At 70.5% G+C, this 51498-nt stretch carries 49 protein-coding genes; 27 read left to right on the top strand and 22 right to left on the bottom strand.

Annotated elements, in window-relative coordinates:
• Positions 1–713: ATP-binding protein (locus AC30CM_RS20505; protein WP_490118750.1), on the top strand; the 713-nt coding region annotated here is incomplete at its 5' end.
• On the opposite strand, the gene AC30CM_RS20500 is transcribed toward AC30CM_RS20505, so the two are convergent.
• Positions 710–2071, bottom strand: coding sequence for an LLM class flavin-dependent oxidoreductase (locus AC30CM_RS20500; protein ID WP_490118749.1), 1362 nt, complete (start codon positions 2069–2071; stop codon positions 710–712). The genes AC30CM_RS20505 and AC30CM_RS20500 overlap by 4 nt on opposite strands.
• A 68-nt stretch (positions 2072–2139) precedes the next feature.
• Positions 2140–3366, bottom strand: coding sequence for an acyl-CoA dehydrogenase family protein (locus tag AC30CM_RS20495; RefSeq protein WP_490118748.1), 1227 nt, complete (start codon positions 3364–3366; stop codon positions 2140–2142).
• A gap of 111 nt (positions 3367–3477) precedes the next feature.
• On the opposite strand from AC30CM_RS20495, the gene AC30CM_RS20490 reads away from it, so the two are divergent.
• Positions 3478–4737, top strand: coding sequence for an alpha/beta fold hydrolase (locus tag AC30CM_RS20490; RefSeq protein WP_490118747.1), 1260 nt, complete (start codon positions 3478–3480; stop codon positions 4735–4737).
• Here the strand turns inward: AC30CM_RS20490 and AC30CM_RS20485 are convergent.
• Genes AC30CM_RS20485 through AC30CM_RS20465 form a run of 5 tightly spaced genes read right to left on the bottom strand, consistent with a single transcriptional unit; the run spans position 4724 to position 10286 of the window.
• Positions 4724–6394, bottom strand: a complete 1671-nt coding sequence (locus AC30CM_RS20485; RefSeq protein WP_490118746.1) for an ABC transporter family substrate-binding protein — start codon at positions 6392–6394, stop codon at positions 4724–4726. The two genes, AC30CM_RS20490 and AC30CM_RS20485, sit on opposite strands and share 14 nt — an antisense overlap.
• A gap of 11 nt (positions 6395–6405) precedes the next feature.
• Positions 6406–6549 carry a hypothetical protein gene (locus tag AC30CM_RS20480; RefSeq protein ID WP_490118745.1) on the bottom strand — a complete coding sequence of 48 codons (144 nt, stop codon included), beginning with the start codon at positions 6547–6549 and terminating at the stop codon, positions 6406–6408.
• A gap of 10 nt (positions 6550–6559) precedes the next feature.
• Positions 6560–8377, bottom strand: a complete 1818-nt coding sequence (locus AC30CM_RS20475) for a dipeptide ABC transporter ATP-binding protein (protein ID WP_490118744.1) — start codon at positions 8375–8377, stop codon at positions 6560–6562.
• The gene (locus AC30CM_RS20470; protein ID WP_490118743.1) at positions 8374–9312 is read right to left on the bottom strand and encodes an ABC transporter permease; all 939 of its coding nucleotides are present in this window, start codon (positions 9310–9312) and stop codon (positions 8374–8376) included. Before AC30CM_RS20470 ends, AC30CM_RS20475 begins: the two co-directional genes overlap by 4 nt.
• A complete protein-coding gene (locus tag AC30CM_RS20465) occupies positions 9309–10286 on the bottom strand; it encodes an ABC transporter permease (protein WP_490118742.1) in 978 nt (325 codons plus the stop codon). Before AC30CM_RS20465 ends, AC30CM_RS20470 begins: the two co-directional genes overlap by 4 nt.
• A gap of 368 nt (positions 10287–10654) precedes the next feature.
• On the opposite strand from AC30CM_RS20465, the gene AC30CM_RS20460 reads away from it, so the two are divergent.
• Positions 10655–10912 (top strand): hypothetical protein, encoded by a 258-nt coding sequence (locus tag AC30CM_RS20460; protein WP_490118741.1) that lies wholly within the window; start codon positions 10655–10657, stop codon positions 10910–10912.
• Here the strand turns inward: AC30CM_RS20460 and AC30CM_RS20455 are convergent.
• Positions 10909–11370, bottom strand: coding sequence for a hypothetical protein (locus tag AC30CM_RS20455; RefSeq protein WP_490118740.1), 462 nt, complete (start codon positions 11368–11370; stop codon positions 10909–10911). The two genes, AC30CM_RS20460 and AC30CM_RS20455, sit on opposite strands and share 4 nt — an antisense overlap.
• A 193-nt stretch (positions 11371–11563) precedes the next feature.
• On the opposite strand from AC30CM_RS20455, the gene AC30CM_RS20450 reads away from it, so the two are divergent.
• The 5 genes from AC30CM_RS20450 (at position 11564) to AC30CM_RS20430 (ending at position 18940) form a co-directional block, all read left to right on the top strand.
• On the top strand, positions 11564–12268 hold the full coding sequence (locus AC30CM_RS20450) for a response regulator transcription factor (protein ID WP_490118753.1): 705 nt from the start codon (positions 11564–11566) through the stop codon (positions 12266–12268).
• Positions 12246–13799 (top strand): sensor histidine kinase, encoded by a 1554-nt coding sequence (locus AC30CM_RS20445; RefSeq protein ID WP_490118739.1) that lies wholly within the window; start codon positions 12246–12248, stop codon positions 13797–13799. Before AC30CM_RS20450 ends, AC30CM_RS20445 begins: the two co-directional genes overlap by 23 nt.
• 86 nt (positions 13800–13885) lie before the next feature.
• Positions 13886–15712 (top strand): ArnT family glycosyltransferase, encoded by a 1827-nt coding sequence (locus tag AC30CM_RS20440; RefSeq protein ID WP_490118752.1) that lies wholly within the window; start codon positions 13886–13888, stop codon positions 15710–15712.
• A 55-nt stretch (positions 15713–15767) separates the two neighbouring features.
• Positions 15768–17036: a bifunctional glycosyltransferase family 2/GtrA family protein gene (locus tag AC30CM_RS20435; protein ID WP_490118738.1), complete on the top strand. Its 1269-nt coding sequence runs from the start codon at positions 15768–15770 to the stop codon at positions 17034–17036.
• On the top strand, positions 17033–18940 hold the full coding sequence (locus tag AC30CM_RS20430) for an ArnT family glycosyltransferase (RefSeq protein ID WP_490118737.1): 1908 nt from the start codon (positions 17033–17035) through the stop codon (positions 18938–18940). Before AC30CM_RS20435 ends, AC30CM_RS20430 begins: the two co-directional genes overlap by 4 nt.
• A gap of 57 nt (positions 18941–18997) precedes the next feature.
• Here the strand turns inward: AC30CM_RS20430 and AC30CM_RS20425 are convergent, their stop codons facing one another.
• Positions 18998–20029: a LacI family DNA-binding transcriptional regulator gene (locus AC30CM_RS20425; RefSeq protein WP_490118736.1), complete on the bottom strand. Its 1032-nt coding sequence runs from the start codon at positions 20027–20029 to the stop codon at positions 18998–19000.
• 157 nt (positions 20030–20186) lie between these two features.
• Between AC30CM_RS20425 and AC30CM_RS20420 the strand changes: the two genes are divergently transcribed.
• The 9 genes from AC30CM_RS20420 to AC30CM_RS20380 all read left to right on the top strand — a co-directional run bounded on the left by AC30CM_RS20420 (position 20187) and on the right by AC30CM_RS20380 (position 30136).
• Positions 20187–21845, top strand: coding sequence for an ABC transporter substrate-binding protein (locus AC30CM_RS20420; RefSeq protein ID WP_490118735.1), 1659 nt, complete (start codon positions 20187–20189; stop codon positions 21843–21845).
• 29 nt (positions 21846–21874) lie between these two features.
• The gene (locus AC30CM_RS20415; RefSeq protein WP_490118734.1) at positions 21875–22825 is read left to right on the top strand and encodes an ABC transporter permease; all 951 of its coding nucleotides are present in this window, start codon (positions 21875–21877) and stop codon (positions 22823–22825) included.
• A complete protein-coding gene (locus AC30CM_RS20410; protein WP_490118733.1) occupies positions 22822–23736 on the top strand; it encodes an ABC transporter permease in 915 nt (304 codons plus the stop codon). The genes AC30CM_RS20415 and AC30CM_RS20410 overlap by 4 nt, the downstream gene beginning before the upstream one ends.
• Positions 23733–24584: an ABC transporter ATP-binding protein gene (locus AC30CM_RS20405; protein ID WP_490118732.1), complete on the top strand. Its 852-nt coding sequence runs from the start codon at positions 23733–23735 to the stop codon at positions 24582–24584. The genes AC30CM_RS20410 and AC30CM_RS20405 overlap by 4 nt, the downstream gene beginning before the upstream one ends.
• A complete protein-coding gene (locus AC30CM_RS20400; protein ID WP_490118731.1) occupies positions 24581–25429 on the top strand; it encodes an ABC transporter ATP-binding protein in 849 nt (282 codons plus the stop codon). The genes AC30CM_RS20405 and AC30CM_RS20400 overlap by 4 nt, the downstream gene beginning before the upstream one ends.
• 10 nt (positions 25430–25439) lie before the next feature.
• The gene (locus AC30CM_RS20395; RefSeq protein ID WP_490118730.1) at positions 25440–26504 is read left to right on the top strand and encodes a C45 family autoproteolytic acyltransferase/hydrolase; all 1065 of its coding nucleotides are present in this window, start codon (positions 25440–25442) and stop codon (positions 26502–26504) included.
• Positions 26505–26638: 134 nt separating this feature from the next.
• Entirely contained in the window at positions 26639–27565 is a 927-nt protein-coding gene (cysD, locus tag AC30CM_RS20390) for a sulfate adenylyltransferase subunit CysD (protein WP_490118729.1), read from the top strand.
• Between the two features lies 1 nt (position 27566).
• The gene (cysN, locus tag AC30CM_RS20385; protein ID WP_490118728.1) at positions 27567–29405 is read left to right on the top strand and encodes a sulfate adenylyltransferase subunit CysN; all 1839 of its coding nucleotides are present in this window, start codon (positions 27567–27569) and stop codon (positions 29403–29405) included.
• Positions 29402–30136: a 3'(2'),5'-bisphosphate nucleotidase CysQ gene (locus tag AC30CM_RS20380; protein ID WP_490118727.1), complete on the top strand. Its 735-nt coding sequence runs from the start codon at positions 29402–29404 to the stop codon at positions 30134–30136. The genes cysN and AC30CM_RS20380 overlap by 4 nt, the downstream gene beginning before the upstream one ends.
• A 140-nt stretch (positions 30137–30276) precedes the next feature.
• Here AC30CM_RS20380 and AC30CM_RS20375 read toward each other — a convergent pair whose 3' ends face one another.
• The gene (locus AC30CM_RS20375) at positions 30277–31566 is read right to left on the bottom strand and encodes an HNH endonuclease signature motif containing protein (protein WP_490118726.1); all 1290 of its coding nucleotides are present in this window, start codon (positions 31564–31566) and stop codon (positions 30277–30279) included.
• A gap of 183 nt (positions 31567–31749) precedes the next feature.
• Here AC30CM_RS20375 and AC30CM_RS20370 point away from each other — a divergent pair, with 183 nt between their 5' ends.
• Both AC30CM_RS20370 and AC30CM_RS20365 read left to right on the top strand, forming a co-directional pair.
• On the top strand, positions 31750–32346 hold the full coding sequence (locus AC30CM_RS20370) for a cysteine hydrolase family protein (protein WP_490118725.1): 597 nt from the start codon (positions 31750–31752) through the stop codon (positions 32344–32346).
• Positions 32343–32996 (top strand): pyridoxamine 5'-phosphate oxidase family protein, encoded by a 654-nt coding sequence (locus AC30CM_RS20365; protein ID WP_490118724.1) that lies wholly within the window; start codon positions 32343–32345, stop codon positions 32994–32996. Before AC30CM_RS20370 ends, AC30CM_RS20365 begins: the two co-directional genes overlap by 4 nt.
• A gap of 6 nt (positions 32997–33002) precedes the next feature.
• On the opposite strand, the gene AC30CM_RS20360 is transcribed toward AC30CM_RS20365, so the two are convergent.
• On the bottom strand, positions 33003–33830 hold the full coding sequence (locus AC30CM_RS20360; protein ID WP_490118723.1) for a nitrilase-related carbon-nitrogen hydrolase: 828 nt from the start codon (positions 33828–33830) through the stop codon (positions 33003–33005).
• Between the two features lie 60 nt (positions 33831–33890).
• Between AC30CM_RS20360 and AC30CM_RS20355 the strand changes: the two genes are divergently transcribed.
• Together AC30CM_RS20355 and AC30CM_RS20350 are read left to right on the top strand one after the other, a co-directional pair.
• On the top strand, positions 33891–34361 hold the full coding sequence (locus tag AC30CM_RS20355) for an Rrf2 family transcriptional regulator (RefSeq protein WP_490118722.1): 471 nt from the start codon (positions 33891–33893) through the stop codon (positions 34359–34361).
• A 26-nt stretch (positions 34362–34387) separates the two neighbouring features.
• A complete protein-coding gene (locus AC30CM_RS20350) occupies positions 34388–35404 on the top strand; it encodes a nitronate monooxygenase (RefSeq protein ID WP_490118721.1) in 1017 nt (338 codons plus the stop codon).
• A 119-nt stretch (positions 35405–35523) separates the two neighbouring features.
• Here the strand turns inward: AC30CM_RS20350 and AC30CM_RS20345 are convergent, their stop codons facing one another.
• From AC30CM_RS20345 to AC30CM_RS20330, 4 genes are all read right to left on the bottom strand, one after another.
• Positions 35524–36441, bottom strand: coding sequence for a DUF4097 family beta strand repeat-containing protein (locus tag AC30CM_RS20345; protein ID WP_490118720.1), 918 nt, complete (start codon positions 36439–36441; stop codon positions 35524–35526).
• 23 nt (positions 36442–36464) lie between these two features.
• Entirely contained in the window at positions 36465–37109 is a 645-nt protein-coding gene (locus tag AC30CM_RS20340) for a response regulator transcription factor (protein ID WP_490118719.1), read from the bottom strand.
• Positions 37097–38416, bottom strand: a complete 1320-nt coding sequence (locus tag AC30CM_RS20335) for a sensor histidine kinase (protein WP_490118718.1) — start codon at positions 38414–38416, stop codon at positions 37097–37099. Before AC30CM_RS20335 ends, AC30CM_RS20340 begins: the two co-directional genes overlap by 13 nt.
• Before the next feature lie 85 nt (positions 38417–38501).
• On the bottom strand, positions 38502–38915 hold the full coding sequence (locus tag AC30CM_RS20330; protein ID WP_490118717.1) for a VOC family protein: 414 nt from the start codon (positions 38913–38915) through the stop codon (positions 38502–38504).
• 68 nt (positions 38916–38983) lie between these two features.
• Between AC30CM_RS20330 and AC30CM_RS20325 the strand changes: the two genes are divergently transcribed.
• A complete protein-coding gene (locus AC30CM_RS20325) occupies positions 38984–39877 on the top strand; it encodes an LLM class flavin-dependent oxidoreductase (RefSeq protein ID WP_490118751.1) in 894 nt (297 codons plus the stop codon).
• A gap of 48 nt (positions 39878–39925) precedes the next feature.
• Complete coding sequence (locus tag AC30CM_RS20320) at positions 39926–40345, top strand: nitroreductase family deazaflavin-dependent oxidoreductase (RefSeq protein ID WP_490118716.1); 420 nt, start codon at positions 39926–39928, stop codon at positions 40343–40345.
• Between the two features lie 24 nt (positions 40346–40369).
• On the opposite strand, the gene AC30CM_RS20315 is transcribed toward AC30CM_RS20320, so the two are convergent.
• The 6 genes from AC30CM_RS20315 to AC30CM_RS20290 form a co-directional block, all read right to left on the bottom strand.
• On the bottom strand, positions 40370–41032 hold the full coding sequence (locus AC30CM_RS20315) for a class II aldolase/adducin family protein (RefSeq protein ID WP_490118715.1): 663 nt from the start codon (positions 41030–41032) through the stop codon (positions 40370–40372).
• A complete protein-coding gene (locus AC30CM_RS20310; protein WP_490118714.1) occupies positions 41029–42066 on the bottom strand; it encodes a zinc-dependent alcohol dehydrogenase in 1038 nt (345 codons plus the stop codon). The genes AC30CM_RS20315 and AC30CM_RS20310 overlap by 4 nt, the downstream gene beginning before the upstream one ends.
• Positions 42063–43583: a xylulokinase gene (locus AC30CM_RS20305; protein WP_490118713.1), complete on the bottom strand. Its 1521-nt coding sequence runs from the start codon at positions 43581–43583 to the stop codon at positions 42063–42065. The genes AC30CM_RS20310 and AC30CM_RS20305 overlap by 4 nt, the downstream gene beginning before the upstream one ends.
• Complete coding sequence (locus AC30CM_RS20300; protein WP_490118712.1) at positions 43580–44467, bottom strand: DeoR/GlpR family DNA-binding transcription regulator; 888 nt, start codon at positions 44465–44467, stop codon at positions 43580–43582. Before AC30CM_RS20300 ends, AC30CM_RS20305 begins: the two co-directional genes overlap by 4 nt.
• Positions 44468–44570: 103 nt before the next feature.
• On the bottom strand, positions 44571–44849 hold the full coding sequence (locus tag AC30CM_RS20295; protein ID WP_490118711.1) for a hypothetical protein: 279 nt from the start codon (positions 44847–44849) through the stop codon (positions 44571–44573).
• A 43-nt stretch (positions 44850–44892) separates the two neighbouring features.
• Positions 44893–46665, bottom strand: coding sequence for a sodium:solute symporter family protein (locus tag AC30CM_RS20290; protein ID WP_490118710.1), 1773 nt, complete (start codon positions 46663–46665; stop codon positions 44893–44895).
• Between the two features lie 134 nt (positions 46666–46799).
• Here AC30CM_RS20290 and AC30CM_RS20285 point away from each other — a divergent pair, with 134 nt between their 5' ends.
• From AC30CM_RS20285 to AC30CM_RS20270, 4 genes are all read left to right on the top strand, one after another.
• Entirely contained in the window at positions 46800–47570 is a 771-nt protein-coding gene (locus AC30CM_RS20285) for a DeoR/GlpR family DNA-binding transcription regulator (RefSeq protein ID WP_490118709.1), read from the top strand.
• Complete coding sequence (galT, locus tag AC30CM_RS20280) at positions 47567–48676, top strand: galactose-1-phosphate uridylyltransferase (RefSeq protein ID WP_490118708.1); 1110 nt, start codon at positions 47567–47569, stop codon at positions 48674–48676. The genes AC30CM_RS20285 and galT overlap by 4 nt, the downstream gene beginning before the upstream one ends.
• A complete protein-coding gene (locus tag AC30CM_RS20275) occupies positions 48673–49764 on the top strand; it encodes a galactokinase (protein ID WP_490118707.1) in 1092 nt (363 codons plus the stop codon). Before galT ends, AC30CM_RS20275 begins: the two co-directional genes overlap by 4 nt.
• Positions 49765–49959: 195 nt before the next feature.
• Complete coding sequence (locus tag AC30CM_RS20270) at positions 49960–50418, top strand: hypothetical protein (RefSeq protein WP_490118706.1); 459 nt, start codon at positions 49960–49962, stop codon at positions 50416–50418.
• A 50-nt stretch (positions 50419–50468) separates the two neighbouring features.
• On the opposite strand, the gene AC30CM_RS20265 is transcribed toward AC30CM_RS20270, so the two are convergent.
• On the bottom strand, positions 50469–51284 hold the full coding sequence (locus tag AC30CM_RS20265; protein ID WP_490118705.1) for an N-acetylmuramoyl-L-alanine amidase-like domain-containing protein: 816 nt from the start codon (positions 51282–51284) through the stop codon (positions 50469–50471).
• Between the last annotated feature and the right edge of the window lie 214 nt (positions 51285–51498).

The raw sequence follows: 51498 nt of genomic DNA, 5'->3' as shown, positions 1-51498 counted from the left end.
ACCGGACCGCTGCCGCCGCCGCGACCGTCGAGAGCCTGGCCGCGGAGCTGGCGGCCGCCGAGCCGGCAGCCGTGGCGGCCGAACTCGCGGCCGCCACCGCCGTGGCCGACGACCTGGCCCGCCGGCACGACGACCTGTCGGATCGACTCGTCGCCACCACGGCGCAGCTGGAGGTGTACGGCACCGAGGGGCGGCGCGGCCGGCTCGATGCGGCACTGGCCGAACACGCACACGCCGAATCCGACTTCGTACGGCTACAGCGTCGCGCGAACGCCGTGATGTTGTTGCGCTCCACCATGACCCGGCACCGTGACGACGCCAGGAAACGCTACGTCGACCCGTTCCGCGTCGAGGTGGAACGCCTGGGCCGCCTGGTGTTCGGCGCCGACTTCCACGTGGAGGTCGACGCCGAACTGACGATCCGCAGCCGCACCCTCGACGGCTGCACGGTGCCCTACGAGTCGCTGTCGGGCGGGGCGAAGGAACAGCTCGGCATCGTCGCTCGGCTCGCCGGCGCCGCCCTGGTGGCCAAGGAGGACGGCGTTCCCGTGGTCATCGACGATGCACTGGGCTTCACCGACGCCGGCCGGCTGGCGAAGATGGCCGGGGTGTTCGACGCCGTCGGCGGCGACGGTCAGGTCATCGTGCTGACGTGCAGTCCGGAGCGGTACGCCGGCGTGGCCGCCGCGCACCGCATCGAGCTGTCGGCCTAACTGGCCGTCCGCACCGGTGCCCGTCGGGGCGCGTCGAACGTCGCCGGTGGTAGGCCCAGGTGGTCGCGCAACGTGTCGCCGGTGTATTCGGTACGGAACAGGCCGCGGCGCTGCAACTCCGGCACCACCGCGTCGACGAAGTCGTTGAACGTGCCGGGTGCCTGCGCCGCGGACACCATGAACCCGTCGGCTTCGCCCGCCCGGAAGGCCTCCTCGATCTGGTCGGCCACCTGGTCGGCGGTCCCGACGAACTGCGGCAGCAGCACGCCCTGGGCGTACCACTTGCCGATGTCGCGCAGTGTCAGGTTGTCGCGGTTGGCGACACGGCGAGCGGTGTCGAACAGCCCCTGGGTGCCGGTCACCGTGACGTCCTCCACCGGCGCGTCCAGGTCGTACTGCGAGAAGTCGTGGTCGGTGTGCACGCTGAGGGTGATCAGACCCGAGATGGGATCGGCCAGCTCGTTGTGGAAGGCCTGCTTCTCGCGGGCGATCGACTCGGTCTCGCCGATGAACGGGATGAACGCCGGGAAGATCAGGACGCCGTCGGGGTCGCGGCCGTAATCCGAGGCGCGCGACTTGATGTCGTCGTAGTAGGCGCGGCGCCCCTCGGGTGTCGGGTCGATCTCGAAGATGGCCTCCGCCCAGCGGGCCGCGAAGTCCCTGCCCGAGTTCGACGAGCCTGCCTGGATCAGCACCGGCCGGCCCTGCGGGGAGTGCGGCACGTTCAGCGGGCCGCGCGTGCGGAAATACCGTCCGTCGTGCTCGACGCGGCGGATCCGGTCGGGGTCGGCGAACACGCCGCTGGCCTTGTCGAGCACCAGCGCGTCGGGGTCCCAGCTCGACCACAGTTCCAGTGCGGTGCGCACGAATTCGTCGGCGCGCTCGTAGCGCAGCTCGTGGTCGAGATGCTCGTCGTGACCGAAGTTCTGCGCCTCGCTCTGCGACAGCGACGTCACGATGTTCCACGCCACCCGGCCGCGCGTCACGTGATCCAGGCTGGCGAAGATGCGCGCCAGCTCGTAGGGGTGGAAGTACGTGGCGGATTTGGTGATCGCCAGCCCCAGCTTGGTGGTGACGGCCGCGATGCTCGCCGCGACGATCGACGGGTCGAGCGTCGCGGTGGCCTGCGTGCCGCGGCGCAACGGTTCGGTGACGTCCCCGCCGAACCGGGCTGGGGCCGCCAGCAGGTCGGCGAAGAACAGGAAGTCGAACTTGCCGCGCTCCAGGATGCGTCCCAGCCGGTGGTAGTACTCCGGGTGGGTGAACCCGGTGTCGCTGCCGGGGTGCCGCCACGCGGCGTGCGAGTGCGTCACCTGGGAGGCGATCTGGAAACCGCCGAGGTGCAATTGCTTGGTCATGGTCATCCTTCCGCGATTTCGGCGCGCTTTCGTTCGCTGGGCGAACGAAAGCGCGCCGAAATCGCTCGTCAGAAGTAGGCGTTGGCGGGGATGGGGCTGCCGTGCAGCAGGTTCTCGCCGATGACGCGTGCCTTGTAGGACACCGGGTTGTGCAAGGTGATGGTGCGGATGTTGCGCCAGTGCCGGTCGAGGTTGCGCTGCCGGCTCGCCGCGCTGGCCCCGCCGAGTTCGAGCAGCCGCGTGGCGGCCTGGGGCGCGACGTCGTCGAGGTGGACCTTCACCTTCGCCGCGCGCAGCTGGGCCTCGGCGGCCAGTGCGGCGTCGGGCACTCCGTCGACCGCCGACGCCGTGGCCTCACCGATCGCGGCGGCGGCGTCCAGCACCGCCGCGCGGGCCACCGATGCCGTGGCGGCCAGCTCGCCGAGCTGACGCTGCAGCAGCGGGTCGTCGGTGGGGCGATCCGCCACGGCGTGGCTGAAGTTGCGGTCGCGGGAGCGCAGCAGCGCCACCCCGTCGTCGACGACGTTCGCCAGGATCCCGGCGACGACGGCATGGATGAACAACTGCAGCGACGCGTACTGCACGGTGGGCACCGGCGGGGCGTCATACGGGGCGTCGGAGAGCACCTCGTCGGCCGTGATCGCGACGTCGGTGAACGTCGTGGTCCCGGTTCCCGTGCGGCGCTGACCGAAGCCGTCCCAGTCGTCGACGATCCGGACGCCTGCCCGGTCGGTGGGTACCACGACGGTGGCCACCGAATCGTGGTCCGTGGTGGCGGCCACCGTCAGGTAGTCGGAGAACAGCGTGCCGGTGCTGTAGAACTTCTCCCCGGCCAGGCGGAAGCCGCCGGGGCCGTCGGGCAGCAGGCGGGTGTCGAACACCAGGCTGCCGACGGCGTTGCCGCCCTTCTCGCTGAACGCGTTGCCGAACGTGCGGCCTGCCGCCGCCTGCCGCAGCCACTGCCGCGAGCGGTCCTGGTCCAGCGTGGCCAGGCGTTCCTCGACGAACCAGAAGTGGGCGCGGAAGATGTGGGCGACGATCGGATCGGCCCTGGCGACGTCGATGACCGCGGCGAACAGCTCGGGCACGCTCAGGCCTGCGCCGCCGAGCGCCTCGGGGATGCGCAGCGTGCCGAAACCCGCCCGCTTGAGCGCCGCGACCTGATCGAAGGGGTTCTGGTCCTCGAGGTCGCGGTCCTTGGCGCCGGCCGCGACGTCGGCGAGCAGGGCGATCCATTCCGGCGAGCCCGGCAGGACGTGGGTGATGGCTTCGGTGGTGTCTTCCACGGTGGTCATGGCCACGTTTCTACTGAGGAGCCTCCCTGGGGGCACTGCTTTGAATCACGTCGAACCCAATGCCCGGCTGATCCGCGCGCACCGGATCGCGCGCACCGGATCGCGCGCACAATGGATGCGGTGACCATGAACGACAAGCGCCGCCGCGCCCACGGCAAACTGGCCGCGCTGCCGGGCGTGCGTGCCGTCCGCAGGCCCGTCGGCGACGGTCGCGAGTTCGATCTGCACTACGTGCGCACCGGCGAGCCCACGGGGCATCCGGTGGTGCTCATCCCCGGTGGGCCGGGCGCGGCGTCGGTCGCGCTGTACCGGGGCACGCGGCGCCGCTTCGCCGCCGAGGGGCTCGACGTCATCATGGTCGAACACCGGGGCGTGGGCCTGTCACGGCACGACGACGCCGGTGCCGACCTTCCGTCGGACGCCCTGACCATCGAGGCCGTGGTCGACGACGTGGCGGCGGTGCTCGACGACGCCGACGTGGACCGAGCCCAGGTGTACGGCACGTCCTACGGGACCTATCTCGCCGCCGGGATGGGTGTGCGGCACCCCGAACGCGTGCACGCCATGGTGCTCGACTCCCCGCTGCTGTCCGCCGACGACATCGACGAGGTACGGGCGGCGACGCGCCGGGTGCTGTGGACCGGCGAGGAGCCCGGTACCGCGGACCTGGCGGAAAAGGTGCGCAGCCTGGTCGAGGGGGGCGTGCTGGACCCGGTCACCACGCAACTGATCGCCGGCCTCTACGGCTACGCCGGTCCCGACGTGGTGCGCAGGCAGCTCGACCTGCTGCTGAGCGGCCACGACTGGCTGTGGGGCGCAGTCGGTCTCGGCACCCGCTACCTCTTCGAGCGCAAGACGCCCTACCACCACGAGCCCGACCTGGTGGGTCGCATCGGCTACCGCGAGCTGAACTACGGCGCGGCACCGGACGGCGGGCCCATCGATCCCGCCGTGGCGATGCGCGCGCTCGCCACGTGTGATCCCGAGTTCGTCGCCGAGCCCTTCGACCTGATCACCGAGATGCCGCGGTTCGACTGGCCGACCGCCGTGATCGCGGGCGGGCGGGACCTCACCACGCCGCCGTCAGTCGCCCGGCGCATCGCCGAGCTGATCCCCGACGCCGTGCTGGTGGACCTGCCCACCGCCGGGCACAGCATGCTGGACACCCGGGAACGCGCCGCGCTGGAGGTGGCCGTGGCCGTGGCCGCGGGGCGGGCGGCCGAGTTGCCGCAGCGGGCAGCCGAACTCGACGTCATGCCGAGCTCGCTGCCCATGCGCATGCTGCGGTGGGGCATCGGCGCGGCCGCGGTCGCCGAGTCGGCGGTCCCGGCGGCCGTGCCGCGCGCCGTGCGCAGCGTCACGACTTCATGAAGCCGATCGCGGTGTAGTCGACGTCGGCCAGTCCGGCGGCGCCGAAGTTGGCCAGGTTGCTCTTCACGGCGACGTTGCCGGGGGACTGGAACAGCGGCAGGCTGCCCGCCTCGGCCCACAGCAGCTGGTCGAGTTCGTTGGCCAACGCGCGCGCCTTGACCGGGTCGAGTTCGGCGAGCGTGGCCTCGATCTTGGCGTCGATCTCCGGGCTTCCGGTCTTGCCGAAGTTGCTCTCGCCCGTGGAGAGGTAGATCTGGGTGAGGCTCGACAGCGGGAAGGCGTCGGCGCCCCAGGCGAATTGCGCGACGTCGAAGTTGCCGACGGTGACGTACTGGCTGAAGAAGCCGTTGCCGCCCTTGGCCTGGATGTCGAGTTTGACGCCGATCTGCGCCAGGTTGTTCTGCGCGATCTGGGCGACCTGACGCGTGGTCGCCGCGTCGTAGAAGATGTCGCGGATCACCAGCTGCTTGCCGTCCTTCTCGCGGAATTGGCCGTTCATCCGCCAGCCGAGGTCGTCGAGTTCGCGCTTGGCGGCCTCGGGATCGAAGGCGACCGGGGCGCTGTTGTCCTGATAGCCCTCCTGGCCTGCCACGTAGATGTGGTTGTTGAGCGGTACCGGGTCGTCGGTGAGGCCGCGCTGGGTGACGCTGGCGATCGCCTGGCGGTCGATGCCCTTCGAGATCGCCACGCGCAGTGCCTTGTCCGACAGGATCGAACCGGGGGCGCCGTTGAACGTGAAGTGGTACCACGACAGCGACGGGGCGCGCCGGATCGCGATGCCGGGCGTGCGGCGCGCGATCTCCAGCTCGTCGAGGCTCGCCAGGCCGGTCGCGTCCAGCGAGTTGTTCTGCAGCGCGGGGATGCGGGCGGCGTCGTCGAGGACGCTGTAGGTGATCGAGTCCAACCGCGGCGGCGTGCCCCACCACTTGGGATTGCGCGTCAACGTGATCCGCTGCGCGGTGCGGTCGATGTCGGTGATGATGAAGGGGCCCGCCGACGGCGGCGGCTGGGTGCGGAAGCCCGTGTTGAAGGCCTCGGGCGTCGCGGTCACGGCCTTGGGATAGAGGATGCCGTTGCCGGCGAAGATGCCCTTCCAATCGGAGTACGGCTTGGCGAACGTCATGATCGCCTGGCGGTCGTCGACGCCGCGGGTCACGGTGCCCACGCGGTCGGTGCCGTTGGGCGACGCGATCGCGAACGCCTTGTTCGTGCCCCGCATGGCTTCGACCTGGGACCGGATGTCCTCCCAGGTGATGGGGGTGCCGTCGCTCCACACGGCCTTGGGGTTGATGGTGTAGGTGACCACCTGCGGGTTGGTGCTCGTCAGCTCGACGCTGGTGAAGTAGTCGGTGTTGACGGTGGCCGACCCGTCGGCGGCGATCCGGAAGGCGCGCGGCATGGTCGGCTTGGCCAGCGCGTAGTTGTCGCCGGTGTTGCCGTCGATGTGCAGCGTGTTGAAGTTCTCGGGGAACGCCGTGAGCGCGACGCGCAGCACGCCGCCCTCCTGCAGGGTCGCGGGATCCTGGACGTTCATGTCGCTGGTGGTGCCGACCGCGGCGGTCCCGCCCGCAGGGGGCGGCGGGGAGTCGTTGCTCGCACACGCCGTGAGGGTCAGGCCGGCCACCAGCACGCTGATGGCGATGCGTCTGATCGTCATGCGGTCCGACTCTAATCGTGCGGCGCGCGTTCCCGGTGGACGCCGTGCCCTGCCACCCGGTGGGCGCCGTCGTCCACTGCCACCCGGTGGGCGCCGTCCACTGCCAACTGGTGGGCGCCGTCCACTGCCAACTGGTGGACTCCGTCCACGGGCACCGGGGGCGCCTCAGACGGTCGGCACGGCGGCCAGCAACCGCCGGGTGTACTCCTGCTGCGTGTCGGCGAACACCGTCGCAGCCGCCCCGCTCTCCACCACCACGCCGCGGTGCATCACCACCACCTCGTCGGCGAGGTGCTTGACCACCGACAGGTCGTGTGAGACGAACAGGTAGGACAGGCCGAAGCGGTCCTGCAGATCGAGTAGCAGGTTGATGATGCCCGCCTGGATCGACACGTCGAGGGCCGACACGGGTTCGTCGAGCGCCAGGATCTTCGGCTGCAGGGCCAGCGCCCGAGCGATGCCGATGCGTTGCTTTTGACCACCGGAGAACTCGGCGGGGTAGCGGCTGGCGTCCTCGCGCCGCATCCCGACCAGACCCAGCAGCTCGGCGACGCGATCGTCGACGTCCTCGAAGCCGTTGGCCGTCAACGGTTCTGCCAACACGTCGAACACCGGGAGCCGCGGATCGAGCGAGGCCACGGGGTCCTGGAACACCACCTGTAGGTCGCCGCGCAGCGCCCGGCGGCCCACCCGGTCCAGCGCGGCCACGTCGCGGCCCAGCACCTCGATCGAGCCGGCCTGGGGGGCGGTCAGTTCGAGGATCTGGTGCAGCGTGGTGCTCTTGCCCGAGCCGGATTCGCCGACGATGGCGAGGGTGCGGCCCTGGCGCAGTTCGAAGCTGATGCCGTCGACGGCGCGCACCTCGCCGACGCGGCGCTTGAACACCGCACCCTTGGTCAGGTCGTAGGTCTTCACCAGGTCGGTGACCCGCACCACCACGGCGGCGTCCGGGTCGCGGGTGGCCTCCGGTGCGGCGGTCGACACCCCGTAGACCTCGCTCGCGGTGCGGCCGGCCACGTCGTCGATCCGGATGCAGGCCGCGGCGTGGTCGGTCCCGACGGCGACCAGCGCAGGTTCGGCGGAGCGGCAGTCGTCGACGGCCAAGGGGCAGCGTGGCGCGAACGTGCAACCGGGCGGTAATGCGGCCATGGCAGGCGGGGCGCCGGGAATCGGGACCAGCCGTGAGCCCTGGGCGGCGTCGAGGTGGGGCACCGAGCCCAGGAGGCCCACGGTGTAGGGCATCACGCGCTCACCGATCAGCGTCGCCACCGGCGCGGTCTCGACGGTGCGGCCCGCGTACATCACCATGGCGCGGTCGGCGAACTCCGACACCACGCCCAGGTCGTGGGTGATGATCAGCACGCCGGCGCCGGTGACGTCGCGCGCGGTGCGCAGCACGTCGAGGATCTGCGCCTGCACGGTGACGTCGAGTGCGGTCGTCGGCTCGTCGCAGATGATGAGGTCCGGGTCGTTGGCGATGGCGATGGCGATGACGACGCGTTGCCGCTCGCCCCCGGACAGTTCGTGCGGGAACGCCCGCGCCCGACGCTCGGGTTGGTCGATGCCCACCAGGTCCAGCAGCTCGACGGCGCGGGCTCGCGCGGCGGCCCGGCGCAGGTCCGGTTGGTGCACCCGCAGGGCCTCCGCGATCTGGTCGCCCACGGTGTAGACGGGCGTCAGCGCCGACATCGGGTCCTGGAACACGGTGCCGATCCGACGGCCCCGGATGCGCGACATGCTCGCGTCGTCGAGGCCGAGCAGTTCCTGGCCGTCCAGCCGCACCGATCCAGACACCGCGGCGTACTCCGGGAGCAGGCCCACGACGGCCATCGCGGTCGCGGACTTGCCCGCCCCCGATTCGCCGACCAGCGCCAGCACTTCGCGAGGCCGGACGTCGAACGACATGCCGCGCACCGCAGCGACGTCGGCGGTGTCGGTGGGGAACCGCACCTCGAGATCGGTCACCGACAGTAGGTCGCTCATCGGCTCCGCCTCAGGTTGCGGGCGCCGGGGTCCAGCGCGTCGCGCAATCCGTCACCGATCACGTTGGCGCACATCACGATCAACACCAAGATGCCCGCCGGGAACAGGAACAGCCAGGGGAACGTCAGCGCCGACTGCGTGCCGTCGCTGATGAGGGTGCCCAGGGAGACGTCGGGAGGCTGGATGCCGAAACCCAGGAAGCTGAGCCCGGTTTCGGCGAGGATCGCCACGCCGACGTTGAGCGCGGTGTCGATGATGAGGATCGACGCCACGTTGGGCAGCAGGTGCCGGACGATGATCCGCCACGCGGGCACGCCCATGTACCGTGCGGCCGTGACGTATTCGCGCGTCCGCAGGCTCATGACCAGGCCGCGCACCATGCGCGCACTGATCATCCAGCTGAACGCCGACAGCAGCACGATGAGCCACAGCACGGTGTCGGCGCCACGGGTGCGCGGTGTGATGATGAGGATCAGGATGAAGCTCGGGACGACCAGCAGCAGGTCCACCAGCCACATCAGGGCCCGGTCGCGTATCCCACCGAAGTATCCGGCGACGGCGCCGACGGTGGCGGCGACGATGGTCGAGGCAAACGCCACGCAGAACCCGATCAGCAGCGACTTCTGCATGCCGCGCAGCGTCTGGACGAACAGGTCCTGCCCCAGGCCGTTGGTGCCGAACCAGTGTCGGACGCTCGGCGGCTCCTGCAGGGCCAGGTAGTCCAGGTCCGAGTACTTCCAGGGCAAGAACGGCGGCAGGGCGTAGCACCCCACCAGGAGCACCAGCAGCACGACCGCGGCGGTCACGGCCAACCGGTTGCGCAGGAACCGCCGGAGCACCAGCGTGCGCCGGGACGCGAACGCCTGCGGGTGCAGTCCCGACCGCGCGGCCAGCGCGTCGTCGGTGGTCACGGGCTCGTCCGAGCGGTCGGTCACGTCACCCTCACTCTCGGGTCGAGGGCGGCGTAGATGACGTCGGAGAGCATGCCCGCCAGAAGCACGGTGGCTCCGGTGAACACGGTGATGGCGGCCACGATGTTGGTGTCCTGCGTGGCGATGCCCTGCACCGCCCACTCACCCATGCCGTGCCAGCCGAAGATCTTCTCGACGAAGACCGCGCCGGTGACCAAACCGCCGACGCTGTAGGCGAACAGCGTGGCCATGGGGATCAGCGCCGTGCGCAGCCCGTGCTTGAACAATGCCTGGCGTCGCGTCAGACCCTTGGCCCTGGCGGTGCGGATGAAGTCCTGGCCCAACACGTCGAGCATCGCGCTGCGTTGGTAGCGGCTGTATCCCGCGGTCGCCGACAACACCAGCGCCGTCGTCGGCACCACCAGGTGTTGCAGCCGGTCCAGCAGTCGTTCGCCCACTCCGGGCCCCACCGTCGTCGAGGATTCCCCGATGTAGCGGAACAGTTCGAACCCGAGCAGGCCGTTGACGTAGTTGGCGGGCAGCATCAGCAGGGGCGCCAGCACCAGCATGGGCGTGCTGATCAGCAGCAGGGACAGCGCGGTGATCACGCGATCCGACAGCCGGTACTGCCGGATGGCGCCCCAGGCGCCCACGATCACGCCGAGCACCGTGCCCACCACCGAACCGATCACGACCAGGCGCAGGCTGACCCCGATCCGGCGCCACATCTCCTCGGACACGGGCGCTCCCGTGATCGTGGTGCCGAAGTCGCCGTGCGCGGCGTCGGCGACCCAGATGCCGTAGCGCTCGAGCACGGGTTTGTCGAGGTTGAGTTCGGCGGCCTTGGCGTCGATGACGGCCTGGGGTGGGCGCGGGTTGCGGCTCTCCAGGTTCTCCAGTGGGTTGAACGCCCACGCGGTCAGACAGAAGGTCAGAAACGACGCCAGCGCCAGCAGCACGGCGTAGTTCAGCAGCCGCCGAGCCAGGAATCGCGTCACGTCGCGTCCGCCGGTACTCGCATGCCGACAGGGTAGGAGATGGGCGACGACGACGCCGTCAGGTACCGGTCTGGACGCGCCGGGCGTGCACGAGTCACTGGAGCGGGATGGGCGCGATCTCACGGTTTCGCGGCGTTGGATCGACGGTGGCGCCGCTCCGACGGAAGGGGCTCGCAGCGCGCCCCTTCCGTCGGAGCAGGAGGCCGCCAAGTGGCGCGGATCCGAGGGCCCGTGAGCTGGGATTCGACGACCAGGTGCGTCCCAGCGCGGTCACAGCGGTGTTTCAGCGTGCCTGCAGCGGGCTACCCGAGGCGCGGGGGCACGCCCCGCATCGAGCCGAAACCCGTTCGACTGGAGTGATCCACGTGATGAACACGAAGATGAAGCTGATGACCGCGACCGCAGGCACCGCCGCGCTGCTCGCCATGGGCGGCGTCGCGATGGCCACCAGTGCCGCCGAGCCGTCGGAGCCGGCACCGCCGGGCCCTGTCACGCCGACCGAGGTGACGACGGCCGAGACCACGACGTTGACCACGGCGCCGCCGACGCCCACCAGCCCGTCGGCCACCCCCGAGATCGAGGGCCCGGCGCCGCTGCCGCCCGAACTCGAGGGTGTCCCGGGCTAGTTGCCGTCAGACGCCAGGGGAGGTCGCATGGTCTGCACGACCGCGGCCTCCCCTTCGCGTGTGGCGCGTATCACCACGGCGTCCCCGACGTGGAACGGCGGCGTCGCCGAACCCTTCGGCAGCACGTAGTCGTGGCGGTAACCGTCGGCGCTGGCGACGGTCACCGACGTCGGCGAGACGGCGGTGAGCGTGCCGGTCTGGGTGAGTTGGGTCGCGAACCCGTCCTTGCCGTCGGCGACGACCGACTCGCCGTGCAGGGGCGCGGGATCGACGGCGGCCGCCGCCCCCACCTGGCGAGGTTCGCCGGCGTGCTGCTGCGGAGGGGGCGGCCAATGGCCGGGTCCCGGCATTCCCGACGGTTGATCCGTGGCGGCATACACCGCCACGCCGCCGACGCCGCCGACCACGGCCGCCACGCCCATCGCGGCCAGAGTGCCGCGCACGCCCCACGAGTTCATGTCCTCACGATGCCCGCTCGACGTGAGTGCCGGCTGTGAATCACCCGAGCGGGTCCGCCGGTGCACATTCTCCCGGTGCGCATTGTCCCGGTGCACATTCTCACAGCGGGCACATAGACTCGACACAGGATGAGCCCATGGCTGCGGCGCATGATGGACGGTCGTGAGCACTGACAACGACGGCCGCGTCGTCATGCGCCGCGCCGACGGCAGCCCGATCAACGTGCTCGTCGTCGACGACGAGCCGGTGTTGGCCGAGCTGGTGTCCATGGCGTTGCGCTACGAGGGCTGGGACATCACGACGGCGGGCGACGGCGCCACCGCGATCGCCGCGGCGCGCGAGACGCCGCCGGACGTGGTGGTGCTCGACGTGATGCTGCCCGACATGAGCGGACTCGACGTCCTGCGCGAGTTGCGGGCGCAGATTCCCGGTCTGCCGCTGCTGCTGTTGACGGCCAAGGACTCCGTCGAAGACCGCATCGCCGGGCTCACCGCAGGCGGTGACGACTACGTGACCAAGCCGTTCAGCATCGAGGAAGTGGTGCTGCGATTGCGGGCGTTGTTGCGCCGCACCGGCGTTGCCGACGAGGCGGGCGGGTCCCAGATCGTGGTCGGGGACCTGGTGCTCGACGAGGACAGTCACGAGGTGACGCGCGCGGGCGAGGCGATCACGTTGACCGCCACCGAGTTCGAGCTGTTGCGCTTCATGATGCGCAACGCCAAGCGGGTGCTCAGCAAGTCGCAGATCCTGGATCGCGTGTGGAGCTACGACTTCGGTGGCCGCTCCAACATCGTCGAGCTGTACGTCAGCTATCTGCGCAAGAAGATCGACAGCGGTCGCGAGCCGATGATCCACACGTTGCGGGGCGCGGGGTATGTCCTCAAGCCCGCCCGCTGAACGGCATTCGCGCGTCCTGTCGCCCCGGACGTGGTCCCTGCGGGCCCGACTGCTGGTGACCCAGGTGGTCCTGCTGGCGGCGGTGTGCGCGGCCATCGGCGTCGCGACCGAATTCGCGCTGCAACGCTTCCTGTCGCACCAACTCGACGAACAGCTGATGGAGGCGGGCCGACGATCGGCGGCCATCTTCGACCTGCCGCCGTTCCCCCCGCCGATGCAACTGCCCCCCAGCAGGCGCTGGGATCCCGAGGCGGGGCCAGGTCCCGGGTTCCTCAACGCCCCCGGCCAGGCCGCGCGCACGGTCGGGGCGGTGGTGTCGCCGGGCGGTGACGTCGATGCCGGTGTCATCACCTCCGAGGGCGGCCGCTCGAACGTCACCGCGGCGGCGTCGGCACAACTGGCGCACGTGCCGCCCGACCGCAGACCCGAGACCATCGTGCTCGACGGGCTGGGTCGTTACCGCGTCATCGGGTTGCACTCGCACCACGGCGGGCAGACGATCGTGACGGGCCTGCCGCTGTCGGTGGTCGACGACACGCTGTTGTGGGTCCTCGGCATGTTCTGCGTCGTGTCCGGCGTGGCGCTGATCGCCGCGGCCATCGCGGGAATCCTCATCGTCCGCAGACAGCTGACGCCGCTGTCGCGCGTGGCGTCGGCCGCCCGGGACGTGGCCAACCTCGAACTCGACCGCGGCGAGGTCCGCCTGCCGACGCCGATCGTGCGCGTCGACCCCGCGGCCCGGCACACCGAGATCGGGCAGCTGGGGACCGCGCTCAACCGCATGCTCGATCGCATCGCGGGCGCGTTGACGGCGCGCCACGACAGCGAGACCCGGGTGCGGCAGTTCGTCGCCGACGCCAGCCACGAGCTGCGCACGCCGCTCGCGGCCATCCGCGGATACACCGAACTGGCACAACGCAAACGGGCCGAGTTGCCCGACGACGTCGCGCACGCGATGAGCCGCGTGGAATCCGAGACGCACCGCATGACGCAGCTGGTCGAGGACATGCTGCTGTTGGCGCGCCTGGACGCCGGCCGTGCCCTGGTCCGCGAGGACGTCGACCTGTCTCGGCTCGTCGTCGACGCGTTGGGCGACGCCCACGTCGCCGGCCCCGATCACGTGTGGTCGCTGGACCTCCCGGAGGACCCGGTGATGGTCGTCGGCGACGAGGCCCGGCTGCACCAGGTCGTGGCGAACCTACTGGCGAACGCGCGCACCCACACCCCGCCGGGCACCACGGTGACGACGGTGCTGCAGACGCGCGCCGACACGGCCGTGCTGACGGTCGCCGACGACGGGCCGGGCATCCCCGACGCGCTGCAGCCGGAGGTCTTCGAGCGATTCGCCCGCGGCGACTCGTCGCGCTCGCGCCGGGAGGGCAGCACGGGGCTGGGCCTGGCGATCGTGGCCGCGGTGGTCAAGGCTCACGGTGGCAGCATCGACGTGCGGAGCCGGCCCGGTCGCACCGAGTTCGTCGTCACCTTCGAACGTTCACAGGTCGCGCACAGCTCGAACAAAACCAACGCCTAGCGGGCTCACCGAGAATCGGCCTGGTGACTGCAGTACTGCCGCGCGCCTCGGAACCTGGACTCGACGGCGCGCGCGGCCCGCGCACGGTGCCGTGGCATCGCGTCGCCCACGGCGTGCTGCTGTCGGCGACGGCGGTGCTGTACCTGTGGGGACTGTCGGCCAGCGGATGGGCCAACGCCTTCTACTCGGCAGCGGCGCAGGCCGGGGCGCAGAGCTGGACGGCCATGCTGTTCGGCTCGAGTGACGCGGGCAACGCGATCACCGTCGACAAGACCCCCGGCGCACTGTGGGTGATGGACGTCTCGGTGCGCCTGTTCGGGCTCAACCCGTGGAGCGTGCTGGTACCGCAGGCGCTGATGGGCGTCGCGACGGTGGCGGTGCTGTCCGCGGCGGTGCGTCGTGCCGCCGGACCGTGGGCGGGCCTGCTGGCGGGCGCGGTGTGCGCGCTCACCCCGGCGGCGGTGCTGATGTTCCGGTTCAACAACCCCGACGCTCTGCTGGTGCTCGCGCTCGTCGTCGGCGCGTACTGCGTGCAACGCGCATGCGTCCCCGACGCCGGGCGATGGTGGCTCGTCGGTGCCGGCGTCGCGGTCGGGATCGGGTTCCTGGCCAAGATGGTGCAGGCGTTCCTGGTGCTGCCGGGGTTCGGGCTCGCCTACCTGCTCACCGCGGCGGTGCCCTGGCGCACCCGGGCACGGCGCCTGGCCGCGGGCACGCTGGCCATGGTCGTCACCGCGGGGTGGTATCTCGTGCTCGTCGAGGCGTGGCCGGCGTCCCAACGACCCTACGTCGGCGGTTCGCAGCACGACAGCGTCCTCGAACTCGCCCTGGGCTACAACGGCGTCGGCCGGCTGACGGGGAACGAGGTGGGCGGCCTCGGCAACATGAACTTCGACGTGGGCTGGGGGCGGTTGCTCGGCGCCAGCATGGGCGACTACGCGGGGTGGCTGCTGCCCGCCGCGCTCATCGGGCTCGGGGCCACGATCGTGGTGGCTCGTCGCACGCCGCGCACCGATCCGCTGCGCACGGCGGCCGTCACGTGGGGTGGTTGGCTGCTCGTGACGGCCGCGGTGTTCAGCTTCGCCAACGGCATTCTGCACCAGTACTACACGGTGGCACTGGCGCCCGCGATCGGGGCGACCGTCGGCATCGGCGCGACCGTCCTGTGGCGCAACCGATCCGACGTGCGCGCGGCAGCGGCCATGGCGGCTGCCGTGGCGGGCACCGCCGTGCTGGCCGTGGTGCTGCTGGCCCGCCAGGCCGACTGGCAGCCCTGGTTGCGCGGCACGATCGCCGTGGCGGGGCTGGTGGCCGCCGTGCTGCTGGTGGTGGTGGCGCGCCTGCCGGGGGCCGTCGCCCGGCTGACCGCCGTGCTGGCCGTGGCGGCGTGCCTGCTGGGTCCCGGCGCCTACGCGGTCGCGACGGCCGCGTCACCGCACTCCGGCGCCATCCCCTCGGTGGGCCCGGCGCGTGGCGGTGGCTTCGGGTCCTTCGGCGGCGGCCTGCTCGACTCGCCCGACGTCGGCGACGACGTGGCCCGGTTGGTGCGCACCGACGCCGGGAGCTATCGCTGGGCCGCCGCCGTCGTCGGCTCGAACAACGCCGCCGGATACCAGCTGGCCACCGGCGTGCCGGTGATGGCGGTCGGCGGGTTCAACGGAACCGACCCTGCGCCAACGCTTTCGGAGTTCCAGCAGCTGGTGGCTCAGCGGCAGGTGCACTACTTCGTCAACGCCCGCGTGATGGGCGGGTTCGGCGGTCACGGCCGGGGAGGCAGCAGCGGCAGCCAGGAGGCCGCGCACATCGCGGAGTGGGTCAGGACGCACTTCAGGCCCGTCGCCGTCGAGTCCGGTCACCCTCCGGTGGAGATCTACGACCTCACCGCCCCCGATTCAACCGCCCCCGATTCATAGGTGGTGCATAGCCAATGCCCACAGCCGACACAACGCCCCGATCGACGATTGACTCATGACGGACATCGACCTGCGGACGGACACCGTGACCCGCTTCGCCTCCCGCCCCAATGCGGCGCGTGCCGCCGCCGACAGGGGCGTCCCCGTGCTCGACGTGGTGATCCCCGTGTACAACGAAGAAGCCGCGCTGGCCGCTTCGGTGCACCGGTTGCGCGATCACCTGCGCGAGACGTTTCCGTACCCGGTGCGGATCACCATCGCCGACAACGCCAGCGTCGACGCGACCCCGGAGATCGGCGCGCACCTGGCGGCGACCCTGCCCGACGTCCGCTACGTGCGCCTGGAGCAGAAGGGCCGTGGGCGTGCGCTGCACGACGTGTGGCTGCGGTCGGACGCCCAGGTGCTCGCGTACATGGACGTCGACCTGTCGACCGACCTGGCGGCGCTGGCGCCGCTGGTGGCCCCCCTGATCTCGGGACACTCCGACCTCGCGATCGGCACCCGGCTGAGCCGCGGGTCGCGTGTGGTGCGCGGCGCCAAGCGCGAGATCATCTCGCGCTGCTACAACCTCATCTTGCGCTCCACGCTGTCGGCCGGGTTCTCCGACGCCCAGTGCGGGTTCAAGGCCATCCGGGCCGACGTCGCAGGTGAACTGCTGCCGCACGTGTCCGACACCGGGTGGTTCTTCGACACCGAGCTGCTGGTGCTCGCCGAGCGCAGCGGGTTGCGCATCCACGAGGTGCCCGTCGACTGGGTGGACGACCCGGACAGTCGCGTCGACATCGTGGCCACGGCCGTCACCGACCTCAAGGGGGTCGGCCGGCTGCTGCGCGGCTTCGCCGACGGCTCCATCCCGGTGAACGCCATTGCCGCGCAACTGAGTCCGTCGCGGCGCTCGGCTGCGCCGCGGTCGCTGCTACGCCAGGTGGTGCGGTTCGGTGCCATCGGCGTCGCATCCACGGCGGCCTACCTGCTGCTGTTCGTGCTGCTGCACCCCGTCATCGGCGCGCAGGCCGCCAACCTGGTGGCCCTGCTGGTGACGGCGGTCGGCAACACCGCGGCCAACCGCCGCTTCACCTTCGGTGTCGCGGGCAACGTGGCCCGCCACCACGTCGAGGGACTCATCGTGTTCGGCATCGCGCTCGCGATCACCAGCGGCGCGCTCGCGGGCCTGCACGGCCTCGTCGACCAACCCCATCGCATGCTGGAGATCGGCGTGCTGGTGGCTGCCAACCTGATCGCCACCTGCGTGCGATTCGTCCTCCTGCGCGGCTGGGTGTTCCACCCCCGCCGCTCCCACACCCGTGAAGGAAACCGTCGATGACGCTCACCGCCGACCGAGCCGCCGCGGCCGAGCCCGGGACCGAGTCCGATCAGTCCCGCTGGGCGAAGCTCCGACTGCCGCTCCTGCTGGCCGGTACCGCAGTGCTGTACCTGTGGGGCCTGGGCTCCAACGGCTGGGCCAACGACTACTACGCCGCCGCGGCCCAGGCTGCCACCCAGAGTTGGAAGGCCTGGCTGTTCGGCTCGCTCGACGCAGGCAACGCCATCACCGTCGACAAGCCCCCCGCCGCGATGTGGGTGATGGGCTTGTCCGGCAGGCTCTTCGGGTTCAACGAGTTCACGTTGCTGCTGCCGCAGGCGCTGATGGGCGTCGCGGCCGTCGCCGTGCTGTACGCCACGGTCAAGCGCACCAACGGTGCGGGTGCCGGGCTGCTGGCCGGCACCGCCCTGGCGGTGACGCCCGTCGCGGCGTTGATGTTCCGCTACGACAACCCGGACGCCCTGCTGGTTCTGCTACTGGTCGTCGCCGCCTACTGCACGGTGCGCGCCGTCGAACACGGCAGCTACCGCTGGATGGCACTGACCGGTGTGGCGGTGGGGTTCGCGTTCTTGACCAAGATGCTGCAGGCGTTCCTGCCGGTGCCCGCGTTGGCCCTGGCCTTCCTGGTGGCGGCACCCATCTCGCTGTGGCGCCGCATCGGTGCGCTGCTGATCGCCGGTGTGGCGGTGGTGGTCTCGGCGGGGTGGTACGTCGCCCTGGTGCAGCTGTGGCCCGCGGACTCGCGGCCCTACATCGCGGGCTCCACCGACAACACCCTGCTGCAATTGGCCTTGGGCTACAACGGCGTTCAACGCATCCTCGGCGGCGGCGGTCCTGGCGGCGGGGGAGGCCACGGTCCAGGCGGCGAGCACGAGGGCCCGTTCGGCGGCAGCGTGCTCTTCGGCGGCCAGCCGGGCGTCACCCGCATGTTCGGCCCGTCGTTCGGGACCGAGGCATCGTGGCTGCTGCCCGCGGCGCTGCTGGGCATGGGTGCGGTGGCGTGGCTGACGTGGCGGGCGGCGCGCACTGACCGACGCCGCGCCGCGCTGCTGCTGTGGGGCGGTTGGTTGCTCGTCACCGCGGTGGTGTTCAGCTTCATGGACGGCACGATCCACCCGTATTACGTGGTGGCCCTGGCTCCCGCGGTCGCGGCGGTGGTCGGCATGGCCGGCGCCGAACTGTGGCGACGGCGCGCCGCTGTCGTCCCGCGCACGGTGCTGGCGGTCATGGTGGCAGCCACCGGGGCATGGGCGTTCGTCCTCCTGGGCCGCACCCCGGACTGGCTGTCCGCGCTGCGGTGGGTGGCGCTCGCCGGGGCGCTCGTCGTCGCGGTGGCGTTCGTCGTCGGCGTCCCGCGCGGCCCCCGGGTGGCGGCCGGCCTGGCCGTGGCGGCCGTCCTGGTGGGCGCCGCCGCGCCGGCGGTGTGGACCATCGCGACCGTCGCAGGCAGGCAAGGCGGCCCGATCGCGATGTCCGGCCCGGCGAAACCGGGTGGCGGCTTCGGGTTCGGCGGCCCGGGTGGACCCGAGGGCAAACCCGACGGCGGGCCGTTCGGCTTCCATGACGATCCGGAACTGCAGACGTTGGTCGCCGAGGCAGGCAACTACCGGTGGGCCGCCGCGGCCATCGGGTCCATGCAGGTCAGTGGTTTGGAGTTGAAGACGACGGAGTCGCTCATGGCGATCGGCGGCTTCACCGGCGGCGATCCGTCGCCGACGCTGCATGAGTTCCAGCAGTACGTGGCCGACGGTCAGGTGCGGTACTTCCTGGCCTCCGACCGCGGACCGGGCCCCGGCATGCACCGCGACGGGTCGGCCGCCGACATCACGTCCTGGGTCGAGGCGACGTTCCCCAAGCAGGTGGTCGGCGGCACCACGGTGTACGACCTGCAGCCTGCCTCCTGACGCGATTCGTGGAGTTTGCGTCGCGCTGCGCGCGACGCAAACTCCACGAATCGCTCGTCATCGGGTGGTGGACTGTCGCACTTCCAGGCGTGGTTCGGGTGACTGGGATTGACCCTCTACCGCGGCGCCCTCGGCGAGCTGGACCGCGATCTCGACGGCGCGCTGCGCGGTTTCCTCTGGCCGCAGGTCGAGGGTCGTGACGGTGGGCGTGGAGGTGCGGTTCTGCAAGACCCCGGCGGCGGCCGCGACCAGGAGGTCTTCCGGCACCCGCAGGCCGCGGCGCAGGGCGGCCGCGGTGACGCCCGCCGCGTGCCGCCCGGTGAGGCAGAAGATCGCATCCGGGCGATCGGTGGCCGCGTCGTCGAGGAAGTGATCGAGCACGACGTCGCCGACGGCTTCGCCGTCGACTTCCGGCAGCGAGAGGATGAGCGGGTCCAGCCCCCTGGCGGCGTTCCACTCCCGCATCACGCGGCGCGTGCTGATGTTCCAGTCGTTGCGCGTGGTGCCGGTGACCAGGGCGATGCGTCGGGCGCCCGCGGCCACCAGGTGTGCCAGCATCAGCTCGGTCTGTTGGTCGGCGCCCTCGCTGAGTTCGACGAAGCGGCCCGGTCGCGCCGGGTCGGCCCCGATGGCGACGACCGGGATGTGCTGCTCCACCAGCAGCGTCAGCACGGGGTCGTTCTCGTAGGGCTCGACGACGATGTAGGCGTCCGCGGCGAGCGCGCTGAGCGGCACGCTCGGCCGGGTGGGATCGTCGATCAGCATCATGCTGTAGCCGTGCTCCATGGCGGCAAGTGCTGCGGCACCGGACATCCGGAGGTAGTAGTCGACGCCTTCGGGCAGGTAGGTCTCCTTGCCGAGGCTGTGCAGTGGTCGGATGACGAGGGCGAGTAGCCCCAGCCAGCCTTGGCCGAGGCCGCGTGCGACCGCGTTCGGGCGGTAGCCGATCTCCGCGGCGATCCGTTCGATGCGTTCGACGGTCTCGCGGCGCACCACGCCCTTGCCGTTGAGCGCGTGCGACACGGTCGTGGGGGACACCCCCGCCGCCTTGGCGACGTCCCTGATCGTCGGCCGCCCCGTCCGCTGCATCGCGTCAGATTAGCGGGTCGAATCGCCGGCACGTCGTGGGAGAACGTGACCTAGGTCATTAACCAAACCGGTTTGGGTGCTAGCATTCGGCGCGGTCGTCAGGCGGGGCTCGGTCGGACGACCCGGATGCCAGGCCCGTACGTCGAACGGAGAACACGTGTTGCTTGCCAGGACCAGGGCGTCGATCGCCCTGCTCGTCGCCGCCGGATTGACCGTCTCCGCGTGCGCCTCGGGCAATCGCGGCGGGGGCGACGACGCCTCCGGTACGTCCAAGACGACCAACCTGCTGCAGACCACGCCCCCGGCCAAGGGGGACGCCGACAAGGTCACGTGGAACTCGACCTACGGTGAGCTGGCGAGCCTCGACCCGATCAAGGCGTTCAACTACTCCGAGAACCAGATCGTGGCCAACCTGTGTGAGTCGCTGTTCCAGATGCAGCCCGACTTCTCGGTCACGCCCAACCTGGCCAAGGGCTTCACGCTGTCTCCCGACGGCAAGACCTACGTGTTCGACTTGCGCGACGACGTGACGTTCTGGGACGGCAGTCCCATGACGGCCGACGACGTCGTGTTCAGCCTCAACCGTCACCTGGACCCCAAGGAGGGCAGCTACCTGGCCTCCAGCTTCGACAAGGTGGCGAGCATCGCCAAGACTGGCGACCACCAGGTGACACTGACGCTGACCGAGCCCAATACGATTCTGCCCGAATCGCTCTCGACCAACTTGGGCGCCGTCGTGCAGCAGCGGCAGCGCGTGGCCGCCGGCCAGGACTACGGCAACCCGGGTGCCGGCGTGATGTGCACCGGCCCGCTGCGATTCGCGCCGGGCGGCTGGAAGCAGGGGCAGTCGATCACCCTGCAGCGGTACGACGGCTACTGGAACGCCGACCGCAAGGCCAAGGCCAAGGAGGTCGAGATCGGCTTCGTCGTCGATCCGACCGCCATCGCGACCGCGCTGTCCACCGGCGAGATCCAGGGGTCCTACGACGTCCCCCTGCCCGCCCTCGGCGAGCTGTCGAACGGCTCCAGGGGCAAGCTCTACTACGGCCAGGGCATGCAGGACATGGCCATCATCTCCACCGGCCAGGGCGTGTTCGGCGATCCCGCCGTCCGCCGGGCGCTGACCCGGGCGACCGACAGGCAGGCCATCGCGGACACGGTCTACGAAGGCACGGCGACGCCGTCGCGCTCGGTGGTGCCGCAAGCACCATGGGATCGGTACCCCGACGTCGCCGCACTGCGTGACGAGAAGCTGCCGGACCTGAGCTTCGACGTCGCCGCCGCCAAGGACGAACTGAAGGCCGCGACGGTCGACACGTCGAAGCCGATTCGCATCGCCTACCCCAGCGAGCGCAGCTTCTACGCCGATATCCTCAACGAGATCGCCAACGGCGCCAAGGAACTCGGGCTGGTCGTGGAACCTGTCGGTGTTCCCAGTGCCCAGTTCGGCACCTTCTTCTCCGATCCGAAGGCTCGTGCCGGCTACGACGGCTTCGTGACGACGAACTACCTCACGTCGCCGTCACCGCTGAACCAGCTCAAGGACATCGCGTACACCGGTGCCGAGCAGAACTTCTCGGCCTTCTCCAACCCCGCCATCGACCGCGCCATCGACGCGGCCTATGCCGAGGCCGATCCCAAGAAACGGGCCGAGCTGACCGTCGACGCCGAGGCGTTGGTCATGCAGCAGCAACCGTGGGTGCCGATCAACGACCTCGTGGTCCGGATGTACATGAGCGACGAGATCACGGGGGCGCCTGCGTCCTTCGTCTACCTGTACTACCCGTGGGCCGCCGACCTCGGCGCCGCTGAGTAAATCGCAGACGTCATGGGAGGTCGTCGTCGATGACGTACGCCGTCAAGCGGTTCGGTGCACTGGTCGCCGTGCTCGTGGTCTCGAGCTTCGTCGTGTTCGCGGGGATGTACCTGGCCCCGGGTAGTCCGGAGCAGTTCCTAGTGCAGGGCCGTACCGTGAGTCCCGAAGTGCTCGAATCGATTCGGGCCCAGTACGCGCTCGACGACCCGTTCCTGGTGCGGTACTGGCACTGGCTGCTCGACATGCTGCAGGGCAACCTCGGCAGGTCGCTGCTGACCCAGCAGGACGTCAGCACGCTGGTGGCCTCGCGCCTTCCGACGACGTCGTTCCTCGCCGCGTTGGCGGCGCTGCTGATCATCGTGTTCGGCGTCGGGCTCGGGGTGTTGGCGGCGACGCGGTCCGGTGCCTTCGAGAAACTGGTGGTGTTCGGGTCCAACCTCGGCTTCGCGGTCCCGACGTTCTTCGCCGCGCTCGTGCTGATGTTCGTCTTCGGGTCGAATCTCGGCTGGTTCCCGGTGTCGGGGTCGGGGAGCGGCTTCACCGACCGGCTGTGGCACCTCACGCTGCCGGCCGTCGCGCTGGCCTTCCCGGCTGTCGCCGTCGTCGCGCGCATCACCAGGACGGCGGTCCGCGAGGAGCAGGGATCCGAACACGTGGTGATGGCGATCGCCCGCGGCGTGCCGCGCCGGCTGGTGTTGTGGCGCCACACCGTGCGCAACGCGATGCTGCCCGTGACGACGGTGTTGGGCACCAACATCGCGGGCCTGCTGGCCAGCGCGTTCGTGATCGAGTACGCGTTCACGCTCGACGGTATCGGGTCGCTGCTGGTCAACTCCGTGCAGAAGAAGGACTTCGCGGTGGTGCAGGCGATCGCGCTCATCATGGTGCTCGCCTTCGGCGTCATCAACCTTCTCGTCGATCTGCTGTATGCGGTGATCGATCCGCGCGTCCGCCTCGACGATCGGGTGGCCGCCCGATGACCGAACCGCACGTCGCGCCCCCGCCCACACCCCAGGCGGCGACCTTGCCGGCGGGAAACGTCGACGTCGTAACGATTCCGGCCTGGCGGCGCGTCGTCCGCCGGCTCGGCGTCGCGGGCGTCATCAGCCTCGGCATCATCGTGGTGGTCGTCCTGGCCGCGCTGTTGGCGCCGCTCGTCGCTCCCTACGACCCCTTCGCGGGCAGCGTCACCCAGCGGCACGAGGCCTTCAGCGCCGCCCACCTGATGGGTACCGATCAATCGGGTCGCGACGTGTTCTCGCGAATCCTCTGGGGTGCTCGGACGAGTTTGCTCGGTCCGACGATCGTGATCGTGCTGACCGCCGTGCTGGCCACGACGCTGGCGCTGACCGCGGTGTGGTTCGGTGGCAGGGTCGACGCGCTGATCAGCAGGGTGCTCGACATCCTGTTCGCATTCCCGACGATGCTGCTGGCGATCCTCGCCATCGCAATCTTCGGACCGTCGCTGCTCACCGCGTCGGTGGCGCTGGCCATCGGGTTCACTCCCTATTCGGCTCGGGTGATCCGTGCGGTCGCGTTGCGCGAACGCCACCTGCCCTACGTGACGTCGGCTCAGCTGCAGGGCATCTCGGGCTTCCTCATCACGGTGCGGCACATCCTGCCCAACGTCCGCACGCAGATCCTGACGGGCATGACGATCAATTTCGGCTACGCGATGATCGAACTCGCCGCGCTGTCGTTCCTCGGCCTCGGCGTGCAACCGCCCACGCCGGACTGGGGGCTCATGGTCTCCAACGGGCAGGCGTCACTGCAACGGGGCTACTGGGAGCAGAGCGTGTACGCGGGCCTTGCCATCGTGATCACCGTCGCGGCCTTCGGTTACGTCGGTGAGCAACTCGGGGGCCGCCGGGCGTCGGGGAGGACGCGATGATGTTGACGGTCGACGAGTTGACCCTGGGCGTAACCGATCCCGCCACCGGCCGCGAGGCCGAGATCCTGCGCGGGGTGTCGTTCGAACTCGGCGCGGGCGAGGCGCTGGGCCTCGTCGGCGAGTCCGGGTCCGGAAAGTCCATGACGCTCAAGTGCATCCTGGGCATCGAGCCGGCAGGCGCCCGCGTCACGGGTGCGATCCACCTCGACGGCGTCGACCTGCTGGCGGCGGAAGGGGAGTCGCTGCGGACCATCCGGGCCGACGATCTCGCGCTCATTGCGCAGAATCCGCATGGGGCGCTCAATCCCGTTCTGCCGGTTGGCCGCTTCCTGCTCGAAGGCATGACCGACGCACGGTCGATGGGTCGAGCCGAGGCCCGGCGCCGGGCGGCCGAGCTGTTGCGGGACGTCGGCATCACCGACACCGACCGCGTGCTGCGGTCCTATCCGCACCAACTGTCGGGCGGCATGCTGCAGCGCGTCGTCATCGCAGGGGCGCTCTCGGGTACGCCCAAGCTGTTGCTGGCCGACGAACCCACCACGGCGCTCGACGTCACGACGCAGGCCGAGGTCGCCGCCATCCTCGACGAACTGCGGCGGGAGCACGGGCTCTCGATGGTCTTCGTGACGCACGACCTGGACCTGGCGGCCGGCGTCTGCGATCGCCTCGCGGTCATGAAGGACGGGGTGGTCCTCGAAGTCGGTACCCCGGAACGGATTCGGGACCGTCCGCAGCACGAGTTCACCCGCGCGCTGATGGCCGCCCGTCCGCTGCTCTACCCCGACGGTCACCCCGAGGCCGCGTTCTTGACCGCGACGGGCACGAGCGCGCCGGAGGCCACGGCATGACCGCCACGCCGATCATCGAGGTCGAGCATCTCGGCCGCACGTTCCACCTGGGCCGCAAGGCCGGCGTGAGGGCGCTCGACGACGTGTCGTGTGTCGTCCGTCGTGGCACCTGCCTGGCGGTGGTGGGAGAGTCGGGTTCGGGCAAGTCGACGCTCGCGCGGGTCATCGTCGGACTGGAGTCGGCCGACTCGGGCACCGTGCGCATCGACGGTCGCCAGGTGCGGCCCACGACGGCGCGACGGCAGCTTCGCGAGCGGGCGAAGCTGGTGCAGATGGTGTTCCAAGATCCGCAGGGATCGTTGAACCGGTCGCTGCCCGTGTCCGCCACCATCGACGAGATGCTGCGCGCACACCGCCCGGATCTCGACAAGGCCGGCAGGCGAACCAGGCTCCGCGAGCTGTTCGCCGAGGTGGGCCTGACCGAGCGGCATGCTCGTGCCCGGCCCGAGGCGCTGTCGGGCGGGCAGAAGCAGCGGGTCGCGATCGCGCGGGCGCTGGCGGCCGAGCCGGCCGTGATCGTCCTGGACGAGGCCGTGTCGGCGCTGGACGTATCGGTCCAGTCGCAGGTGCTCGACCTGCTCAAGCGATTGCGTGCCGAGCACGGCCTGTCCTATGTGTTCATCACGCACGACCTCTCGGTGGTGCGCGACATTGCCGACGACGTCGTGGTCATGCGCTCCGGCAGGATCATCGAGCGCGGTGGTGTCGATACCGTCCTCGACACCCCGCAGCAGCCCTACACGCGGCTACTCATCGCGTCGGCGCCCCGCCCGGGATGGCGTCCGCGGCGTGGCCTCCGCGACGCGCTCGTCGGCACCGACCGACCCGACCCACCATCAACGTAAGGAAACGAGAGTGACACCCACGCAGGAGCGGCTGCACATCGACGTCGCGGGCGGCACGCCACGCGAGCGGGGCCAGGCCCGGGGCCGGGCGCTGCGTCCCAGCCTCGCCGCGGTCTACGCCGGCTACTCGGAGCTGTACCGGGCATCGGGGGTGAGCGCCGAGCAGGAACGCGCGGCCGTCGGCGAGACCATCGCGGCCGTCCGTGGATGGCGCAGTGACGTGCTCGACGAACTCGAGGGCGTGGCCGAGGGAGCCGGCGTCGACCTGGACACGGTGGTGGCGCTGAACGCGCGCACGGAGATCCTGGCACTCGGCAGCCGCGGCGCGCACGAGTGTTCGACGGTGACCGCGGTACTCGACGGCAGTCGGTACGCCGTGCAGACCTGGGACTGGCACGTCGAGTTCGAGGACTTCTGGCACACGCAGACCGTCGCGGGCATCGGGTTGCGCTATGCGGGGCTGACCGAGCAGGGCATCCTCGGCAAGATCGGGGTGAACGAGGCCGGCCTCGCCCTGCACTTCAACATCCTCGGTCACGCGGATGACGGCGTGGGAGGCGTTCCGGTGCATCTGCTCGCCCATGTCGTGCTGTCGGAGTGTGCGACCGTGGCCGAGGCGCTGACCGTGATCCGTCGGACCCCGCTGCAGTCGTCGACCGCGTTGACCGTGCTCGACGCCTCCACGGCGGTGTCGGCGGAGTTGACGCCGGTGGGGGTGTTCGTGGTCGCCGAGGTCGACGGCTCGGTGCAGCGCACCAATCACTTCCAGCACGAGGTGCCCTTGGCTGCGCAGAAGTCCGCCCTGTACGAGCCGGACTCCACCCAGCGTCTCGACATGGTGCGCGCACGGCTTGCGCAGCGCAGTCCGCGGACCACCGCCGAACTCGTCGACCTGTTGTCGTCGCAGCCGGGGGAGCCGCCGCTGACGTGCGTCCCGGACATGTCGCTGGCGCTGGGGGACCGCTGGTCGACGTTGGCGACCATCGTGTCCCACCCGGAGACGCGCACCATTCGCATCCTCGACGGCACGCCCCTCGACGCGGCCGACGGCAGGTGGATCACGCTGCACGCCTGACGCGATTCGTGGAGTCTGCGTCGCGCTGAGCGCGACGCAGACTCCACGAATCGTTGACACGGTTCGGCGCCCGGGCGTACATTCCTGGGCATGATTGCAATTCTGGCTAACTCTACCAACTTAAAGAGGAAGTCATGACGGTCGCCGATCTCGACCAGCCGGCCGGCAAGTACGAGCTGAGCCACCTGCGCTCGCTGGAGGCCGAGGCCATCCACATCATCCGCGAGGTCGCGGCGGAGTTCGAGAAGCCCGTGCTGCTGTTCTCGGGCGGCAAGGACTCCATCGTCATGCTGCACCTGGCCATCAAGGCGTTCCAGCCCGGCCGGTTGCCGTTCCCCGTGATGCACGTCGACACCGGGCACAACTTCGACGAGGTGCTCGCGGCGCGTGACGAGTTGGTCGCCGAATCCGGCATCCGGCTGGTGGTCGCCAAGGTGCAGGACGACATCGACGCCGGCCGCGTCGTGGAGACCATCCCGTCGCGCAACCCGATGCAGACCTTCACGCTGCTGCGCGCCATCCGCGAGAACAAGTTCGACGCCGCGTTCGGCGGCGCGCGCCGCGACGAGGAGAAGGCCCGCGCCAAGGAGCGCGTCTTCAGCTTCCGCGACGAGTTCGGCCAATGGGACCCGAAGAACCAGCGCCCCGAGCTGTGGAACCTCTACAACGGGCGGCACCGCAAGGGCGAGCACATCCGCGCGTTCCCATTGTCGAACTGGACCGAGTTCGACATCTGGTCCTACATCGGCGCCGAGAAGATCAAGCTGCCGTCGATCTACTACGCCCATCAGCGGCAGGTGTTCGAGCGCGACGGGATGCTGCTGGCGGTGCACAAGTACATGCAGCCCCGCAGCGACGAGCCGGTGATCGAGAAGACCGTGCGGTTCCGCACCGTCGGTGACGTGACGTGCACGGGATGCGTCGAATCGTCGGCCGCCACGGTGTCGGAGGTCATTGCCGAGACCGCGGTGTCCCGGCTCACCGAACGCGGTGCCACGCGCGCCGACGACCGCATCTCCGAGGCGGGGATGGAAGACCGCAAGCGCGAAGGGTACTTCTGATATGGCCACGTTGCTTCGCATCGCCACCGCAGGTTCGGTGGACGACGGCAAGTCCACGCTCATCGGCAGGCTGCTGTACGACAGCAAGGCCGTCATGGAGGATCAGCTGGCCGCGGTCGAGCGCACCTCCAAGGAGCGCGGGAACGACTACACCGACCTGGCCCTGGTGACCGACGGCCTGCGCGCCGAGCGGGAACAGGGCATCACGATCGACGTGGCCTACCGCTACTTCGCCACGGCGAAGCGGAAGTTCATCATCGCCGACACTCCCGGGCACATCCAGTACACCCGCAACATGGTGACGGGCGTGTCGACCGCGCAGCTGGCCATCGTGCTGGTGGACGCCCGCCACGGTCTGCTGGAGCAGTCCCGCCGACACGCATTCCTGGCCTCGCTGTTGGGGATTCGGCACATCGTTTTGGCCGTCAACAAGATGGACCTGGTCGACTGGGATCAGCAGCGGTTCGAGGAGATCCGCGACGACTTCCACGAGTTCGCCGCCCGCCTGGACATCCACGACGTCACGACCATCCCGCTGTCGGCGCTCAACGGCGACAACGTGGTGACGAAGTCCGACGTCACTCCGTGGTACGACGGCCCGTCGCTGCTGAGCCATCTCGAGGACGTGTACATCGCCGGGGACCGCAACCTGGTCGACGTGCGCTTCCCGGTGCAGTACGTGATCCGGCCGCAGACGCGCGAACACGCCGACCACCGCAGCTACGCGGGCACCGTCGCCAGCGGTGTCATGCGCCCCGGCGACGAGGTGGTGGTGCTGCCTGCGGGCAAGACCAGTCGCATCACGGCGATCGACGGTCCCGGCGGGCCGGTGCAGGAAGCGTTTCCGCCGATGGCGGTGTCGGTGAGCTTGGCCGACGACATCGACATCTCGCGTGGCGACATGATCGCGCGGCCCAACAACCAGCCGCGGGTGGCGCAGGACTTCGACGCGACGGTGTGCTGGATGGCCGACGGTGCGGCGCTGGAACCTGGCCGCGACTACGTCATCAAGCACACGACGCGCACCACCCGCGTGCGGGTGACGGCGCTGGACTATCGCCTGGACGTCAACACCCTGCACCGCGACAAGTCGGCGACGGCGCTGAAGCTCAACGAGCTGGGCCGCATCTCGCTGCGCGCACAGACGCCGCTGCTGCTCGACGAGTACAGCCGCAACGCGGCCACGGGATCGTTCATCCTGATCGATCCGGACACCAACGTGACGGTGGCGGCGGGCATGGTGCTGCCGTACGTCACGGCGCGGACGTCGAGCCCCAACACGGTGCGGCACGAGTCGCTGTGCAAGGAGCGGCTGTCGCAGGGGGCCACGGTGTGGTTCACGGGGCTGTCGGGTTCCGGCAAGTCGTCGGTGGCGGTGCTGGTGGAGCAGAAGCTCATCGAATCCGGCACGCCCGCCTTCATTCTCGATGGGGACAACCTGCGGCACGGCCTGAACGCCGACCTCGGCTTCTCGATGGCAGACCGGGCGGAGAACCAGCGCAGGCTGGCGCACGTGGCTGCGATCCTCGCCGAGTCCGGGCAGGTGGTGCTGGTTCCCGCCATCAGCCCGTTGGAGGAGCATCGGGCCTTGGCGCGCAAGGTGACCAGTGATGCGGGGTTGGACTTCTTCGAGGTGTTCTGCGACACGCCGCTGGAGGACTGCGAGCGCCGTGATCCGAAGGGGTTGTACGCCAAGGCGCGGGCGGGTGAGATCACGCACTTCACCGGCATCGACAGCCCGTATCAGCGGCCGAAGAACCCGGATCTGCGGTTGACGCCGGATCGGTCCACCGACGAGCTGGCCGACCAGGTGATCGAGATGCTGGCGGCACGGGGGTGAGTGACCACGAGGTCGCCGCGCGCCTGGCCACCGCGGCCGGCCGGTTGCTGCTCGATGTTCGCGAGGAGTTCGCCGAGGCCGACGCCAAGGAGCGAAAGGCGGCGGGGGACAAGCGGTCCCACGACTTCCTGATGGCGGCGTTGGCGCAGGAGCGTCCCGGTGATGCCGTGCTGTCCGAGGAAGGCGTCGACGACCGGGTGCGGCTGACGTCGGACCGGGTGTGGATCGTCGATCCGCTCGACGGGACGCGGGAGTTCTCCGAACTGGGCAGGCAGGACTGGGCGGTGCACGTGGCGCTGTGGGAGCGGGGTGAACTGGTGGCGGGAGCGGTGGCGCTGCCCGCACAGGGTGTCACGCTGGCGACGCCGGCGGTGGCTCCACCGCCTGCCGCGCCCGACGCTCCGCGCGTCGTGGTGTCGCGAACCCGCCCGCCCGCGGTGGCGTTGGAGGTCCGGGACGCCCTCGGCGGGACGCTGGTCGAAATGGGTTCTGCGGGTGCGAAGGTGGCGTCGGTGGTGCAGGGGGTGGCCGACGTCTACGTGCACGCCGATGGTCAGTACGAGTGGGATTCGGCCGCCCCGGTGGCGGTGGCGCGCGCGGCGGGCCTCTTCACGTCGCGCATCGACGGTTCGCCCTTGGCCTACAACCAGTCCGACGTCCTGTTGCCCGACCTGGTGGTGTGCCGGCCCGAGTTGGCCGACGCGGTGCTGGCGGTGACGGCCGGGCGGTAGTCGGGGCCCGTTCGTCGGCGGCTCGAGCTGGCCGCGGGCGGCACCGCTCGGTCCGGTGGCGTCGTTCGTCGCGCGCCTCGATCCGATTGAAAAGGCTAGTCCGGCATTGTCTTTCAGGAAGACGCGCTTTCAGGAAGCCGTCATCCGGCTCGTAGCTCGTCCTCGTCGTCCGTCGGTGGTGGTTGGGGTTGGTAGGGCTGATACCACCACCATTGGGCGCGTTCGCCGGTGGGGCCGGGGCACGGTGGCACGCGGGGTGGGTCGGTGGTGGGTGGGCGGGCCACCGACCCGCCGGTCAGCGGCCGGCCCTCGCGGTCGGCGACGACGAGGGCGTGGGCGGGGCCGGTGAGGGTGATGCCGCCGCGGTGATGCAGCCGGTGATGAAACGGGCACACCAGCACCAGATTCGCCACCTCGGTCTCGCCACCGTCTTCCCAGTGCACCAGGTGATGGGCGTGCAGACCCCGGGTGGCCCCACAGCCGGGGACCACGCAGCAGCGGTCGCGGTGCTCCAGCGCCCGCCGCAACCGGCGCCCGATCTGACGGGTGCTGCGTCCGGCGCCGATCGGCTGACCGGCCCGCTCCAGCCACACCTCGCACGTCGCATCACAGAGCAGGTACTGGCGATCGGCGGCGCTGAGGTGCGCGCCCAGATGCACCGCCGCCGTGGGGGCGTCGAGATCGAGGTGCACCACCACCGTGGTGTGCTGGCCGTGCGGGCGGCGCGCCACGTCGGCGTCCCAGCCCGCCTCGACCAGGCTCAGGAACCCGTCGACGGCATCCGGAAACGGCGCCGTGGTGTCCGACTCCGGGCCACGGGCGCCCTCGGCGTGCCCGCGCTTCCACTCGGTGACCAACGCATCGCGGTGCGCGGCGAGCGCGGCGTCGAACACCGCGGCCTCGACCGTGGGCAGCGTGATCCGCCACGTGGTGCCGTGCTCGCCGACCCGCGCGCTGATGGACCGCCGCGGCTCAGGCTGCGGCGCCGGCTCGGGTGCGGGCTCGGGTTTCGGTTCCAATGCCACCGCGGTCCGCAACTGCGTCACGGTCGCGTTGCCCACCAACTGCGCGTAGTGCTCGTCGGAGCCCGCCGCGGCGCGCTCGGCGATCACGGCGACCTGATCCAGCGAGAACCGGCCCTCCCGCAACCCGGCGGCACAGCGGGGGAACTCCTCGGCCCGCCGCGCGACGGCGACCACGGTCTCGGCGTTGCGCGGGGACACCCCGGTCTTCCACGCCACCAACGCCGCGAGTGACCGCGCACCGGTGGCGCCCCACAGCTCGTCGCGCTCCAGCTCGGCGACCAGGTCCACGATCCGCCCGTCGATGGCATTGCGCTGCCCGACCAACTCGGCCAACTCGGCGAACACCGGCTCCAGCCGCGCATACGGATTGACCCCCTCGGTCAAAACCCCTGCCGCACTGGACATGACCTCATCCTGCCAGGGGGGTCTGACACGTCCCGCGGCCGACGTACGCCCGCTTCGTCGTTCCGTCGCCGGGGACGTCGCGTGCCCGTCCGGCGCTCGCCTACCGGTGCCCCGGGGTCACCGCCGTCGCCCACCCGCCCGATCAAGATTGCGCAACTCCGGGCGCTGACTACGCTGCGTGAGATGACCAGACCCACGCTGCGTGAACTCGCCGGGATGCCCGGCCAACCCGCCGAGCTGGCCGCCTCGGTGCTGGTGATGATCGACTGCCAGAACACCTACACCGAGGGTGTGATGGCGCTCGACGGCGTCGAGGCCGCGTTGGAGGAGGCCGCGACGCTCCTCGACCGGGCGCGCACCACCGGCATCCCCATCGTCCACGTGCGCCACGACGACGGCCCCGGATCGCTCTACGACGTCGCCGGCCACAGCGGTGCCATCGTCGCGGCCGTCGCGCCGCGCGACGGCGAGCCCATCGTGACGAAGAACTACCCGAACTCGTTCGTGCAGACCGACCTCGAAGGCCATCTGAAGGCGGTCGGTGCGAGCAATGTGATCCTGGCCGGGTTCATGACGCACATGTGCGTGAACTCCACGGCGCGTGGGGCATTCAACCTCGGCTATGCGCCGACGGTGGTCGCCGCGGCAACGGCCACCAGGAGCCTGCCAGGTGCCGACGGCACCGCCGTGCCCGCCGCGGCACTGCAGGCGGCGAGCCTGGCCGCCCTGGCCGATCTGTTCGCCGTCGTGGTACCCGACGCGTCCGGGATCCCGTCGTGACGACCTCGAAGATGCCGTCCACCAAGGTGACCCGCATCGGTGAGAAGCAGCTGCTGACGCGCGCGGACCTGGACGCGGTGCTCGCCGGCAGCCCGCTGGCCACGGTCGCGCTGGTCCGCGACGGCCATCCGGTGCTGTTTCCCACCGGATTCGCCCGCGTCGACGACCACCTGGTGATCCACGGCTCCACGGGATCGCCGTGGATGCGGGCGCTCGCGGAGGGGGCACCGGCCGCGGTGTCGGTGACCTCGCTCGACGGCGTCGTGGTGGCGCGCAGCGCGTTCGAGTCGTCGTTCCACTACCGCAGTGCCACGCTCTTCGGGGTCTTCGAGACCGTTCCCGACGCCGACAAGGTGGCCTACCTGGACGCGCTGACCGACCGCTTCATCCCCGGTCGCGTCGCCGAGCTGCGTCCGAGCACGCGCAGGGAACTCGCGGCGACGCTGGCGCTGCGACTGCCCATCGGTGCCGACAACTGGTCGGTGAAGGTGGGCGACGGCTGGCCCGACGATCCCGAGGAGGACGTCGCGGGCGACGCGTGGGCCGGCGTGGTGCCGATGACCGTGACGTACGGCGAGCCGCAAGCGGCGCCGGATCTGACCGAGGGCATCCCGGTCCCGCCCTCCGTGCGCGCCCTGGTCCAGGCCTGAGGGAACTCAGTCCAGCAGTCCGGCCCTGCGGTACAGGTCGGTGCGTCGGTCACCGTGAACGTCGTTGTGCTGATTGAACTTCTTGACCCGCGCGGCAGCCAGGTCGACGTCGGCGGTGATGGCGTCCGGGGTGCCGTAGCGGGCGAGTGCCATGGGGTAGCCGTCGGCATCGGTGATGACGCTGGCGCCGATCCAGTCGACGCCGCGTTCGGCGCCCGCCCGGTCGCAGATCGCCAGCGGCATGCGGTTGACCCCGGCGCCCGCGAGCGCGCGCACCAACTCGGTGGGCCGTTCGCCCTCGGGCCGCGGGAGCAGGGGCCAGTTCACCGGGGCGCACAGCAGATCCGCGCCGGCGAGGGCAACGGCGCGCACCCACTCCGGGAATTCGACGTCGTAGCAGATCAGCACGCCGAGCCGGCCGTGGTCGGTGTCGACGACCAGCGGCAGGTCGTCGCTGCGGTCGAAGACGGCGTTCTCCGCATCCCACAGGTGCGTCTTGCGGTAGACGCCGCGCAGCCCGGTGCGGTCCACCACGCAGGCGCTGTTGTAGATCTTCTCGCCCGCGTCCTCGGCGAAGCCGGCGACGATCGTCAGGTCGAACGCCTCGGCGAGGTTCGCCCACTCGGTGACGCTGGCACCGTCGCGCGGTTCGGCGAGCGAGGCCAACTCGGCGCGGTCGGCGAACACGTAGCCCGACGGCGTCAGCTCGGGCAGCACCACCACCTGGGCGCCGTCGCGGGCCGCGGCCTCGATCGCGGCCCGGGCCGTGGCGAGGTTGCCGGTGGTGTCACCGATGCGGAGGGCGATCTGGCAGCAGGTCACGCGCGTGGTCATCCCACGATGGTGGCGCACGGGTGCCCGAAGCGCACGCGCCTCGATGGCATGATTCCTCCCATGCGGATGTCGGCCAAGGCGGAGTACGCCGTCCGGGCGATGGTCGAGTTGGCCACCGCGGCCGACGGCGCGCTGGTCAAGACCGACGACCTGGCCAAGGCGCAGGGCATTCCCGCGCAGTTCCTGGTGGACATCCTCACGGCCCTGCGCACGGATCGCCTGGTGCGCAGCCACCGCGGCCGCGAAGGCGGCTACGAGCTGGCCCGGCCCGCTGCGGAGATCAGCATCGCCGACGTGCTCCGCTGCATCGACGGGCCGCTGGCCAGCGTGCGCGACATCGGGTTGGGGGACCTGCCGTACGCGGGTCCGACGGCGGCGCTCACCGACGTGTGGCGGGCGCTGCGGGCCAGCATGCGCTCGGTGCTCGAGGAGACCACGTTGGCCGACGTCGCCACCGGGGCATTGCCCGAGCACGTCGCCGAGCTGGCGGGTACCTATCTGGTGCAGGAGACGCAACGCGGGCACGGCTGATCCGGTCCGGCGACGAGGGAGGTGGCATGAGCGGTTTCGATCTGCGCAGTCTGGCGGTTCCGGTGATCGTGGCGCCCATGGCGGGCGGTCCCAGTACGCCGGCGCTGGCCGCGGCGGGCACCAACGCGGGCGGACTCGGCTTCCTGGCCGCGGGGTATCTGACGGCGGCGGCGCTGGCCGAGCGCATCGCAGCCGCGCGGGCGCTCACCACCGGGCCGCTGGGGGTCAACCTGTTCGTACCGCAGCCCAGCGTGGCCTCGCAGGACACGTTGCGGCGATACGCCGCGTCGCTCGAGCCCGACGCCAGCCGCTACGGCGTCGGCATCGGTGAACCCCGCTTCGACGACGACGACTGGGCTGCCAAGCTCGACGTCGTGCTCGATACCCGGCCCGAGGTGGTGTCGTTCACGTTCGCGTTGCCGGAGACGCACGAGATCGCGCGACTGCGCGACGCCGGCATCCCCACCGTCGCCACCATCACCACGCTGGCCGAGGCCGAACGGGCCGTGGCCCGCGGTGTCGACGTCGTCGCCGCGCAGGGGCCGGACGCCGGCGGGCATCGCGGCACCCTCGATCCGCTGGCCGACCCCGCGACGCAGCCCCTGGACCAGTTGGTCGTGGCGACCACGCGGGCCCTGCAGGTGCCGGTGGTGGCCGCGGGCGGCCTGATGACGGCCGCCGACGTCGCCGACGTGTGTGCCTCCGGTGCCGTTGCGGCTCAGCTCGGTACGGCGTTCCTGCTGGCCGACGAGTCCGGCAGCAGCCCCGTGCACCGGGCGGCCCTACGAGACCCTGCCTTCACGGAAACGACGGTGACGCGCGCCTTCTCGGGTCGCTACGCGCGGGGCCTGCGCAACCGGTTCATCGACGATCACGACCGGCTGGCCCCGTTCGGCTATCCCGAGGTGCACTACCTGACCAGTCCGCTGCGCGCCGCCGCGGTCAAGGCGGGCGATCCGCACGGCACCAACGTGTGGGCAGGCACCGGGTTCCGCAAGGCCAGAACGGGTTCGGTGGCCGACATCATGGCGACGCTGGCCTGACGCGGTCTACCGAGCGGTGAGCGCCTGAGGCGGTTGGGCGCGGTCGCCGCGCACCACCACGGGCCCGTCGGGGGTCCAGGTCTGTGCCGCACGCGTTCTCGCGGGCGACGCCGGGACCGTCAGCCGTGTGGGTGTCGGCCGTCGGCTCCGGCCGGTTCGACGACGGTGGTGCCGGATCCCGAGCGCGCCGAGATCCGGGCGACGGCCGCCGCGGGGTCGCTGGTCTGTGGGACCCGGATGCGGGTGGTCTCACCGGAGGCGCGCACCTCGTACGGCCCGGGGTCGGGCACCCGCACCGTGACGTCGCCGTCGGCGGTGGTGGCCTCGATGGTGCGGGGCGGCGGACCGGTGAACTCCACCGACACGCCGCCGTCGATCGAGCTGGCGACGAACGACTCGCGTACCGCGATGGGGTGGTGGGTGCTGATGTCGGCCGAGCCGGTGCGCACGTCGACGCGGCGGGCGGCGCCGCTCAGCACGATCGCGCCGTCCTCGTTGCTCGCCGTGAGCGTGTCGACGTCGGCGCGCGCCAGCAGCACCCCGGTGTCCTGCTGCGTGGTGATCGACAGCCGGGCGGCCAGCGCGGTCGGCAGGGTCACCGTGATCTCGCCGACGCGGCCCCAGCCCAGGAGGTTCGGCTCACCGCCGCGGACCACCACTCGGGCGTCCTGGCCGGAGACGGCGACGTCGAGGACCTGTCCGGCCTCGCGCGCGGACTCGACGACGCGCATCGAGACGCGCGGTTCGGTGGCGTCGTCGGTGGTCTCGATGCGCAGGGCCGCCGATACGTCGCGCGCGTCGATGGTCAGCGATCGCATGTCGGCGGGCAACGGCTTGCCGTCGGCGACGACGCGGATCGTCGACAGGCCCCAGGCGCCCGCGCCGAGGGCGACGAGGGTGCCCGCGACCACCACGATCGCGACGGCCACGAGGACGCCGCGGAACGCGGAACGGCCCCCGGGGGTCAACGCCGGTGGTGCGCCCCTCGGAGGAAGCGCGGGCGGAACGGTCGGCAGGGTCGGCAGGGACGTGCTCACGGTGTGACGCCTTTCTCGGACGATCAGGATTCGAGGTAGCGGAGGACGGCGAGAACGCGGCGGTTCTCGCTCTCGTCGGGGGCGAGGTCGAGCTTGGTGAAGATGGACGCGATGTGCTTCTCCGCGGAACCCACGGACACGTGCAGGGCGGCGGCGATCGCCGAGTTGGTCTTGCCCTCCGCCATGAGCTGCAGCACCTCGGTCTCGCGGGGCGTGAGCGCCGCGAGCCGGGACCGCTGCCGCGAGCGCACCAGGATCTGCGACACCACCTCGGGGTCGAGCACCGTGCCGCCGCCGCCCACGACCGTCACGGCGTCGAGGAACGCGGGCACGTCGGCGACGCGGTCCTTGAGCAGATATCCGAAACCGCGGGTGTCGGAGGCGATGAGATCGGCCGCGTAGCGTTCCTCCACGTAGTGCGACAGCACCAGCACCGGGGATTCCGGGTTCTGGCTGCGCAGCAGTGCGGCGGCGCGGATGCCCTCGTCGGTGAACGTCGGCGGCATCCGCACGTCGACGATCGCCAGGTCCGGCCGCGTCTCGTTGACGAGGTGCAGCAGGTTGGTGGCATCGCCGACGCCGGCCACGACGTCGTGTCCGGAGTCGGTGAGGATGCGTTCGATGCCTGCCCGCAGCAGCGCCGAATCCTCGGCGATCACGATGCGCATGGCAGCACCGCCGTCACGATCGTCGGTCCGGTGGTGGGGCTCGACACCGAGAACGTGCCGCGCGCGGCGCGCACCCGGTCGTCGAGGCCGCGCAATCCCGTGGCGTTCTCGCCCGCCGGAGCCTCGGCGCCGCCGACGCCGTCGTCGAACACCGACACGTAGAGCACGCCCTGGGATTCGTCGAACCGCACGGTGACGATGGCCTGGCTCGCCCCGGCGTGTTTGACGACGTTGGTGAGCGCCTCGGCCACCACGAAGTAGGCCACCGACTCCACCTCGGACGGCAGGCGCGTCGGCAGGTAGACGTCGAGCCTGGTTGGCACGCCCGCGGTTTCGGTGCGCTGTGCCACCGCTGACAGGGCCGCGTCGAGGCCGCGGTCGGCGAGGATGGTGGGAGCGATGCCGCGTACCACGTTGCGCAGTTCCTCCAGCGCGCTCTTGGCGTCGGCGTGTGCCTCGCCGATGAGTCTGCGCGCCTGCGGAAGGTCGGTGTCCAGCTTGGTCTGGGCCAGCCCGATCGTCATCGCCAACGACACCAACCGTGGTTGCACGCTGTCGTGGAGGTCGCGTTCGATGCGATGCCGTTCGGCCTGCGCGGAGGACACCGCACCCTGACGGGCGTCGGTGAGTGCCGAGACTTCGTGCTGCAGAGCAGCCGTCGGCGAGGGGGAGAGCAGCCAGCGGTCGATGCGGGCGTCGACGGCGGGTGCGAACACCAGGATGGCGACCGCCGCGGCGACGGCGACGACGGCCAGTACCCAGGCCAGGGCGGGAGACACGAACTGCCATCCCAGCGCGGGCCCGCTGGAGTGGATCGCCATGGCCACGGCGGGACCCAGGAACGCGAACGCCACCAGGGCCGATGCCAACCCGGTCGCGGCGACGTCGTAGACGGTTCGTAGGCCATGGTGGGCGGCTGCCTTCCAGAACCGCGGGCTGCAGTAGTCCAGCCAGAGCTGGTGGGCCCAGCGCTTGAACCCGGTGTACGGCGAGCACTTTCGCGGCGGCACGGGGATGCCCATGCCGAAGACCGCCTCACTACGTGCGCGCTCGACCCATTCGGCGAACCGGATCACGTACGCGAAGACGACGGCGGAGAAGGCGAACCCGAAGATCGACGGGATGCCGGTGATGCCGACGACGAGGATGGTCAGGGGGATCCAGAACCAGACGACGGCGACCGCGGCGCCGGTGATCATGGACGCCGTCGGCACCACTCCGATGCGGCGCGCGGGCGCGTCGCCGCCCGCGGGCGCGGCGGTCGGGGGAGCGGCGAGGGGTCCGATCGGCTCGGTGACTGCAACCATGCCTCAAACCTATGGACCGCCGGTGCTGCGCGGTACGGCGATTGCCCGAGACGTGGGTGGGGGAAAACCCCCGCGATGGCCCTCGCTATGCGGGCGCCATCAGCTCCAAGGCGATGCCGTCGGGGTCGCGGAATTCGAGGATGAACCCCATCCCGATGTCCTTGATCTCCTCCCGCGGCGCCCCGAGATCATCGAGAAGCGCTGCGGCGGAATCTAGTTCGGCCCGTGACTGCACCCGCAGGCAGAGGTGGTCCAGGCCCACGCGATCCTCGTCGAACCCGTCGGTGGCGACCGGGCGCAACCCCAGGAGGAACGTGCCCGCGTCGAAGATGACGCCGCCGAAGAGGAACGCCAGCCGTTCGCGGGTCGCGGTGTCGGCGTCGGGAGGCAGTTCGACGGCGACCGGCCAGCCGAAGACCGCCTCGTAGAAGGCGCGGGACCGCGCGATGTCGGTCACGGTGAGCCGGACGTGCGCCACCTCGCGTGCAGTGATTGCCATGCCCTGATGTTGCCAGGTCGGCCATGCGCAACGGCACGGCGTGCCAGAATCCGGGCGTGCAGATCGGGATGACGATGCCGGTGATGGAACCCCAGCTCGACGCCGCGCTGCTGCGCGCCTGGGCGTCGCAGGTGGACGCCGGCCCGTTCTCGTCACTGTGCTGGGGGGAGCGCGTCTGCTTCGACAACCCGGAGTCGTTGACCCTGCTCGGCGCACTGGCGGCGTGGACCGACCGGGTGCGGCTGGTGACCACGGTGATCGTGCCGCAACTGCACGACCCGGTGGCGCTGGCCAAGGCGCTGGCCACCGGTGACGTGCTCAGCGGTGGTCGGCTCACCGTCGGCCTCGGTGTCGGGGGCCGCGAGGAGGACTACCGCGCCGTGGGCGCCGACACCGCGACCCAGACCATGCGTGGGATGGCCGACCGGGTGGCCGTGATGAAGCGGGTCTGGGCGGGAGAGAAGGTCACCGAGGCCGTGCTGCCCGTCGGTCCGCCCACGGTGCAACCGGGGGGACCGCGGCTGCTGGTGGGCACCATCGGGCCCAAGACCATCCGCAGCGCGGCGGCGTGGGCCGACGGGCTGGCGGGCACCACGCTCGACCTCGACGTGGCTCGGGAGGCGGAGCTGTTCGACGTGGCCAGGTCCGCGTGGGCGGAGGCGGGCAAGCCGAAACCCCATCTGGCGACGTCGTTCTGGTTCGCCCTCGGCGATCCCGAAGAGGCCAGGGCCCAGGTGCACCGTCACCTGCTGCGGTACATGAACTGGATCCCGTCGGAGTTCGTCGACGCCATGGCGCCCACCACCGGGTGGGCAGGCACCGACGAGGACCTGGCCGCCGCGCTGCGGCGGTTCGCCGACATCGGCGCCGATGAGGTCCACCTCATCCCCACCAGCGCCGACGTGGATCAGGTGCGCCGCGTCGCCGACGTGGTCGCCGACGTCACCGGCGACCTCGCCTAGAAACCTCCGACGGAATACGTCGACTCGTCCGCGGTGTTAGCGTTGGGCGTGAGCGATGCTGAACTGAGCCCCACGGACTGGGTCCGCGAACAGACCGAGAAGATCCTGGCCACGGGCACCACCGACGGAGTCGAGGTCCTCGACCGCCCGATCGTGCTCTTCACCACCACCGGCGCCAAGTCCGGCAAGAAGCGGCTGGTGCCGTTGATGCGGGTGGAGGAGAACGGCAAGTACGCCATGGTGGCGTCCAAGGGTGGCGACCCGAAGCACCCCAGCTGGTACTTCAACGTGCTGGAGCACCCCGAGGTCACCGTCCAGGACGGCGAGAAGGTCACCACCGGAACGGCCCGCGAGATCTCCGGTGAGGAGCGCGAGCACTGGTGGAAGCTGGCCGTCGAGGCGTACCCGCCGTATGCGGAGTACCAGACCAAGACCGACCGCCAGATCCCGGTCTTCGTCGTCGAGTAGGCGGCCCGTCGGGCCGCGGCCCGGTCACCGGTCGCCGGTGGCCTGCTGACCGTAGCCCGACAACCGGCGCCCCACCTCGGCGATCTCGGCGGCGTCCAGCGTGCGCACGGGGGCGCCGCTGGCCATGGCTCGCAGGTGCACGTCGCAGACGTACTCGAGATAGGGCACCAGGGTCAGCACCTTGGGCAGAGCCTGCCCGACGAGCACGGCGCCGTGGTTGCCCATGAGCGCGGCGGTGCGGTCGCGCAGTGCGGCGGTGACGTTGTCGGCCAGCTGCTGCGTGCCGAACGTCGCGTACGGCGCGACGCGGACCGCACCGCCGAACAGTGCGGTGTAGTAGTGCGATGCCGGCACCTCGTCGACGACGGTGGACAGTGCCGTCGACGCCGGCGCGTGGGTGTGCACCACCGCGGTGTGGTCGCCGGCGCGGTAGGCGGCCAGGTGCAGCGCCAGCTCGCTCGACGGTGCCAGCACGGCATCCACCACGTTGCCTCGGAGATCGTGGATGCCGACGTCGCGCGCCGACATGGCCTCGTAGTCCACGCCGCTGGGGGAGATGACCACCAGGTCGTCGACGCGGATCGAGACGTTGCCCGCCGTCCCCACCACCAGTCCCGAGCGGCTCAGGAACTGGCAGGCGTCGACCACCTGCTGACGTTCGGCCGCCAGCCGAAGCGACGCGCTCATGGCTCGAGGATGTACTTGGAGCCGCGGCCCGCGGCCATGTCCTCGAGGCTGGGCACCAGCGCCTCGAGGGGGCGGCGCTCGGTCACCAGCATCGAGCCGTCGACCTTGCGGCTCGACAGCAGTTCCACGGCCACCCGCACGTAGTCGGGCGTGTGGTGGAAGACGCCCTTGAGCGTGTACTCCTCGTAGTGCATCGCACTGGAATCCACGGAAAACGGTGCGCCCTTTGGCGTTCCGCCGAACAGTACCGCGGTGGCACCGGGGCGCAGCGTGCGCACGGCCTGCTCCCACACCTGGGGGAGGCCGACGGCCTCGATGCAGACGTCGGCTCCGCGGCCGGCCGGGGTGTGGCTCTTGATGAGTGCAACGCGGTCCTCGAAGTCGGCGACGTCGGACAGGTCGATGGTGTCGACGGCGCCGGCCTTGCGGGCCTGCTCGAGGCGCCACGGCGACTGGTCCACCGAGATGACGTTGGCGCCGCGCAGCGTGGCCAGCCGCGCGAACATCAGCCCGATGGGTCCGGCGCCGTGCACCACGACGGTGTCGCCCAGTTGGATTCCCGTCTCGGCCATCCCGTGCACCACGGTGGCCAGCGGTTCCAGCGGTGCGGCGTCGGCGAAGTCGAGGTCGTCGGGTAGCACGTAGGTGTTGCGCTCGACGATCGCGGCTGGGATCACGACCTCCTCGGCGAACGCGCCGTTGAGGAACTCCAGGTTCTCGCAGAGGCTTTGGCGATTGCGGGCACACGCCCAGCAGTGTCCGCAGGGCACGGTGTTGGCCGCTGTCACCCGGTCGCCGACGGCGAACTTCGTGACGCCGTCGCCGACGGCGGTGACGATGCCCGCGAATTCGTGGCCGAACCGCGAGGGCAGCACGGGAAACAGCTTGGGATGGCCGCGGCGGTAGGACTTCAGATCGGTACCGCAGGTGGCGGCCGCCTTGACCTCGACGAGGATCTCGCCGGGGCCGGGCTGGGTCGACTCGACGTCTTCCAGGTCGAGTTTGCCGGGCCCGTAGAAGATGGCCGCTCTCATCGTCGTTCTCCTCGTGTGTCGTGGGGTAGCTCGTGCAGGGCGTGCAGTAGGTCGCGGGTCTCGGTGAACACGCGCTCGTAGACGGTGCGCAGCCGGGCGTATTCGGCGACCGCCTCCGGCCGGGGTGCCACCACCTCGTCGGTGCGGGCCAGGGTCGCCGCAGCGGTCGGTAGGTCGGGGTGGGCGCCGATGGCGGTCAGCGCGATCGCGGCGGCGCCGAGCGCGCTCACCTCGCCGGAGGCGCATACCTGCAGCGGTCGGTCGAACACGTCGGCCAGGATCTGGGTCCACAATCGGCTGCGCGCGCCGCCGCCCATCGCCCGGATCACCCGCACGCGCGAGTCCCTGGCGTCCTCCAAACCGTCCAGCTGCAGCCGCAATTCGAACGCGATGCCCTCGAGCAGCGAGCGGTAGAAGTGCGCCCGGGTGTGGCAGCCCTGCCAACCGATCACGACGCCGGAGGTCTGGCTGTCCCAGTGCGGGGTCTGCGTGGCGTTCCAGTACGGCAGCGTCAGCAGCCGTTCGCTGCCGACGGGCAGTGCCGCCGCGGCGGCCTCGAGGGCGGGGTCGGGGGCGCCGGCGAGCGCCGGGTCGCCGAACTCCCGACGGAACCACGTGGTGAGGAAGGTGCCCGACGAACTGAACGTCTCGACGGTGCTCTGACCCGGCATGGCCGACACCATGGAGCGGTACGCCCGCGACGGGATGTAGGACGTGGTCTCGCTGCCGATCACCACGGCGGTGCCGAGCACCAGGTAGGCGGCACCGGGGTCGGTGACCGCGAGGCCGACGCCGGCTGCCTGTCCGTCACCGGTGCCTGCCACCACCACGACGTCACGCCGCACGCCCCAGGCGTCGGCGACGGCGGGCAGCAGCGGACCCAACGGCGTTGCGGTGGGCAGCAGTTCGGGCAGCTGGTCGCGGCGTAGACCGGCCAGGGCCAAGAGTTCGCCGCTGTAGTCGCCGGTGGCCTGGTCCAGCAGCGCCAGCGGGTCGGCCGACGCCGTGCTGGACGCCCAGCGGCCGGTCATGGCGTGCACCAGGTAGGCGTGCACGTCGGCGACGCGGTGGCAGCGCGCCATGGTCTCGGGTTCGTGATCGCCCAGCCACAACAGCTTGTAGAGGCCGGGCGTGATGTCGGCGGGCTTGCCGGACAACAGTTCCACGCGCTCGGTGCCGTAGGTGCGCGCCTGGGCCGCCGCGCGCCCGTCCATCCAGAGGATCGCCGGGCGCAGCGGCTCGTCCTCGGCGTCCAGGCAGACGAAGCTCTCCCGCTGATGCGTGATGCACACCGCGGCAACGGCACTCGGATCCGCGACCTCGGCCAGCGCCTGCCGGACTGCGGCGTCGGTGGCCGTCCACCAGTCGGGGGCGTGCTGTTCGAACCAGTGCGGCGCGGGGCTGTGCGTGTCGAGCGCCCGGGCGCCCGCACCCACCTGTCGTCCCGTCGCGTCGACGACGATCGCCTTGGCGGCCGTCGTCGAACAGTCCACCGCGACCACCAGCGGTGCCGTCATCGTTGCCCTGCTTCCTCGTCGGTCTCCCCGTCGCGGGCCGTCGCTGCGGTCTCCCCGTCGCGGGCCGTCGCCGCGGTCTCCCCGTCGCGGGCCGTCGCCGCGATGACGACGGTGGCGCCGCCGTCTTCCAGCCGCTGCACGTCGGCAGCGGGTAGGCCGTCGTCGACGACGACGGCGTCGAACTCGTCGAGATCGCAGATGCGGTGGATGGCGCGCCGTGCCAACTTGGTGTGGTCGATGAGCAGCACGCTGCGCTCGGCGCTGGCCATGAAGGCGCGCTTGAGGTCGGCCGCGGCGCTGGACGGGTGAAAGCACATGCCGCGCGACACCGCGGGGACCGACATGAACAGCACGTCGTAGTGCATGTCGCGCAGGGCGCGTACCGACTGGGGGCCGACGAAGGACGAGAACTCCGGCACGAAGTCGCCGCCGATGGCGTTCAGCCGCACGTCGGGGTGGGTGGCCAGCTCGTTGACCGCGGGCAGGAAGTTCGTCACCACCGTCAGCGGCAGGTGTTCCAGGAGTGTGGGCAGCACGTGCAGCGCCGTGGTGCTGTCGTCGAGGGCGACCGCCTGCATCTCCACTCGGTCTGCCGCCCAGGCGAATCCGGCCGTGGCGACCGCGATCTTCTCGGCGAGGTTGAGGGATTTGCGCAGGTCGACGTTGCGTTCGAAGGCTTCACTCGGCGGCGCCTCGGCCCCGGATCGCACCTTGCGCAGCATGCCCTGGGCGTGCAGATGGTCCAGATCGCGGTGGATCGTCATGGTGCTGACACCGAATTGGTCGGCCAGTTCGTCGATCCGGGCGCCCCCGCGGGCGCGGACGAACTCGACGATCTCGGACCGACGGTGCGCGTGGGTGCTGGTGCGCAGCGGTGCGGGCACGGGCGACCTCCTCGACGCGGGCATGGCGGACGTGACATGCAGGCATCAAGATATCACCAAACATCACACACTTAACATCTTTGGTGTGATGTGCGGGGGCCGCTTACTCGGTGCGTGGTTCGGTGGTCCGAATCGGACGCACTGCCGCCCACACGATGAACACCAGTGCGACGGCCAGTAGGGCCAGCCCCACCCACCAGTTCGCATCGGTGCCGACGTAGAGATCGACGGTGTTGCCCTCGGCGGCGCGGTCGTCGTGCTGGGCCACCAGGCCGGGCGCCAGGCCTGCGATGGTCAGCAGCACGCCGTAGATGCCCATCAGCGCGCCGATGATGTTGCGGATGTCGAAGACTCGGGAAACGGTCCTGCTCGGTTGGGACATCGGGACTCCTGTCCTTGGCTGCGTGAGAGGTCTGGACGTCGATCTAGTGGAAGACGATGTTGAGCACGACGGTGAGCGCGAGCATCACCGCGCCCAGCGGAACGGGCTTGAGGTACCACGGCTTTCCGGCCGACTCCGGGTCGGAGAAGATGTGCACCGGCGTCTCGGAGTAGACGAACCCGGCGAGTTCGGCGACCGGCTTGGGCGTGGTGGCCAGGCTGACGACGACGCTGACGGCGATGTCCACCACGAACGCCGCGGTGGCCGCCAGGAACGGCATGCCCTGTCCGGGCAGGTCGATCACGCCCACCTCCGACAGCACGAACACCGTGACCGCGGACAGCGTGCCCGCGACCAGGCCCACCCAGCCCGCCGTCGCCGTCATGCGCCTCCAGAACATGCCGAGGATGAAGGTGGCGAACAGCGGGGCGTTGAAGAACCCGAACAGCGTCTGCAGGTAGTCCATCAGGTTCGAGTAGCCGGCGGCGATGAGCGCGGTGAACACCGCGAGGATCGTCGCGCCGAGCGTCGCGATGCGACCGACCTGGATGTAGTAGCCGTCGGAGCGGTCCTTGACGACGTACTGCTGCCAGATGTCATAGCTGAAGACGGTGTTGAACGCCGAGATGTTGGCTGCCATGCCCGCCATGAACGACGCCATCAGGCCGGCGACCGCCACGCCGATGAGCCCGTTGGGCAGGATGTCGCGGATCATCAGCAGCATGGCGTCGTTGTAGGTGACCTCGCCGCCACCGGTGGACTTGAGGTTGATGACGTCGCCGATCGCGGCCGCGGCGATCATGCCCGGCACCACCACGACGAACGGGATGAACATCTTGGGGAACGCCGCGATGATCGGGGCGCGACGGGCCGACGAGATCGAGTCCGACGCCATGGCGCGCTGGACCTCGACGAAGTTGGTGGTCCAGTAGCCGAACGACAGCACGAAGCCCAGGCCGAACACGATGCCGATGACCGACCACACGGGGCTGTCGAAGCCGCTCAGTGCCTGGCCGGGCCAGCTGTTGAGCTGCTCGGTGACCGATGCGGTGACGGTGCCGTCGGCCCGCACGGTGTCGATCATCTTGTCCTTGAGGCCGCTCCAGCCGCCCACCTTGATCAGGCCGAAGACCGTCAGCGGAACCAGGGCGGCGAGGATCACGAAGAACTGCAGCACCTCGTTGTAGATCGCCGCCGACAGACCACCGAGTGCGGTGTAGGACAGCACGATCACGGCGGCGACGATCAACGACACCCAGCGGTCCCACCCCAGCAGCACGTTGATCACGGTGGCCAGCAGGAAGAGGTTCACGCCGGCGATGAGGACCTGGGCCACGGCGAAGCTGATCGCGTTCACCAGGTGCGCGCCGGTGCCGAAGCGTTTGCGCATGAACTCTGGGACGCTGCGCACCTTGGAGCCGTAGTAGAACGGCATCATCACGATGCCCAGGAAGATCATCGCCGGGACGGCGCCGATCCAGTAGTAGTGCATGGTCGACAGACCGATCTGGGCACCATTGGCGGACATGCCCATGATCTCGACGGCACCCAGGTTGGCCGAGACGAACGCCAGGCCCGTGACCCACGCGGGCAGGCGGCGCCCGGACAGGAAGAAGTCGAGGCTCGTCGAGATCTGGCTGCGGGCCAGGTAGCCGATGCCGAGCACGAACACGAAGTAGATCGCGATGAGCAGGTAGTCGAGGAAGCCGACGTGCAGACGCAGCACGGAGTCGGCTTGGTACGTCTCGGAGGCGAGCTGCGAAGCGAGCGGGTTCGCAAGGGTGGACGCGAGGGTCGTGGTCGCCGTGACGGGCACAGCCGCCACCTCCTGTTCCTAGTCTGCTGAGAAATCCCTCAGAAACTAACAAGTGAACGGGCCTTTACGCGATAGTTTCCGTGAGAATCTGTTCGTTATTGTTTGGTGCCCACCGACCGAAGGAGGCCGATCCCGTGCTCGCCGCCGAACGACGTCGCGCGATCCTGGCGGCATTGCAGTCCGGCGGATCGGTGCGCGTGGCCGATCTGGCCGCGGAACTGGCGGTCTCGGAGATGACGGTGCGCCGCGACCTCGACGTGCTCGACTCCCAGGACCTACTGCGCAAGGTGCACGGCGGCGCCGTCGCCAGCCACCACCGCGGCGACGAGCCGACCTCCTCGGAAAAAGCCCGCCACCGGCGCACCGAGAAGGTGGCCATCGCGCACGCCGCAGCCGAGTTGGTGGCCGACGGCATGACCGTGGCCATCGGTGCGGGCACCACCACCACGGAGTTGGCGCGCGTGCTGCGCGGTCGCAGCGCGGTCACCGTCATCACCAACTCGCTGTCGGTGTTCACGGTGCTCACCGACGGGGACGTGGGCGCGGCGGCGGTGTACCTGTCGGGCGGCGTGCGCACGCCGTCGGACGCCCTGGTGGGTCCCGTCGCGGATACGGCGCTGGCCTCGTTCCGCGTCGACGCCACGTTCCTCGGCGTCCACGGCGTCGACGTCACCGCCGGTCTGACGTCGCCGAACGTCGCCGAGGCGCAGACGAATCGGACCCTCATCGAGATCGCGGCCACGCTGGTGGTGGTGGCCGACCACACCAAGTTCTCCGAGATCGGCTCGTGCGTCTTCGCCCGGCTCGACCAGGTGGACCACCTGGTCGTCGACGACGCGTTGGACGGCACGACGCGCTCGCGCGTGGCCGACCGGGTGGGCGAGCTGCTGGTGGTGACCGCGTGAGCGCGCCGCTGCGATGGCCGCTGGCCGACGGCCGCGAGGAATTGTTCTTCGCGCTGCCCGGTCACACGCCGGCTCCGGTGCCCGACCGGCGACCACTGCCTGCGCGCTCGGATGCGCAGTCGGAACTGAGGTTCGACGCGCAGACCGGGCAGTGGGTGGTCATCGCGGCCTTGCGGCAGGACCGCACGTACAAGCCGCCCGCCGACCAGTGCCCGCTGTGTCCCGGGCCGTCGGGCACCACCAGCGAGATCCCCGCGCCGGACTACGACGTCGTGGTGTTCGAGAACCGGTTCCCGAGCCTGTCGGGCGCCGCCGTGACCGCAGGCGGGGGTGTCTTCGCACTACCGGACCCGCACGTCGACGCCTTCGTCGCCGCTCCCGGCCAGGGCCGCTGCGAGGTCATCTGCTTCTCCAGCGATCACACCACGTCCTTCGGGCAGCTGTCCGCGGCGCATGCGCGCCTGGTGGTCGACGCCTGGCGCCATCGCACGGCAGACATGTTCGCACGCAACGGTATTCGACAGGTGTTCTGCTTCGAGAACCGCGGCGAGGAGATCGGGGTGACGCTGACGCACCCGCATGGTCAGATCTACGGCTACCCGTACCTGACGCCGCGCACGGCCACCATGCTGCGCCAGGCGCAGGCGTTCCGCGCCGCGCACGGCGCCAACCTGTTCGACGGCCTGCTGCACCGCGAGATCGCCGACGGTGCGCGCATCGTCGCGCACGACGAGTTCGTCACGGCGTTCGTGCCGTTCGCCGCACGCTGGCCCGTCGAGGTGCACGTCTATCCGAATCGCCGGGTGCACAACCTGCTGGAGCTGCACGATGCCGAGATCGACGCCTTCGTGCAGGTGTACCTGGACGTCCTGGGCCGCTTCGACCGGCTGTATCCGACGGCACTGCCGTACATCTCGGCGCTGCACCAGTATCGTCCCGACGACGCCGAACAGGCCGAGGGCTACTTCCACGTGGAGCTGATGTCGGTGCGGCGCAGCGCCACGAAGCTGAAGTTCCTCGCCGGCTCGGAGTCGGCCATGGACGCGTTCATCGGCGACGTCACGCCGGAGAGCGTCGCCGCCCGACTACGGGAGGTCGCGCGGTGACCATCGTGTATTCCGCGCCGGGACGCATCAACCTGATCGGCGAGCACACCGACTACAACCTCGGATTCGCGTTGCCCATCGCCCTGCCGGAGCGCACCGTCGTGGCCTTCGACCCCGACGGCGGGGAGCAGTTGCGCGTGCACAGCGCAGGCGAGCCCGACGACGTCGTGGTCGCCGCCTCCACGACGCCCGGCGACGTGACGGGCTGGGGCGCCTACGTCGCGGGCGTGCTGTGGGCGTTGCGGCAGGCCGGCCACGCCACCGTCGGTGGTCGCATGACCATCACCAGTGACGTGGCCGTCGGTTCGGGGTTGTCGTCGTCGGCCGCACTGGAGTGCGCCGTGCTCGGGGCCATGCTGGCGGCCACCGGTGAGCGGCTGGCGCCCGTGGACATGGCCCGCATCGCCCAGCGCGCCGAGAACGACTACGTCGGCGCACCAACGGGTCTGCTGGATCAGTTGGCGTCGCTGCGTGGCCTCGAACGGCACGCGCTGCTGGTCGACTTCCGCAGCGTCGAGGTCGCCGAGGTGCCGTTCGATCCGACTGCCCGCGGGATGACGCTGCTACTGGTGGATTCCCGCGCGCCGCATCAGCACGCGGGCGGGGAGTACGCGGCGCGCCGCCGGTCGTGTGAGCGCGCAGCCACCGCCCTGGGTGTCGACTCCCTGCGGGCGGCCCAGGAGTGGGGCCTCGACGCGCTGCACCGGGTGGCCGATCCGGTGGACGCCCGGCGGGCGCGGCACGTCTTCACGGAGAACGCGCGGGTAATGGACGTGGTGGCCGCGTTGCGCAGCGGGGATCTGGCGGCGGTGGGGGAGGCCTTCAACGCGTCGCACGCGTCGATGCGGGACGACTTCGAGATCACCACGCCGCAGCTCGACCTGCTCGCCGAGACGGCCGTGGCCGCGGGTGCCCTCGGGGCCCGGATGACCGGCGGCGGCTTCGGCGGCTGCGTCATCGCCCTCGTCCCCCAGGGAGCGGTCGCCGAGGTGACCGCGGCGATCCCGGCCGCAATGGCGGCCGCGGGTTACAACGCGCCGACCATCACCCACACCCGTGCCGCCGCCGGTGCGGGTCTCCTTTCCTAGTTTGCTGTAGGCAACGCGAACGCGACCGCGAACCGGTCGCGGATTTGCTATGGCAAATTTTGCTCGAGCAATTCCCATACGCCGATTCCGGGGCTATGCTCACTTTCGTCAGTTAACTCCGAACTAGCTGACAAACTGCAAGAACAGTACGCACAGCATCGCTTCGCGAACCGGCTTGGGGAGGATTTCAAGATCATGGGCAAACTGATGGGTTTCAACGTACGCAACAATTTCGGCACGCGCATGGCAGTGGGTGCTCTCGCTGCCGGTGCATTGCTGGTCGCGGCGCCCGCCGGCCTGGCGCTCGCCGATGACGCCCCGGCGCCCAACATCGGATCGGCGCTGACCAACGTCGGTCAGTTCGCGGGCACGGTGGGCACGAACCTCAACCAGTTCGCGGGGACCGCGGGCACCAACCTCAACCAGTTCGCGGGCACCGCGGGCACCAATCTCAACCAGTTCGCCGGGACCGGAGGAACCAACGCCGGCCAGTTCGTCGGCACCGCGGGCACCAACGCCGGCCAGGTCCTGGGCACGGCGGGCACCAACACGCAGCGCCTCGTCGGCACGGCGTGGGGCAACCTGATCCGGGTGGTCGTCGGTGGCCAGTCCAACGGCGGCTGTTCGTCGACGGGCGGCGCCAGCTGCCGCTAGTTCACCCGCCTCGACCCCGCTGCGCTGCCGCGCCGCGGGGTCGACGCACGTCAGAGCGCTGGCCGCAGCACCACGATGCCGGGGATCGCCGACAGGTGCTCCGCCAGCGGCGTGTCGACCACCTTGCCCTCGAGCGACGATGCGTGGCGCACCACCGGCCCGTCGGGGGAATCGACGAAGATCCCGACGTGGGTGACGTCGAGGCCGCCGTCGGTGGCGTACGAACCCACGTAGTCGCCGGTGCGCAACCGACTGCGTACGTCGGCGTCGACGGCGGCGCTCGGCACGTGGACCACCTCGCGTGCGACCACCGGCAGGCCGGGCAGATACGTCCCACCGGAACCCTTGGCGTTGAGGGCCTTCTGCGTGCGGACGACGGCCCCGGACAGGTCGGCCGTGACGTCGGTGGCCACCGCGGGTGACGTCGCCGCCCAATCGGTGAGGAAGTGTTTGCGGTTGGCGAAGCTGACGTCGCCGCCCTTGTATCGCACGGTCACCAGGGCCGAGACGAAGCCGTCCTGGTCGTCGGCCCGCTTGAGCGCCTCGACGTAGTCGGCGAAGGTGAAGCAATCCACCCGCTGCAGTTCCACCACGAGCTGTTCGGGCGTGGTGCTCGAGCCCACGAGCGTGTGTGCACCGTACGGGGTGCCGAGGAACTGTCGTGAGATGAGATCGGTGCGCGTCGCGGTGTTCGCGTCGGCGGCCGGCTCGGCGGCCGAGAGCATCGACTGCAGCAGCTGCCTGCTGGCGGTGGACATGCGCGGGGTCGGGGCCGCGGCGGACGTCGGCACCGCCGACATCGCGGTCAACGCGGCTCCGGTGCAGGTCAGCTGCAGCAACCGGCGTCGGGTGAGGGTGGGGGTCACGAAGTGCTCCTCGCTGCGTGGCGGCGACCTTGGCTACTGTACGTGGTGTGGTGGCAGAGTTCCGTTGCCGGAAGACGCAGACCCTGGGGGCGAACACATTGCGCCGCACGATCTCTGGCGGGGTGACTGCCTTGCTGGTGGGCGCCGTGACCGTCGCCGGTTGCGCGCCGGCGCCCGCGCCGCAACGGCCCGGCGGGCCTGCCGCGGCCCCGTC

It is taken from the genome of Mycobacterium sp. DHQP2018-32-09 (assembly GCF_058148405.1).
This window is presented reverse-complemented; position numbering and strand designations above follow the sequence as displayed.

Excerpts from the sequence above, each read along its gene's own strand:
- AC30CM_RS20425 (WP_490118736.1), bottom strand. The coding sequence starts at position 20,029 with ATGCAGCGGACGGGGCGGCCGACGATCAGGGACGTCGCCAAGGCGGCG.
- cysN (WP_490118728.1), top strand. The coding sequence starts at position 27,567 with ATGGCCACGTTGCTTCGCATCGCCACCGCAGGTTCGGTGGACGACGGC.
- AC30CM_RS20405 (WP_490118732.1), top strand. The coding sequence starts at position 23,733 with ATGATGTTGACGGTCGACGAGTTGACCCTGGGCGTAACCGATCCCGCC.
- AC30CM_RS20430 (WP_490118737.1), top strand. The coding sequence starts at position 17,033 with ATGACGCTCACCGCCGACCGAGCCGCCGCGGCCGAGCCCGGGACCGAG.
- AC30CM_RS20350 (WP_490118721.1), top strand. The coding sequence starts at position 34,388 with ATGAGCGGTTTCGATCTGCGCAGTCTGGCGGTTCCGGTGATCGTGGCG.
- AC30CM_RS20435 (WP_490118738.1), top strand. The coding sequence starts at position 15,768 with ATGACGGACATCGACCTGCGGACGGACACCGTGACCCGCTTCGCCTCC.
- AC30CM_RS20305 (WP_490118713.1), bottom strand. The coding sequence starts at position 43,583 with ATGACGGCACCGCTGGTGGTCGCGGTGGACTGTTCGACGACGGCCGCC.
- AC30CM_RS20310 (WP_490118714.1), bottom strand. The coding sequence starts at position 42,066 with ATGAGAGCGGCCATCTTCTACGGGCCCGGCAAACTCGACCTGGAAGAC.
- AC30CM_RS20375 (WP_490118726.1), bottom strand. The coding sequence starts at position 31,566 with ATGTCCAGTGCGGCAGGGGTTTTGACCGAGGGGGTCAATCCGTATGCG.
- AC30CM_RS20410 (WP_490118733.1), top strand. The coding sequence starts at position 22,822 with ATGACCGAACCGCACGTCGCGCCCCCGCCCACACCCCAGGCGGCGACC.
- AC30CM_RS20400 (WP_490118731.1), top strand. The coding sequence starts at position 24,581 with ATGACCGCCACGCCGATCATCGAGGTCGAGCATCTCGGCCGCACGTTC.
- AC30CM_RS20270 (WP_490118706.1), top strand. The coding sequence starts at position 49,960 with ATGGGCAAACTGATGGGTTTCAACGTACGCAACAATTTCGGCACGCGC.
- AC30CM_RS20315 (WP_490118715.1), bottom strand. The coding sequence starts at position 41,032 with ATGAGCGCGTCGCTTCGGCTGGCGGCCGAACGTCAGCAGGTGGTCGAC.
- AC30CM_RS20500 (WP_490118749.1), bottom strand. The coding sequence starts at position 2,071 with ATGACCAAGCAATTGCACCTCGGCGGTTTCCAGATCGCCTCCCAGGTG.
- AC30CM_RS20460 (WP_490118741.1), top strand. The coding sequence starts at position 10,655 with ATGAACACGAAGATGAAGCTGATGACCGCGACCGCAGGCACCGCCGCG.
- AC30CM_RS20495 (WP_490118748.1), bottom strand. The coding sequence starts at position 3,366 with ATGACCACCGTGGAAGACACCACCGAAGCCATCACCCACGTCCTGCCG.
- AC30CM_RS20330 (WP_490118717.1), bottom strand. The coding sequence starts at position 38,915 with ATGGCAATCACTGCACGCGAGGTGGCGCACGTCCGGCTCACCGTGACC.
- AC30CM_RS20445 (WP_490118739.1), top strand. The coding sequence starts at position 12,246 with ATGTCCTCAAGCCCGCCCGCTGAACGGCATTCGCGCGTCCTGTCGCCC.
- AC30CM_RS20295 (WP_490118711.1), bottom strand. The coding sequence starts at position 44,849 with ATGTCCCAACCGAGCAGGACCGTTTCCCGAGTCTTCGACATCCGCAAC.
- AC30CM_RS20355 (WP_490118722.1), top strand. The coding sequence starts at position 33,891 with ATGCGGATGTCGGCCAAGGCGGAGTACGCCGTCCGGGCGATGGTCGAG.
- AC30CM_RS20415 (WP_490118734.1), top strand. The coding sequence starts at position 21,875 with ATGACGTACGCCGTCAAGCGGTTCGGTGCACTGGTCGCCGTGCTCGTG.
- AC30CM_RS20360 (WP_490118723.1), bottom strand. The coding sequence starts at position 33,830 with ATGACCACGCGCGTGACCTGCTGCCAGATCGCCCTCCGCATCGGTGAC.
- AC30CM_RS20490 (WP_490118747.1), top strand. The coding sequence starts at position 3,478 with ATGGATGCGGTGACCATGAACGACAAGCGCCGCCGCGCCCACGGCAAA.
- AC30CM_RS20450 (WP_490118753.1), top strand. The coding sequence starts at position 11,564 with ATGCGCCGCGCCGACGGCAGCCCGATCAACGTGCTCGTCGTCGACGAC.
- AC30CM_RS20370 (WP_490118725.1), top strand. The coding sequence starts at position 31,750 with ATGACCAGACCCACGCTGCGTGAACTCGCCGGGATGCCCGGCCAACCC.
- AC30CM_RS20335 (WP_490118718.1), bottom strand. The coding sequence starts at position 38,416 with ATGGTTGCAGTCACCGAGCCGATCGGACCCCTCGCCGCTCCCCCGACC.
- AC30CM_RS20325 (WP_490118751.1), top strand. The coding sequence starts at position 38,984 with ATGACGATGCCGGTGATGGAACCCCAGCTCGACGCCGCGCTGCTGCGC.
- cysD (WP_490118729.1), top strand. The coding sequence starts at position 26,639 with ATGACGGTCGCCGATCTCGACCAGCCGGCCGGCAAGTACGAGCTGAGC.
- AC30CM_RS20455 (WP_490118740.1), bottom strand. The coding sequence starts at position 11,370 with ATGAACTCGTGGGGCGTGCGCGGCACTCTGGCCGCGATGGGCGTGGCG.
- AC30CM_RS20485 (WP_490118746.1), bottom strand. The coding sequence starts at position 6,394 with ATGACGATCAGACGCATCGCCATCAGCGTGCTGGTGGCCGGCCTGACC.
- AC30CM_RS20475 (WP_490118744.1), bottom strand. The coding sequence starts at position 8,377 with ATGAGCGACCTACTGTCGGTGACCGATCTCGAGGTGCGGTTCCCCACC.
- AC30CM_RS20340 (WP_490118719.1), bottom strand. The coding sequence starts at position 37,109 with ATGCGCATCGTGATCGCCGAGGATTCGGCGCTGCTGCGGGCAGGCATC.